Below are 55,702 nucleotides of genomic sequence, written 5' to 3' on the forward strand. Positions count from 1 at the left end.
CCTGAGATGGCCTGAAGGCAGGCGATGGCGTCGGGAAAGGTGCCGGGCCCGTGCTCATGGTCCAGCATGATCGCGTCATATCCGCTGAGCGCGACCACCTCCGATATCACCGGATTGCCCGTGGTCAGCCAGCAGCCCAGGCCGGCGCGCCCGTTCTTCAGGCGGTCTTTCAGCGCGTTGCGTCGGAACATGGCGGCGATCTTCCCTTTTCTCTCTATGGAGCCGGGAAGAAGACCTAGCCCGGATGGGCGGATCGGGAGAAGGGGAAACTGGGGCGACCGATGGGACTTGAACCCACGACAACTCGGACCACAACCGAGGGCTCTACCAACTGAGCTACGGCCGCCGCAGAGGCTCGGCTGTGCGGATCGCATGGCCGAACGGGACGGTGATATGAACCATCGCGGCGGCGACGTCAAGCAGATGGGAACGTGACGGTTGAATAGGCGGAATGCCCAAAAAACAGGCGGATATTCTGCCCAATTCCTGGGCTGCCCGACTTAGGGGTGGGCGGCGTCCCCGCCCTTCGCTAGGCTTCCGGTGAGCGATTTGCTTCTGGCATGGCGCATGCTTTGGTGACGGGCAGTGCGGAGTGCCGGAACGACATCGACGGCCAGATCCTGACGGGAAAAGCGGCGCATGCCCATGAAGAAAGTCGAAGCGATCATAAAGCCCTTCAAGCTCGACGAGGTGAAGGAGGCCCTTCACGATGTCGGCATCAAGGGCATCACGGTGACCGAGGCCAAGGGCTTCGGCCGCCAGAAGGGGCATACGGAGCTCTATCGCGGCGCGGAATACGTGGTCGACTTCCTCCCCAAGGTGAAGGTCGAGGTGATCATGGAGGACAGCCTGGTCGAACGCGCGATCGAGGCGATCCAGCAGGCCGCCCAGACCGGCCGCATCGGCGATGGCAAGATCTTCATCTCGCCGATCGAGGAGGTGGTCCGCATCCGCACCGGCGAAAAGGGCGCCGACGCGGTCTAGCCCCTTTCCTCGCCCTCAAATCTCATCCGATCCACCAGAAGCCTGACAGGAAGCAAGAATATGGCTGACGATCTCTCCAAGGTCTTGGAAATGATCAAGGAGAACGACGTTAAGTACGTCGATTTCCGGTTCACCGACCCGCGCGGCAAGTGGCAGCACACCGCCCAGCATGTCGACACGATCGACGAGGAATCCCTGACCGAGGGCATCATGTTCGACGGCTCCTCCATCGCCGGATGGAAGGAGATCAACGAATCCGACATGTCGCTGGTCCCGGACCTGGCGACCGCCGTCATGGACCCCTTCTCCGCCCAGCCGCAGCTCATCCTGTTCTGCGACGTGAACGAGCCCTCGACCGGCCAGGCCTATGAGCGCGACCCGCGTTCGATCGCCAAGAAGGCCGAGATGCACATGGCGTCGCTCGGCATCGGCGACACCGCCTTCTTCGGGCCGGAGGCGGAGTTCTTCGTGTTCGACGACGTGCGCTACGAACAGGGCATGCATCGCGGCTTCTATTATCTCGATGGCGAGGAACTGCCCGGAAACTCCGGCCGCGAATACGCCGAAGGCAATATGGGCCACCGCCCCTATATCAAGGGCGGCTACTTCCCGATCCCGCCGGTCGACAGCGGTTCCGACCTGCGGGCGGAGATGCTGACCACGATGGGCGAGATGGGCCTGCCGGTCGAAAAGCACCACCATGAGGTCGCCCCGGCCCAGCATGAGCTCGGCACCAAGTTCGACACGCTGGTGCGGACCGCAGACTACATGCAGGTCTACAAATACTGCGTCCACATGGTCGCCCACGCCTACGGCAAGACCGCGACCTTCATGCCGAAGCCGGTCAAGGGCGACAACGGCTCGGGCATGCATGTCCACCAGTCGATCTGGAAGGACGGCCAGCCGACCTTCGGCGGCTCGGGCTACGCCGACCTGTCGGAAACCGCGCTCTACTATATCGGCGGCATCATCAAGCACGCCAAGGCGCTGAACGCCTTCACCAACCCGTCGACCAACAGCTACAAGCGGCTGGTCCCGGGCTTCGAGGCGCCGGTGCTGCTGGCCTACTCGGCGCGCAACCGCTCGGCCTCCTGCCGCATCCCCTACGCCACCAGCCCGAAGGCCAAGCGGGTCGAGGTCCGGTTCCCCGATCCGACGGCGAACCCCTACCTCGCCTTCGCCGCCATGTTGATGGCCGGCCTGGACGGCATCCAGAACAAGATCCATCCGGGCGACCCGATGGACAAGAACCTCTACGACCTGCCGCCCGACGAGCTGAAGGACATCCCGACCGTCTGCGGCAGCCTCCGCCAGGCGATCGACGCCCTGGAAGCCGACCACGACTTCCTGACCAGGGGCGACGTGTTCTCCAAGGATATGCTGGAAGGCTACATGCGGCTGAAATGGGAGGAGGTCTACGCCTTCGAACAGACCCCCCACCCGATCGAGTTCCAGATGTACTACTCGTCCTGATCCCGCCCCGGCCCCGACTATGGTAGGCCGGACATGAAAAAGCCCCGCGTCGATATCCTCGGCGCGGGGCTTTTTCGTTCGGAAACGATTTCAGGCGGCGAGCGGCGCCGGACGGGTCGCGGGGCGGCGGGCGCGGACCCTGGCGATCAGGTGCCTTATATCCTCCTTGGCGACTCCGTCGCGGCGCAGCAACGGCTCCACAACCGGATCGTCCAGCAGGTCGTTCAGGAGGCTGTTCAGGGACTGGGCTGGGGCATCAACGGCGGTCATCGGGTACTCCCTCTTGATCGTTGGCGCCTTATCGCACGGCCGGCATTGCGGCCTCGTGACGGCTTCATGGTCATTTAGAGACAAACCGCCCCGCCCCGCCGGTGACGGCGATCACCATCAAACCGCTTGACGGCTTCGTTCTCTTTATGTTCTTGTTCACAGCATAGAACGAAGGAGGAACAAATGACCCAGTGGCAGGCCTTCCGCGAACTGATGACGCTTCTGCTGTTCTTCGGCGCGATCTACGTCGTCACCCTGATCGGCCACGGCTACGGGCTTTGAGTCTCGAAGGCGACAACCCCCCTCACCCTCCCGTCCGCTTCGCAACCGGGTCCCTCCCTCTCCCCAAAGGGGCGAGGGTAAGTTGGTAGCCCTCGCCCCTTCGGGGAGAGGGTTGGGTGAGGGGCTTTGGTTGTTATCCCTTCGGCACCGGCCGGGGCTTCCGGTCCTCGTCGATCGCGACATAGGTGACCATGCCCTCGGTCACCTTGATCAACTCGTGCTCCGCGCGGCGCGTCGCGTAGGTCTCGACCTTGACCCGGATGGAGGTGTTGCCGATGCGCTCGATCTCCGCGTAGCAGCTCACCAGGTCGCCGACCATGACCGGCGCCAGGAAGGACATGGCGTCGATGGCGATGGTGGCGACGCGGCCGTCGGCCTGGTCATAGGCGAGGACGCTGCCCGCGAGGTCCATCTGGGCCAGCAGCCAGCCGCCGAAGATGTCGCCGTTCGGGTTGGCGTCGGCGGGCATGGCGATCGTCCTGAGCGTCAGTTGACCGGACGGGTGTTCAGGCATATCAACCTCTGTTCCGCGAGACATAAGTTCGGAATACCACCACATTTTGTGGTCGGTGACAAATCGCTCACAGCATATCCTTGCCCCCTCCGCAACGCGATCATTATAATCCAGCCATGGACGATCTGTTCGACACCTCCGCCGCCGCCAAGGCCGAGCGCTATACCGCCCACGACATCGAGGTGCTGGAAGGGCTGGAGCCGGTGCGCCGCCGGCCCGGCATGTATATCGGCGGCACCGACGACCGCGCGCTGCACCATCTGGTCGCGGAGGTGCTGGACAATTCGATGGACGAAGCCGTCGCCGGCCATGCCAGCTGGATCGAGCTGTCCCTGACGGCGGAGGGCGCGGTGACGATCCGCGACAATGGGCGCGGCATACCGGTGGAGGAGCATCCGAAGTTCCCCGGCAAGTCGGCGCTGGAGGTCATCCTCACCACGCTCCATTCCGGCGGCAAGTTCTCCAACAAGGTCTACGCCACCTCCGGCGGCCTGCATGGCGTCGGCCTCTCGGTGGTCAATGCGCTATCCGACGATTTCGTGGTGGAGGTCGCGCGCGACCGCCGGCTGTGGTCGCAGCGCTACCGGCGCGGCGCGCCCCAGACGACGCTGCAGGATGGCGGGGCGGTGCATAACCGGCGCGGCACCTCGATCAGCTTCCACCCCGATCCGGAGATATTCGGCGTCGACGCCGTCTTCCGGCCGGAACGGCTCTACCGGATGGCCCGGTCCAAGGCCTATTTGTTCCGGGGCGTCGAAATCCGCTGGAGCTGCGCCGAGGAGCTGCTGAAGGAGGATGGCCCCACCCCCTCCTCCGCCACGCTGCATTTTCCGGGCGGCCTGCTCGACTACCTGACGGCGACGCTGGCCGACCGCCCCGGCCTCACCGCCGCTCCCTTCGCCGGCCAGGTCGACTTCCCCGACGGCGCCGGCAAGGTGGAATGGGCGATCGCCTGGCCGGAGGATGAGGAAGGCTTCTCAAGTTCCTATTGCAACACGGTTCCCACCCCGCAGGGTGGCACCCATGAGAGCGGGCTGCGCGGCGGGCTGATGCGCGGCCTCAAGGCTTATGGCGAACTTGTTGGCAACAAACGGGCTTCCGCCATCACCGCCGACGATGTCTCGGGCGGCGCGGCCATGCTCGTGTCGGTGTTCATCCGCAATCCGCAATTCCAGGGCCAGACCAAGGAAAGGCTGGCGACGCCGGAGGCTTCGCGTCTGGTCGAGAATGCGGTGAAGGATCATTTCGATCATTGGCTGGCGGGCGACCCTGCGACGGCGAGCGCGGTGCTGGACCGGATGATCGAGCGGGCGGAGGAACGTGCCCGCAAGCGGCTGGCGAAGGATCAGGCGCGCAAGACCGCGACCCGCCGCGTCCGGCTGCCCGGCAAGCTGTCCGATTGCTCCCGCACCGCCGCCGGCGGCACGGAGATCTTCCTGGTCGAGGGCGATTCCGCCGGCGGCTCCGCCAAATCCGCGCGGCAACGCGAAACTCAGGCGATCCTGCCCCTGCGCGGCAAGATCCTCAACGTCGCCAACGCCTCGGCCGACAAGCTGGCCGGCAATCAGGAGATCGCGGACCTGACGCTCGCGCTCGGCTGCGGCACGCGCGGCCAGTATGACGAAAACAAGCTGCGCTACGAGCGGGTCATCATCATGACCGACGCCGACGTTGACGGCGCGCACATCGCCTCGCTTCTGATGACCTTCTTCTATCGGGAGATGCGCGGCCTGATCGAGGACGGCCATCTCTATCTGGCCCAGCCGCCGCTCTACCGGCTCCAACATGGCGGAACCACGGTCTACGCCCGCGACGACGCCCATAAGGATGAGCTGATGCGGACGGTTTTCGTCGGCAAGACGAAGATAGAGATCAGCCGCTTCAAGGGCTTGGGCGAAATGCCTCCGGCACAACTCAAGGAAACGACCATGGACCCGGCGCGCCGGACGCTATGGCGGGTGGAGATTCCGGAGCACAGCGACCCCGAAAGCGCGGCGGAGACGGCGAACCTTGTCGAAAGGCTGATGGGCCGGAAGCCGGAACTGCGCCTCCGCTTCATCCAGGAGAACGCGCAGAAGGCCCACGATCTGGACGTCTGACCCATTTCGGGGCAGTACAAGCCAACAAAAGCCGACAAAAGCCTACATCAGAAATTTTTTCGCCGCCGCCCGCGACGGCGTTATCCTTGCCGTCGGGTTCTTCACGGCGGGAGACGAAGATGCTTCGTACCGGTCTGATATTGCTGCTGGCGCTGGGCCTCGCCGCCTGCGACAGCCGCTACCGGCGCAACTACATCTCGCCACTCTATGACGCGCCCCGCGTCGGCTACGCGATCGGCGGACGGGATCTGCGGGTGGATGTGCTGGGCAACCCGTTCGGCGAGCCGCAGGATGATTTCATCCGCAGTGTGACGGCCGCCATGCAGGGCCACGCCCCCGGCCGCTACGTCAACTTCACCGCCACGCCGGGGGAGACAGCACGCTCGCTCTACCGCGTGGTGGTCGCCTTCAACACCGCCATGCCCGTCGTGGTCAGCGATCTCTGCGGCCCGCCGCCGGAAACCGTCCCCGCCGCCCGCCCGCTGGAGGTTCGGATGGCCTTCTGCGAGGGCGGCCGCGCCCTCTCCACCGCGCGGGGAACGCTGGAGGCGGCCGAAGGCTCCGCCTCGCCGGAATTCCGTGCCCTCATCGGCGGCATGACGCGGTCGCTGCTGCCCCGCGACAATCCCGACGATTGGGATGACGAACGGTCGAACGTCTGCGATTTCGTGCCCTTGTCCTGTTAGGTGTCCTGCAACTAGGACCGTTCCAGCCAGTCCCGCAGCGCCCGGTTCGTCTCCTCCGGCCGCTCCAGCGTCGAGAGATGACCGCAATCCTCCACGATCTTCAGCCGGGCGCCGGGAATGCCGGCGGCCAGTTCCTCCGCCAGTTCGACCGGCGTCAGCGCATCCTGACGGCCGCACAGCACCAGCGTCGGGCAGGCGATGGCGGCCAGGTGCGGGCGGCTGTCGGTCCGTCCAAGGATGGCCGTCTGCTGCCTGAGGAAGGCCGCCTGCCCTACCCGCTCGGCCATGTCCATGACGATGCGGGTCAGATTCTCCTCCGACAGCCGGTCGGGGTGCAGCAGCATCGGCAGCAGCCGGGGCGTCACGCCCTTGAACTTGCCCATCTTGGCGAGCGAGATCAGCCCCCGCCGCCGGCGCGCCTGCTCGGCCGTGTCCGGCCGGGCGGAGGTATCCAGCAGCGCCAGCCGCTCCACCCTCTCGGGCGCCTGGCGCATGATCTCCAGCGCCACGTACCCGCCCATGGAGAGGCCGGCGAGCGAGAATCGCGGCGGCGCGGTCTCCAGCGTCCGCCGCGCCATCGCCGCCACGCTGTCGTCGAGCGTCAGGTCGGCGATCCTGACATCGTGCGTTCCTTCCAGCGCCCGGCGCTGGGCCTCCCACAGATCGGCGTCGCACAGCAGGCCCGGCAGCAGGATGACCGTTTCGGCGTTCGTCATTTGACCCAGTTCAGAATGTCCTTGAAGGCCGGCGTGCCGGCGCGCTCCAGCCATTCGTAGACCACCATCTCCGCCGTGACCACATGGATGCCGCAGCCAGCGGCGCGGAGGAATGCCGTCTCCGCATCGACGGCCTTGCGCGATCCGCAGGCGTCCCTGACCAGGAAGGCGTCGTAGCCGGCGGCCTTCAGGTCCAGCGCGGTCTGGAGCGCGCAGATATGCGCCTCCATCCCGCAGATGACGGCTTGTGGACGTTCCAGCCGCTCCACCCTCTTCCGGAACTCCGGGCTGCCCATGGCGGAGAAGCTGATCTTCGACACGATCGGGCCAGTGTCCAGTATGTCTGCCAGTTCCGGCACGGTCGGCCCCAGCCCCTGCGGGTACTGCTCGGCCGCTATCATCGGCACGCCCAGCCGCCGCGCCGCGCACGCCAGCAGGATGGCGCGGCCGACGGCCTCGCGGCCGCCCGCTATCGCCGGGACCAGCCGATCCTGGATATCGACCACTGCCAGGAAGGAGGATGAGACGTCTATGCGCATGGCAGCCCTGAACGATGGTAACATTTCATGAATTGACACAAGCATTTGACTTTATATGCTGCAATCCCAATTGGAGGGGCGTGGTCCGCACGCCCCTGATTTTTTGGATAACTGTTTTTGGGTAAGACTTCGAACGACATGAATTTTACCGATCTTGGGCTGAAACCGGAAATCCTGCGCGCCGTCGAAGATGTCGGCTATACGACGCCGACACCCATTCAGGAGCAGGCCATTCCGCTGGTCCTGCAGGGGCGTGACGTTCTCGGGATCGCCCAGACGGGCACAGGGAAGACCGCCGGCTTCACCCTGCCCATGATCGAGATCCTGTCGAACGGCCGCGCCCGCGCGCGGATGCCCCGGTCGCTGATCCTTGAGCCGACGCGCGAACTGGCAGCCCAGGTCGCCGAGAATTTCGAGCTTTACGGCAAGTACGAGAAGCTGAACTACGCGCTGTTGATCGGCGGGGAAAGCTTCGATGAGCAGATCAAGAAGCTCAACCGCGGGGTCGACGTCCTGATCGCCACGCCGGGCCGGATGCTCGATCTGTTCGAGCGCGGCAAGGTCCTTCTGGCCGACGTCAAGATCCTGGTCATCGACGAAGCCGACCGGATGCTCGACATGGGCTTCATCCCGGATATCGAGCGGATCGTCGGCCTGCTGCCGCCGCTGCGCCAGACCCTCTTCTTCTCCGCGACCATGCCGCCGGAGATCCGCCGGCTGGCCGACGCCTTCCTCAGCAATCCCAAGCAGGTCGCCGTGTCGCCTTCGGCCTCGACGGCCGAGAATGTCGAACAGCACCTCGTCATGACCGATCGCGACGGCAAGCGCGACGTGCTCCGGCGGCTGCTGGAGCAGGAGGCCGTGCGCAATGCGATCGTCTTCTGCAACCGCAAGCGCGACATCAGCACCGTCTGCCGTTCGCTCCAGAAACACGGCTTCAATGTCGGCCAGCTTCATGGCGACCTCGTCCAGTCGCTGCGAACGGAGACGCTGGAGAAGTTCAAGTCCGGGGACATTCGCATCCTCGTCTGCAGCGATGTCGCCGCCCGCGGGCTCGACGTCTCGGAACTGAGCCACGTCTTCAATTTCGACGTGCCGACCCACGCGGAAGATTACGTCCACCGCATCGGCCGCACGGGCCGCGCCGGCCGGTCCGGCCGCGCCTTCACCATCGCCACGCCTGAGGACCGCAAGTTCCTCGACGCGATCGGACGGCTGATCAAGAAGGACATGATCCCCGTCAGCCTGGACGGCGAACCGGAAGCCAAGGCGGAAGCCGCCGACGCCGAAGAGGCTCCGCGCAAGCCCGAGCGCGAACGTCCCCGCCGGTCGGACAGGAAATCCCGCCGCCCGACCGCGTCCGCCGCCCCGCCGGCGGAGAAGGAGCCGGCGCGGCGCGCGGACAATTCCGATCGCCGGCAGTCCCGGTCGGACTCCGACAATGTCGTCGGCCTGGGCGATCATGTGCCGGCCTTCCTGCTGCGGCCGGTACCCAAGACGCCGCCGCGCAAACTGGCGGTAAACGACTGAACTCCCTGTCGCTTTCTGTTGCTTTGCGATCGACATCCCCGCTTCCGTGAGCGGGGCGGGCCGTGTACGGTCTTCCCGAATTTGAATCGGTCGATGTGAAGAATCGCGCTCGGAACCGTGGACGCAGAACCAGCCGGCGAAGCCGCTGACGGAAGCGCCGAGGTCCGATCCCGCGACGGCCGCATCGGGATCGGAACGGCAGAACGCGCTTCATGGCTCCAGATCGTCGCCTCGTATCATCCCTGGTCATCGCTCTTCTCCTGGCAATGCCGGCGAAGGCGCAGGAATCCGAGACGGAGCCGGCGGCGGAGACGGAGGCCACCGACCAGCCGGTGGTGCTCAGCGCCGACGAGGTCGTCTATGACGAGGTGCTGAATCTCGTCGTGGCGTCCGGCGACGTTGAGATCGTCCAGGCCGAGCGCACTCTGAAGGCCGACCGCGTCACCTACAACCAACGGACCGAGGTCGTGACGGCGACCGGCAACGTCGTCCTGGTGGAGCCGGACGGGGAGGTCGTCTTCGCCGATTATGCGGAGCTTGAGGACGATCTGGCTGAAGGCTTCGTCGATAATGTCAGCCTCCTGCTGCTCGACAATTCGCGGATGATCGCGAACAGCGGCGTCCGGCGCCCCGACGGGTCCACGGAGGTCGAGAGAGCGGTCTATTCCCCCTGCGATCTCTGCGAGGAAGACCCGCGCGCCGCCCCCATCTGGCAGATCCGAGCGGTTCGCGTGATCCATGATTCGGAGAACAAGAACGTCATCTATCGCGACGCCTTCTTCGACTTCTTCGGCTTTCCGGTCTTCTACACGCCCTATTTCTCCCACGCCGACCCGACGGTGGAGCGGCGCTCTGGCTTCCTCTTTCCGAGCTTCGGGTCCAACAGCAGCGTCGGCCCCTTCCTCAATTCCTCCTACTACTGGGACATCTCGCCGGAACAGGACGCGACGGCGCGCCTGGGCATCACGCGGGATGCCGGGTTCATCCTGGGCGGGGAATATCGCCGGCGGTTCGAGAACGGCTCCCTGGTGATCGACGGCTCGGTCAACCGCAGCGACCGGACGGAGATCAACGACGCCGGCCAGTCTGTCACGCTGACCGATCGGTGGCGCGGCCACCTCTTCGCCGATGCGCGCTTCGACCTGAACGACCATTGGCGCGCCGGCGCGAATATCAGGCGGGCGTCCGACGACACCTATCTGGAAGTCTTCGACATCTCGGAGGAGGACGTGCTTGAGAGCCGGATCTACGGCGAAGGCTTCTACGGGCTCAGCTACGCGTCGCTGGAGGCGTTCGACTTCCAGGACCTGCGCATCGACGCCATCGAACAGCCGCAGATCGCGCCCTGGCTGAACTACAATTTCGTCGGTCAGCCGGGCTCCGTCATGGGCGGCCACTTCTTCAGCAACGCCAGCGTCATCAACCTGATCCGCGACGGGGAGATCACGGGCTTCCGGGAATTCCCGACCGAAGGTGTGGATACCAAGCGCCTGTCCCTGGAGGCCGGCTGGCAGACCACGAAATACAGCGACATCGGCTTCGTCACCGACTTCACGACATCGGTGCGCGGCGACCTCTACTGGTCGGATGACCTTCCCTCCGACGACGGCAGCGGCGAACTGCGCGACAACGTCTTCGAAGGCAGGCTCTATCCTATGGCGATGGTGACGACGCGCTATCCGATGGTGCGGCAGTACGGCACGTTCCAGCATCTCGTCGAACCCATCGCCGCGCTGACGGTGGCGCCGGAAATCGACGAGCCGGATGATATCCCGAACAATGATTCCGTGGATTTCGAATTCGACGAGATCAACCTGTTCAGCGCCAACCCCTTCCCCGGCATCGACCGCATCGATGACGGGACGCGGGCGACCTACGGCATCAAGACCGGTCTCTATGGTCAGGATGGCGGCTACGGGACCTTCTTCTTCGGCCAGAGCTACCGCTTCACCGAAAGCGACAATCTGCCGGAAGGATCGGGCCTGGACGATGAATGGTCGGATTTCGTCGGCCGACTGACCATCGTCCCGGATGCGCCCGTCGCGCTCGACTACCGTTTCAGGATCGACAATGAATCGTTCGAGGCGCGGCGCCACGAACTGACGGCCTCGGCCGGCCGGCCGATCTTCCGCGCGTCGACGACCTACACCTTCATCGACGGCGTGCCCGACACGGAAACGCCGGAGGACCGCGAAGAAGTGCAGGCGACCGTCTCCTCGCGATTCTCCGACTATTGGACCGCCACCACCGGCATCCGCTACGACATCGCGGAATCCCAAGCGCGGGACATCGGGTTCGGGCTCACCTATTCCGATGAATGCTTCCTCTTCGGCGTCCGCTTCGTCCGGTCCTACACCAGCGACCGCGACCGGGAGGCGGGCGATTCGATCTATTTCACGCTTTCGCTGAAGAATATCGGCGACCTGCCGCTCAGCGGCAGCTTCTTCTAGTCTATTGCCGGCTCATCGATGACGGTCACGCTCGATCCCTCCATCCATATGTGGGTGGTGCTGGCGACGCTGGTCGCTGCCATGATCTCCTATGCCTGGGAGAAGGTGTCGGTCGAGGTCACGTCCCTCTGCCTGCTCGGGTTCCTCATCGTCTGGTTCTCGGTCTTTCCCTATGAAGGGGCCGAAGGAAGGCCGCCGCTGGATGCGGCGGAGCTGCTGAAGGGATTCGCCAACCCTTCGCTGATCGCGGTGCTGGCGCTGCTGGTCATGGGCCAGGCGGTCGTCCAGACCGGCGCGCTGACCAAGCTGACGCGGGTTTTCGTTCGCCTCAGCAAGCATCATCCCACGCTCAGCATAGGCTGCGGCCTGGCCGGCGTCGGCGCCGTGAGCGCATGGCTCAACAACACGCCCGTGGTCGTGATGTTCATCCCCATCATGCAGGCGATCGCCCAGCGCCTGTCGCTGTCGCCCAGCCGGCTGATGATGCCGCTCAGCTTCGCCGCCATCCTGGGCGGCATGACCACCCTTCTCGGCTCCAGCACCAACATGCTGGTGTCTAGCGCGCTGATCGACCTCGGCGAAACGCCGCTGAACATGTTCGACATGACGGCGGTCGGCGTCATCATGGCGGTGGTCGGCATCTGCTATGTGATCTTCATCCTGCCGCACATCCTGCCGACCCGCGCCGACTTCGCCGGATCGCTGAAGGGCGACAGCAAGCAGTTCGTGGCGGAGATCGACATCGTCACCGACAGCGCGCTGGCGGGGCAGCGCCTGACGGCGGGCCACTTCCCTGCCCTGCCCGACGTGACGGTGAAGCTGATCCAGCGGGCCGACCAGATCCTGCTGCCGCCCTTCGGGGACATAGAGCTTCAGGTGGAGGACCTTCTGATCGTCGTCGCCACCCGCGAAGCGCTGGTCGAGGCGATTGCGCGAAACGGCGGTTATCTCCTGTCGGAGGCGGAGAGCCGTCCCGACCCTGACGGCGACGGCAACGGGAAGCCGCCTTCCGAGCGCGCGCTGGCGGAGGTGATGATCACGCCGGCCAGCCGGATGATCGACCAGACGCTGGACACGATCGACTTCCACCGGCGCTTCGGCGCCCAGGTGGTCGGCATCCAGCGGCGGGGGCGCATGGCCCGCCGGCGGCTCGGCTCGGTTCAGTTGGAGGCCGGCGACGTTCTTCTGGTCATCGGTGCGCGGGAGAATGTGGAGCAACTGGCCAACAACCCGGACATCCTGCTGATGACCTGGGCGATCAAGGACCTGCCGAAGCTGGAGAAGTCGGGCCAGGCCGCCTTCATCTTCGGCGCCACCCTATTGGCGGCGTCGACGGGGCTTGTCTCGATCACGGTCGCCGCCTTCGTCGGGGCGACGGCTATGGTGATGACGGGGTGTCTCAACATCCGGCAGGCGGTCCGCGCCGTGGATCGGTCGATCCTGCTGATCGTCGGGGCCACGCTCGCCCTCGGCGCGGCGCTGGAGGCGACGGGCGGCGCGACCTTCATCGCCAACAGCGTACTGGGCAGCATCGCGGGCAACGATCCGGCGCTCAACATGACGCTCCTCTTCCTGGTCGTCGCGTTGATCACCAACGTCTTGAGCAATAATGCCTGCGCGATCCTGTTCACGCCGATCGCCGTCAGCGTGGCCGCGACCACGGGCGTCGACCCGATGGTTATGGCCATCACTGTACTGCTGGGAGCCAACTGCTCCTTCGCCACCCCCATCGGCTATCAGACGAACCTTCTGGTGATGGGCCCCGGCCACTACCGGTTCGGCGATTTCATCCGGGGCGGCCTGCCCCTGACGCTGCTGATGTGGGTCGTTTTCACGATAGCCGCGCCCTGGTATTTCGGCATCGGCTGGTAGGAAGCGGGCGGCGCGGCGAATGTCGTCCGCGCCGCCCGGCCTCCTCAGCGCATCACTGGAAAGGCGAACTCCGCGCCGCCGGTCATGCCGGTCAGCCAGCGGGAGGTGATGGTCTTCAGCTTGGTGTAGAAGCGCACCGCGTCCATGCCGTACATCCCGTGGTCGCCGAAGGCCGACCGCTTCCAGCCGCCGAAGGAATGGAACGCCATCGGCACCGGAATCGGGATGTTCACGCCGACCATGCCGATATTGCAGTTCGACGCGAAGGCGCGGGCGGCGTCGCCATCCTGGGTGTAGATCGAGGTGCCGTTGCCGTACTCATGGTCGTTCACCAGCTTGAGAGCGCTCTTGAAGTCCGGCGCGCGAACGACCGATAGCACCGGCCCGAAGATCTCCTCACGGTAGATCCGCATGTCCGGCGTTACCTGGTCGAACAGGGTCCCGCCCATGAAATGGCCGTTCTCATAACCCTGGAGGTGCAGGTTGCGGCCATCTACGACCAGCTTCGCTCCCTCTTCGACGCCCAGATCGACATAGCCGGAGACCTTCTCCAGATGCTGCTTCGTGACCAGCGGTCCCATCTGGGAATCCGGATCCATGCCCGGCCCGACCTTCAGCGCCCGGACCTTCGGCTCCAGCGCGTCGATCAGCCGGTCGCCCGCGTCGCCCACCGCGACGGCGACGGAGATCGCCATGCAGCGTTCGCCCGCCGCGCCGTAGCCTGCGCCCATCAGGGCGTCGCTCGCCTTCTCGATGTTCGCGTCGGGCATGACCACCATGTGGTTCTTTGCGCCGCACAGCGCCTGCACGCGCTTCCCATGCGCCGCCGCGGTGGAATAGATGTATTCGCCGATCGCGGTCGACCCGACGAAGCTGACGGCGCCGACGCGCGGGTCGGTCAGCAGCGTGTCGACGGCTTCCTTGTCGCCGTTGACCACATTCAGCACCCCCTTGGGCCCGCCGGCTTCCATGAACAGTTCGGCCAGCCGAAGCGGCGCGCTGGGATCCTTCTCCGAAGGCTTCAGGATGAAGGTGTTGCCGCAGGCGATGGCCATCGGGAACATCCACAGCGGCACCATCGCCGGGAAGTTGAACGGCGTGATGCCGACGCAGACGCCGACCGGCTGGCGCATGGAATAGCTGTCGATGTTGGTGCCGACGCTTTCGGTGAACTCGCCCTTCAGCAGGTGCGGAATGCCGCAGGCGAACTCCACGACCTCGAGCCCGCGCTGGACCTCGCCCCTGGCGTCGTCCAGAACCTTGCCATGCTCGTTGACCAACATCTCCGCGAGTTCGTCGACATGCTGCTCCAGAAGCTGCTTGTAGCGGAACATCACCCGAGCCCGCGTCAGCGGCGGCGTCGCGGCCCAGCCCGGCAGGGCGTCCTGGGCAGCCTGGATGGCTTCCTCGACCTCGGCCTTCGACGCCAGCGCTACCTGAGCGGAAACCTCCCCCGTCGCCGGGTTGAAGACATCGCCCTGTCGGCCGCTTCGTCCCTTGACGATCTTGCCGGCAATGAAATGATCGATTGAGCCGACCATGTATTCCTCCGTTTGTCGGCGCCTTCCTGCTGGCGCTCCCTATTGATGACGCACCTTAGCAAGGCCGCGACAGCCCGTACAATGTCCCCAGCCGCGTGAAGGCGGCAGATCGTTCCGCGGCCACAAGATTGTCTTACTTGCCCCCTAGGAGCGACCGGGCACCTCGGATAAAGTGCGCCGCTCGCTCCGAAATCCCGTCTTTCGCATAAAAGCTTTCTGTCCATGACGCTCGGTCTCTACGATCCCGACCGCCGCTATCGCCGCCGCGTATGGGGCGCGATCATTCGAATCGGCTTCTATGTCGTGACGATCGGCGTCGCCTCGGTCTTCGCCTATCAGATCGGTGTGGAGCAGTCGAAGAACCGGGAAGAACAGCTTGCCGCCCGCGTCTCGGCGCTGGAGTCAGCCCGTCAGACGCTGGAGCAGAATGCGATCCGGCTGGAGGCCGCCGCCCAGACCGCTCAGATCCAGTACCGGGACCTTCTGACCCGGTTCGAGCAGGAGGTGCCCCGTGGCGATTTGAGGGTCCTGTCCCAGCTTGTGGCGACCCGGTTGCAGGAAGGCGTCGCGCCGGAGCGGCTGGCCTTCTTCATCAACGCCGCCGATCAGGTTCGCGACTGTGCGCCGGCGGACACCAAGCGCTTCATCCTGCCGACGCCGATCTATCAGGGGCCGAACACGGCAGTCGGTTTCGCCGATGGCCGTATCACGGTCAGCGGAATGGGCGCCAACGCGACCGGCGAGGACGGCGCGCCGCTCGGCTGGTTCGATCCGACCCAGGACGTGAAGATCACCTTCACGCTTGTCGGTGGAGAGCAGTCGGAAGTTTCCGGGGCGATGCCGCTCTACCATTCCGTCGTGCTGGGCGACCGGGAGTTCCGTTTCACGATCACGCAGGGGGAGCGGAGCTTCGTGGAGGTCACGGCGGACAATTGCGCCCTGCCCGGCCAGGGCTAGGTCATTTCCGGACCCATTCTCCGCTGGCGTTCATGATGTATTCGCCCGGTGCAGCGCGGCTGATGAGCTGCGCACCCGCCCGTTGCTCCACGGCCTCTACGGGCACGCCGTTGCCGGCCGCGATATCCCGGTAGCTCTGCCGGCGCTCCGCATTGATGCGGTCGACCGCATCCTCGGCATCGGCATCCAGACGGACAAGCCCCACATAGCCGTTCGGCATCTCGCCCACCAGGCCCTGCCGTTTCAACTCGTCCAGGCTCTGCGCCCGCGCCGGCCATGGGACCATCGACACCACGGCGCCCGCGACGACCAGGCCCAGAAATCCACGTCTGCTGATGCTTGTCATGGCGTCCTCAGAAGATGTCGCTGTTTTCCGCGAAGGCGTCTTCCAGATCGCGATCAATCTTTACCCGGACTTCCTGTTCGATCCGGACGTTCAGGTTGATCTCGATCGGTTCATCTGGCGGTTCGACGCGCACGGTCGGCGTGCAGGCGGCCGCGATTCCGCCGAGCACAAGAAGCGCCGCGACGCCGGCTCGGCCGTTCCCGCCCCCTTCAGTCAGCTTGGCTATCATCCGTCCTCACGCCGTCGAAACGGTTGCGATACAGCTCCTCAAGCTGTTCCCCGAAATTGGCGGTTTCGAGGCTTTGTTGAAGTATTTCGTTGAGTGCGCCGGAAAGGTTGAGATTGAGCGCGATCGGATAGCCGTCATAGAGGGCCGGGTTCGCGCCGTCGATCGACAGTTCCAGCGTCATATCGCCGTCGATCGGTCCGCTGATCCGTGCGGTCAGCGATTCATAGTGGAAATCGGCGAGCGCCAGCAGCAGCAGTTGGACGCCATCCGGCGAAGCGAGCGCGGGAGGCGTCTCCGGGGCGGCGGCGGGATTGTACCGGATGGTCCCCGGCTCGTCGGTTTCCAGGAACGCTCCATCGACCCGCACCGTCTCCCCGATCTCCAGCGGCACGGTTCCCGAGACGGAGCCGGTGACGGAGAAATTCTCCAGCGGAACCCCATCCAGAAGCTGCGGCAGGCTGGCGGAATCGAGAGTGAGCAATAGCCGCCAGGGTTCATCGTTCAGCGGTATGCGCGTCGGCGCAGCGCTCAATGTGCCTGCGGCCAGGTCGAAGCGCGCCGACTCCAGCTCGATTGCGCCGCTCTCCAGTATCGCGGCCTCTACGACCCCGTTCCCCAGTGGTAGGCCGACATCGATCCGGTCGATCGTGATCCGCTGCAGTCCTTCCGTCGTCAGCGGTGCCAGGGAGTCGAATGTCAGGATGGCGTCCAATCCGGAAATCGTGCCCTGATCCGTGGCGAAAGCCATCTCCGCGATTTCGATCTCGGTCGATGTCTCCACGCCGCCGCCCCATCGGAGACGAACCACGCCGTCGGCCGTTCCCGACACTTCTCGAACGCCCTCCGGCGCCATGGCCGACAAGTCGGAGGGCTGCATCCCCTCCGGCGAAAAGGTGATCTCACCGACATCCGCCGCCACATTCCCGTCGCCGGACGAGAGATCGTGCTGCAGCCGATAGGTAGCCGAGAGCACCCCCGCATCCAGTCTCCCCTCTCCGACGATCGCCCCTTCCTCGACGCTGAACGCTCCTTGAGCCGTCGCCGGTTCGATCCAGGGCGATAGGATACGTCCGGTCACTTCCGCGATGGCCGATTCCGGTTCGAACGGCGTGACGAAGGATGCGTCGACGCTGATCTCCTCCATCTCTATTCCAGCGTCAGCCAACGCGACCCGGCCACCCGCGGTCTCGATTGTCCACCGAAGCCGGTCTTTTTCCACGGCCGCCAGCCGGATCTCAGGGATTTCCGCGTCCAGGAGGCCGGGCCGGCTGATCCGGAGCCCTTCGTCCGTCCGCACCGAAAGGGCAGCCTCCACGATCCGCGCGTCCTTACCGATGCGGATGCCAAGGACTCGGCCGCCTCCCTCGCCCGATGCAAGGCATGCCTCGCCTGACAGCGTCGTCCCGGCAAGGGCGACGTCGTCCGTGATGATCGAGAGGCAGTCCGGGATGAACAGGGAGACTTCGCCCCCTTCCACCCTCGCCTCCAGATCGCCGGAGACTTCCGCCCGGCCTATGGAGATCGCGGCGACCTCGCCCTCGATCCAGCTATCGAGCGACAACTCCGCGCGCCAACCATTCTCGTCGCCCCGCGCATCGACCTGTGCCTCGGCCAGATCGATGTCGAGATCGCCCATGGCGATTCTCATCCCGGACAGCCGGCCGCCGAACCCATCGGTCCGCCTGTCCAGCGCGACGGTGCCGTGAATGTCGATCAGCGGCGGGGAATCGGGAGTTTCGGTCGGTCTCGCGGTGAAATCGACCCGGCCTTCGCCGCTCAAATCCAGAGCCCCGACCGTGGTCGAGAGGAGGCCATGGAAGTCCGTCCCTGCTCCTGTTGCAAAGGACGAAGCGACCGCCCAGCCCTCCGCCGCTATTTCCAGCGCATCGTCCGCGCCCAACCGGATATCCAGCGCCACATCACCTTGCCCGCCATAGGCGCGAACGGAGCCCCAGCCGGAGCCATCCTGCCGGCCGAACAGCAAGTCAGCCCGGTCGAAGGCGATGGCCGGCGTCACGATGCGCCCGGCCTCGATCGCGCCGGTGACCTCGATAGAGCCGCCCGCCGCGCCGCGCGCCGCGCCGCGCGCCGTCGCCCAGCCCGATGCGATCTCCGCCGAATAGCCGTCATGGTCCAGCCGTCCGTCCTCGACGGCGATGTCCGCCGTGAAGTTCCATTCCGGATCGACTGTCGCCGCGACGGAGAGGGTGAGTGCGCCATAGGCCGAGTCCGGACGGATGGCTCCCGCGATCCGATATCCTCCTTCCACCAGCCGTTCGACCGTCAGGTCCGCCGGTGCTTCGACCTCGCCATAGGGTGTTGAAATCTCAAGGATCGCCGAGGTGAAGGCCAACCTGTCGACCGGAAGGTCCGGCAGGCCCTGCGGTCCGTCATCTCCCGACGCTTCGGGAAGGCCGGCGATACGGACCCCTTCCCCGTCGACACGTACCGATAGCCGCAGCCCTTCGATCTCGACCTCGTCCAACCGGCGTTCACGCCACAAATCGGAGAGGCTGAACCGCCCTGTGATGCTATCGGCGCTCAGCCCCGTTTCGCCGCCCAGGCGGATGTCGGCAAGGCGAAAGCTATCGAGCCCCCAATCTTCGATCTCCAGCGACACGGGTTCGATTCCCGCCGCCCGAAGGCGCGCCGATATCCAAGCTTCCGCGATCATCGGCGCCACCAGCACGAGCCCAAACAGGATCGTTGTCACGGTGAGCGCCGCGCCGCCGATCCACTTGGCTGCGGACATGCGACGACTCACCGCCTGATCGCTTGATTATGTCCGTTTACGAACATCATTCGCCTGGGTTACTTTCGATTTCGAACACTGGGTACAGGACCAATGAGCAGCGATACATACGATCTTCTCATCGTCGGCGGCGGCATCAACGGCGCGGGTATCGCCCGTGACGCCTCCGGCCGGGGGTTGAAGGTCCTGCTATGCGAGCAGAGCGATCTCGCCAGCGCAACGTCTTCGGCATCCTCCAAGCTTATCCATGGCGGCCTCCGCTACCTGGAGCTCTACGAGTTCCGGCTGGTCCGCGAGGCGCTGGCGGAGCGGGAGGTGCTGTTGCGCGCCGCACCCCACATCATCCGTCCGCTGCGATTCGTGCTACCGCACAATAAGATTCTGCGTCCCGCCTGGATGATCCGGCTGGGGCTCTTCCTCTACGATCATCTGGGCGGCAAGCGCAGCCTGCCCGGGACCGTCGGTTTCGATTTGCGCCGGGAGCCGGAAGGCGCTCCGCTCAAGGACCGCATGACGAAAGGCTTCGCCTATTCCGACTGCTGGGTGGAGGACAGCCGGCTCGTGGTGCTGAACGCTATCGACGCCCAGGCCCGCGGCGCCGATATCCTGGTGCGGACGCGCTGCGTCTCCGCCCGCCGGGAAGAGGACCAATGGCGCGCTACCCTGCGCGATGAAACGACCGGCGCGGAGCGGGAGGTGACCGCGAAAATCCTCGTCAACGCCGCCGGCCCCTGGGTCGACAGCTTCCTGAAGAATGTCGCGGGGCGCGATTGCAAGGCCAGCCTGAAGCTGGTCAAGGGCAGCCACATCATCGTCCCTCGCCTTTATGAGGGAGAACACGCCTATATCCTGCAGAACGCCGACCGCCGGGTAATCTTCGCCATCCCCTATGAAGACTTCACCCTGATCGGCACCACCGATATCGTCTATGAGGGCGATCCGGGAAAGGTCGCGATTTCCGAAGAGGAGATCCGCTATCTCTGCGACGCGGTCGGCCGCTACTTCGACAAGCCGGTGTCGCCGGACGAGATCGTCTCAAGCTATTCCGGCGTCCGGCCACTCTATGACGACCGGCAGGACAATCCATCGGCCGTCACCCGAGACTATGTGTTCGACGTGGAAGCTCCCGGCGGGGACGCTCCGCTGCTCTCGATCTATGGCGGCAAGATCACGACCTACCGGAAGCTCGCCGAACATGCGCTGGAGAAACTCTCCCCGCACCTGCCAGCGTTGAAGCCGGCCTGGACAGCGGCTGAGCCTCTTCCCGGAGGCGATGTCCCCGACCGCGACATCGACCGCTTCCTGGCCGGGCTGCGAAGCGCCTTCCCCTGCCTGCCGGAAGATCTGGCGAAGCGTTACTGCCGCCTCTACGGCACGCTCTGCCATCGCTTCCTGGATGGCGTGGTGAGCATGGATGATCTCGGCATCCATTTCGGCGCCTCGCTTTATGAAAGGGAGGTGCGGTATCTGGTCGACCATGAATGGGCCCGCACCGCCGAGGACGTTCTCTGGCGTCGGACCAGGCTGGGCCTGACCATGCCGGAGGAAGGCCGCGTCCGGCTCGAAGCATGGCTTGCGGGCCGCTTCTCCGACAGCGCGGCGGGCTACGGAATGTCGAAAGCCTCGGCCTGACCGGATCGCGCGGTTTCATCCGTGGGAAGGGATAGGATCTGCGCGGCGACGGAGATGGCGATTTCCGCCGGATGCTTGCCGCCGACGCCGGGCAAACCAATCGGGCAGGTCAGCCGGCCGGAATCCAGCCCCCGCGCCGTCAGCCGCTTCTCGAACCGCGCCCGTTTTGTGGCGGACCCGATCAGCCCCAGAAAGCCGAATGTTCCCCGCTCCAGCGCCGCCTCCACCAGCCGGTAATCGAGATCATGGCTGTGGGTCATGACGAGGATCAACGCCCCGGCAGGCGCGGCCGCGACCTCCGCTTCAGGGATCGAGGTCACGGTGACGGCAACAGTCCCCGGCGCGGCGGCCGGGAATTCATCCTCCCTGGAATCGATCCAACGCACCCGGAGCGGCGTCCCGTCCAGCACCCGCACCAACGCCCGGCCGACATGGCCCGCGCCAAACAGCACCAGCGTCCGGGAGGGTGGCGTGACCGGCTCGAACATCAGGGAACAATGACCGCCGCAACATTGCCCCAGCGCCGGCCCCAGCGGGAATTCCCGTAAGGACGGCAGGTCGCGCCCTTCGGCGAGGAAGCGCCGCGCCGTCTCCAGCGCCTTCTGTTCCAGCGCACCACCGCCGATCGATCCGGCGAAGCGGTCGGGGAAGACGGCCATCTTCGTTCCCGCCGGCCTAGGGGTCGACCCGCGCGCCTCCACAATCGTGACCAGCACGCAAGCCTCGCCAGTCTCCCGCGCCGCAGCCAGTGTATCCAGCCAATCCTCCGTCATGGCCGCCTGCCTCTCACCTCCTCCACCGCCGCCAGCACCCGCTCCGGCGTCGCCGGCGTATCGAGGTGGGGAACCATCTTATGGTCAGCGGCTGCGGCGACGGCATCCTTGATCGCCAGATATGCCGATATCGCGAGCATCAGCGGCGGTTCGCCCACGGCCTTGGATTTGTGGACCGTGTCCTCCCGGTTGGGCGCGTCGGTCAGCAGTTCGACCCGAAAATCCTTCGGCACGTCGCGCGCCGTCGGAATCTTGTAGGTCGAAGGGGCGTGCGTCCGCAGCCTGCCCTCCTCGTCCCACCAGAGCTCCTCCGTCGTCAGCCAGCCGACGCCCTGGACGTAGCCGCCCTCCACCTGTCCTCGGTCGATGGCCGGGTTCACCGACCGGCCGCAATCATGGAGGATATCGGTGCGTAGCAGCCGGTATTCGCCTGTCAGCGTGTCGATCGCGACCTCCGTCACCGCCGCGCCATAGGCGTAGTAGAGGAAGGGCCGGCCGCGCGCCTTGGCGCGGTCCCACCAGATCTTCGGCGTCTTGTAGAAGCCGGTCGCCGAAAGCTGCACGCGGTGCATGTAGGCCAGCTTCGCCAGCGCGGCGAACGGCATTTCCCGATCGTCGAACGTTACCTTGCCGCCCGCGAAGATGACGCTGGCGGGATCGCAGCCGAATTGGCCTGCCAGGAAGTCGATCAACCGGTTCCGGATGGTCCGGGCGGCGTCCAGCGCGGCGAAGCCGTTGAGATCCGTGCCGGACGATGCGGCCGTCGGGGACGTGTTCGGCACCTTGCCTGTCGTCGTGGCTGTGATTCTCACGCTCTCCAGCGGAACGCTGAAGGCGTCGGCGACGATCTGGGCGACCTTGATGTAGACGCCCTGCCCCATCTCCGTCCCGCCATGGTTAAGCTGGATCGACCCGTCCTGATAGAGATGGATCAGCGCGCCCGCCTGGTTCAGGTGCGTTACGGTAAAGGAGATGCCGAACTTCACCGGCGTCAGCGCCATGCCGCGCTTGAAGACCGGGCTGCCGGCGTTGAACGCGTCGATCGCGCGGCGCCGGGCCTGGTAATCGCTGCTCTTCTCCAGCCGGTCGATCAGGTCCGGCGCGATATTGTCCTCCACCCGCTGATGGTAATGGGTGAGGTTGCGGTCGGCAGTGCCGTAGAGGTTCCGGCGGCGGACGTCCAGCGGGTCCAGCCCCAGGATTCGCGCCACCTCGTCCAGCACATGCTCGATAGCCACCATGCCCTGCGGGCCGCCAAACCCTCGGAAGGCGGTATTGCTGACCGTGTTGGTCCTGCAGCGATGCCCGGTGATCCGGGCGTCGCCCAGGAAATAGCAATTGTCGGCGTGGAACATCGCCCGATCGACGACGGCGTTGGACAGGTCCGGCGACATGCCGCAGCGCGCCGCCAGATCCATTTCGATACCGCACAGCCGGCCCTCATCATCGAAACCGACATCGTAGCGGATAAAGAAATCGTGCCGCTTGCCCGTGATGACCATGTCGTCGTCGCGGTCTAGCCGCAGCTTGACCGGCCGTCCGGTGCAGGCTGCCAGCAACGACGCCAGGCAGGCGATCAGTGCGGGCTGCGTCTCCTTGCCGCCAAAGCCGCCGCCCATCCGCCGCACCTCGACCGTCACCGCATGGTCCGGGCGGCCCAGCACCCTGGCGATCAGATGCTGGACCTCCGACGGGTGCTGGGTGGAGGAATGGCAGAGAATGTCGCCATCCTCGCCCGGCAGGGCGTAGGCGATCTGTCCTTCCAGATAGAAATGATCCTGGCCGCCGATGGTCAGCGTTCCCTGTCGCCGCCGGGGCGCCCGGGCCAGCGCGGCGGCGCTGTCGCCGATCCTCATCGTCAGGCTAGGCGACACGAAGGAGCCCGCCTCCAGCGCCTCCTCCGCCGTCAGGATCGCAGGCAGTTCCTCATAAAGAATCCGGACCTTTCCGGCCGCCGCCCGCGCCTCCTCCAGCGTCTCCGCCGCCACGACTGCCACCGCCTGGCCGACATATTCGACCTTGTCGACCGCCAGCACGGGATCGCCCGGAAAGACAGGGCCGATATCGACCTCTCCCGGCACGTCTTCATAGGTCAGGACCGCGTGGACCCCCGGCATTCTCCGCGCCTCTTCGACCTCGATGCCGACGATCCGCGCACGGGCCTTTTCCGACGTGACGATGAACGCCATCAGCGTTCCCGCGCTCTCGGTGATGTCGTCCGTATAGATCGCTTCCCCGGTAACGTGCTTGATCGCGCTGTCATGGGGCAGCGGCCGGGTCACCAGCCCGGTCAGGGGTCTTACGGGCGGTTCTTCCAGGAGGGCTGCAGGAAGCCGGTCGTCAGCCATGAGTCACCTCATTCAGCCGCGCCGGTCCCTCGGCTGTCTCCAGATAGAAACGCATCAGCAGGTTCCGTGCGACCATTGATCGGTAGCGGTCGGACGCCCGCATGTCGCTCAGGGGCTGGAAATCGCGATCCAGCGCTGCCATGGACTCGGTGACGGTTTCCAGCGTCCAAGGCCGACCGATCAGCGTTTCTTCCACCGCGGTCGCTCGGCGCGGCGTTGCAGCCATCCCGCCATAGGCAGCGCGGAAGGCGGCGACCCTGCCTTCGTCGTCCAATTCCAGAAGGAACCCAACCGCGACGGCGGAAATATCCTGATCGATCCGCTTGGAGACTTTCCAGGTGGCGAAGCGCCGCCCGTCCGGCAGGAGCGGCACGATCAGCTTCTCGACGAACTCTCCTGCTTCCAGCGCCGTCTTGCGATAGTCGAGATAAAAATCCTCCAGCGCCGGTTCTCGCCGCTCTCCGCGACGATTGAGGACGATCCGCGCGCCGAGCGCGATTAGCGCCGGCATGCTGTCGCCGATCGGCGACCCGTTGGCGACATTGCCGCCCATGGTGCCGGAGTTGCGGATCTGCGCCGATCCCAGCCGGACGAGAAGGTCGCCGAAGGTCGGGAAGCGTGCCTCCACACAGGGCAATATATCGGCATAGGTCGCCCCCGCGCCGATATGAAGCGCCCCGCCGACTTCCTCCACGCGGGCCAGTTCCTTCACCCCGCCCAGATAGATGATTCGATCCAATTCCCGGTGCTGCTTGGTCACCCACAGCCCCACATCGGTGCCGCCGGCCAGCAGGCAGGCATCCGGATGGTCCGCCAGCAGGCCGCCCAGTTCCTCCATCGTGGCTGGAGCGTGGTATCCGTTCAGGAACAGGCTTCGCTCTCGCCGCAGGTCGCGCAGCCGAACTGCGGTCTCAGGCTCGGCCAGGGAGAATTGATCTATCCTGCCTCCTTCTGTCATCCTGCCGGCGGCTTCCAGGATCGGACGATATCCCGTGCAGCGGCAGAGATTTCCGGCCAGAGCCCGGCAGGCCATCTCGCGATGGATCTCCGCCTTTTCCTCATGGAACAGCGCGAAGAGGGACATCACGAATCCCGGCGTACAGAAGCCGCACTGGGAGCCATGGGCATCGACCATCGCCTTCTGAACCGGATGAAGAGAACCGTCGGAGGCTTTCAGATCCTCTACCGTGATGAGTTGCTTTCCGTCCAGCGTCGGCAGGAACAGAATGCAGGCGTTCACCGCCCGATAGCGGATGCTATCCCCTTCCGGCTCGCCCAGCACCACGGTGCAGGCGCCGCAATCTCCTTCGGCGCAGCCCTCCTTCGTCCCTGTCAGGCCCCTCCCCCGAAGGAAACCGAGGACCGTCATCGTCGGGTCGAAATCCGTCACCGTCTCGACCCGGCCGGCCTTCAGGAAACGAATGGTTCCGTCAGCGCTCATCCCGCCTCGCATGCTCGCGGCCCTGAAAGGGTCGCGCAACCCTGACCGATCGGTCAAGTTCGTTGCCGATTGAACGCCGGGGAGCGGCGGGATACCGTCTTCCTATGGTCAGCCTGGTCGAACTTAACCGCCTCTCCGCCGACAGATTCGCCCGCGCGCTTGCGGATATCTTCGAACATTCCCCCTGGGTGGCGGAGCGTGCGGCGAAGGCCCGTCCCTTCTCCAGCATCGGCGTGCTTCACGACATCATGGTCGCGATCGTTCGATCGGCCGGCGAGGATGAGCAGATGGAGCTGATCCGGGCTCACCCCGACCTTGCGGGCAAGGCTTCGCGAGCCGGTTCCCTCACCGCCTCCTCGGCCGGGGAGCAGACGGGCGCGGGCCTCGACCGGCTGAACGACGAAGAGTACGACCGCTTCGACCGGCTGAACCGCGCCTATCGCGACAGGTTCGGCTTCCCCTTCATCATCGCCGTCAAGGGGCTGACCGCCGGCGACATCCTGAACGCGTTCGAAAGGCGGCTGTCGCAGGATCCGTCATCGGAGAAGGAAACAGCGCTGGACCAGATCGCGCGCATCGCCCGCTTTCGGCTGGATGCGCTGATCGAACCTGAACCGTCATGGGGAGAGGCGGAAGCGCCCGTTAAGGGCCGCCTGACCACCCATGTTCTGGACACGGCCCATGGCCGGCCAGCCGCGCAGATGCGCATTACTCTCCGCCGCATCGACGATGACGGGGAGTCGAAGAGCCTGAAGGTGGTGCGGACGAACGGCGATGGACGGACTGACAGCCCTTTGCTGGAAGGCGATTCCCTCCAGCCCGGCTCCTATGAGCTGATCTTCGACGCCGGCGATTATTTCCGCGCAATCGGCCTCCACCTGCCCGACCCGCCCTTCCTGGACAGGGTGCCCATACGGTTCGGCGTCGCCGATCCGAAGGGGCATTACCATGTGCCGCTGCTGGTCAGCCCGTGGAGCTATTCAACCTACCGCGGAAGCTGAAGCGTCCTGCCGCTCCACCGCCCGCGCCCGGAAGCGTGAGGGCGGATGGGCGATCTCCTCCTGCGCGGGGATAAGCTGGATCTCCCGCGCTCCTTCCGCCGCCGTTCTCTCCAGCACGGCGAAGATGGAATTGGCGGTCTTCTCAAGCGCGCTCGCCGGCGACCTGTCGCGGAGATAGTGCGCAAGAAACAGCGCGGACGTGGCGTCGCCGGCTCCGCTGACGGATAGCGGCAGCAGCGGCGTTTCCAGCAGCCACGCTCCATCCTCCTGGACTGCCAGCATCTCGATCGTGTCGGCGGGCGCGTCCTCGCGCATCAGGCTGGTGACTACCACCAGCCGCGGCCCCAGCGCCAGCGCGGCCTTCGCCGCCGACAGCGCGTCGGCCAGCGTCGCGATCGTCCGTCCGGTCAGGAACTCCAGCTCGAACTGGTTGGGCGTGATGATGTCCGCCAGCGGCACGGCCCGGTCACGGATGAATTCCGGCAGGCCGGGCCGGACGAAGAACCCGCGCCCGACATCGCCCATCACCGGGTCGCAGCAATAGACGGCCTGCGGGTTGACCGCCTTCACCTTCGACACGGCATCGGTAATCACCTCGCCCAGCGACACGTCGCCCATATAGCCGCTCAACACCGCGTCGCAGGACGGCAGAACGCCCCGTTCCTCAATGCCGGCGATCACGTCGGCTATGTCCGCCGCCGGCAGCACCGGGCCGCGCCACTGGCCATAGCCGGTGTGGTTGCTGAAATGCACCGTGATGACCGGCCACACGCCGAAGCCCAGCCGCTGCAACGGGAAGACCGCCGCGCTGTTGCCGACATGGCCATAGGCGACGGAGGACTGGATGGACAGAATGTTCATGGGTGCGAAGGCTCCGATCAGGCGACGGCGAGACAGGGTTCGGGAGATTCCGCGAGCGTCCGGGTCAGGGTCGACAGGCCGCGCGCCAGTTCCTCCCGGTCCCTGGTCGCGCAGACCGTGACCCTGACGGCGTGCGGCGTCTCCATCCGGCCGGGAACGAACAGTTCCGTCGACGTCATCGACAGGCCCCTTCTTCTGCCGGCGGCAACCAGATCCTGCGCCCGCCACGGCTCCGGCAGCGACAGCCAGACATGGAAGCTGCCGGGGGACATCTGGTAGTCCAACCCATCCAGCATTTCGATCGCCACCTCGTGCCGCGCCTGCACCTCCTTCAGGATGCGCGCGGACAGGATGTTGGCAGTGCCGTCGCGGATCCAGCGGGACACGATCTCCGCCTCCACCGGCGGGGCCATCCAGTTGAGCGCCCGGCTGGCGGCGCTGAGCCGGCCGATCCGGTCCAGCGGCACCGCCGCGAAGCCCACGCGCAAACAAGGGGCGAGGCTCTTCGACGAGGTGGTGACATAGATCGACCTCTCAGGCGCGTAGACCGATATCGGCGCCGGCGCATCGGGCGCCACGAAGCCGTAGACATCATCCTCCACAATCGTGACCCCGTAGGTCCGCGCGATCGCCGCGATAGCCCGCCGCCGCTCGTCCGGCATCACCGCCGTGGTCGGGTTGTGGATGGTCGGCATGGTGTAGAGGATGCGCGCGCCGGAGGTCTTGCATGCGGCCTCGAACGCTTCGGGGATCATGCCGTGCCTGTCCATCGCCACCGGCTTGAGGCTGAGGCGCTGCAGGCTGGCCAGCGCGCGCACGCCCGACCAGGTCAGTTCCTCCACCAGAATGGAATCGCCCGGGTCGGTCAGCCCCATCAGTGCGGCGGCGATCGCGTGCTCCGCGCCGCTGGTCAGCAGGACCTGGTCCGCATCCACCCGCAGGCCGCGCTGGGCGATCCATTCCGCCCCGGCGACGCGATGTTCCCAGCGCCCAGTATGCGCCTGGTAGTTCATCAGCTGCGCCACATCATTGCTGCGCGACAATTCGGCCAGCGCCTGGGCAAATTCCGGCGCATTGAGATGGGAGGGCGGGCGATTGATCCCCAGTTCCAACGCGTGCGGGGTTCCTTCGCTCGGCATGTCCAGGGTGGCCGCCGATCGCGCGCCGGGCCTGACGAACGACCCGCGGCCGACTTCCCCGACCACCAGTCCCCGCCGCTCCGCCTCTGCATAGGCGCGGCTGACGGTGCCGACCGTGACGCTCAGCCGCCAGGCCAGGTCCCGGTGGGTCGGCAGCCGGTCACCCGCCAGCAGCCGGCCGGCATAGACATCCTCCGCCAGAGCGTCGGCGATGCGAAGATATTTCGGACCCGGCCGATCGTTCAGGGATGGAATCCACATTGTCTCTATTCCTTCGCCAATCGGGCGCGTCAATTTCTTCAAATGAATTGGTTCAAAACTCTAAACCTATGGCGTCAATCCGCAATGGAATGATTGCATCGATCCAATCCCGGCCGCACCGCCGCTTGAAAAGCGCCTTTCACCGGGGCAGGGTCAGGTCTCCTAAAAGAGGAAGGACAAGGTGACCGGCTTCGCCGACTATCCGAGCCTGCGGGGCAGGTCCGTGCTGATCACCGGCGGCGCGTCGGGGATCGGCGCGTCGATGGTCGCGGCCTTCGCCGCCCAAGGCGCGCGGGTCGGGTTCATCGATATCGATGACGGTGCGGCCGAGACCGTCCAGCAGGCCGCCAAAGGCTCCCGCCCGGCCTATCGCCGCGCCGACGTCACGGACATTCCCGCTCTCAAGGAAGCGATCGCAGAACTGGCGGCAGAGATCGGCGCCATCGACATCCTGATCAACAACGCCGCCGACGACAGCAGTCAGGCAACACCGTCGGTCACGCCCGATGACTGGAACGCCCGGCTGGCGGTCAATTTGAACCACCATTTCTTCGCCGCGCAGGCCATATCGCCGGGCATGAAGGCGGCCGGCGGCGGCGTCATCCTCAATGTCGGTTCCATCATCTGGCGGATAGGCCAAGCGGGGCGGCCGGCATACGCCACGGCGAAGGCCGCCATCGTCGGCCTCACGCGATCTCTCGCCCGCGAACTGGGCGGCGACAATATCAGGGTCAATTGCCTGATGCCGGGCGCCGTCCTGACCGAAAAGCAGAAGGCGATGTGGATGACGCCGGAATATGAGGCGACGGTTCTTGGCGCGCAATGCCTGAAAAGGCATATCATGCCGGACGAGGTGGCGCGGCTGGCGCTGTTCCTTGCCAGCGACGATTCGGCCGGCATCACCAGCCAGAATTTCATCATCGACGGCGGCTGGGTCTGACCCCGCCGCCGGCGCCCTCACCTTTTAGGGAGAAACCAGACCCATGCGTTTGCTGCGTTACGGAGAAGCCGGCCAGGAGCGTCCCGGACTGATCGATGCCGATGGAAAGCTGCGGGATCTGAGCGGCCATCTCGACGATATCGGGCCCGACGCCCTGTCGCCCGACAGCCTGTCGCGACTGGCGGCGCTGGATGTGGAGCAGTTGACGGTTGTGCCGGGAAATCCGCGCCTCGGCCCGCCGCTCACCGGCATCGGCAAGTTCCTCTGCATCGGGCTTAACTATTCCGACCATGCGGCGGAGACCGGGGCCACGGTGCCGCCGGAGCCGATCATCTTCATGAAGGCGACCAGCGCCATTCAGGGGCCGGACGATCCCGTCACCATCCCCAAGGGATCGGAGAAGACCGATTGGGAGGTCGAACTGGGGATCGTCATCGGCCGGCGCGCCCTCCATGTCTCGGAGGCGGACTCCCTCTCCCACGTTGCGGGCTACGTCGTCGTCAACGATTTGTCGGAACGGGACTTCCAGATGAACCGCTCCGGCCAATGGGTGAAGGGCAAGAGCTGCGACACGTTCGGCCCGATCGGGCCGTGGCTGGTGACGCGGGACGAGGTGGTGGACCCGCAGGATCTGAAGCTGTGGCTGGAGGTCGATGGAAGGCGCTATCAGGACGGCTCCACACGTACGATGGTCTTCGGCGTTGCCCACCTTGTCAGCTATCTCAGCCAGTTCATGAGCCTGATGCCGGGCGACATCATCTCCACCGGCACGCCTCCGGGCGTCGGCATGGGGCAGAAGCCGCCGGTCTACCTCAAGCCCGGCCAGGAGATGCGCCTTGGCATCGAGGGGCTTGGCGAACAGCGCCAGAAGACCGTCGCCTTCCCCGGATGAAGCCTCCGGATGAGGCGCGGTTACATCGACCAGCCGCCGTCGATCACGACGGCGGACGCGGTCGTGTAGGCGGATTCATCGGAGGCCAGGTAGACGGCCAGATGCGCGATCTCCTCCGCCGTGCCCAGCCTGCCCATCGGCTGGCGGGCTATGAAGGCGGCCCGCGCCTTCTCCACGTCGCCCTGGGCCGCGATCCGGCCTTGCAGCGACGGCGTCTCCACGGTGCCGGGGCAGATGGCGTTGCAGCGGATGCCCTTGCCGACGAAATCCGCCGCCACGGCCTTGGTCAGCGCGATCACAGCGCCCTTGGTCGTGCCGTAGACGAAGCGGTTGGGCGCGCCCTTGATGCTGGAGGCGACGGAGGACATGTTGACGATGCTGCCCCCGCCGCGCGCGATCATGCCCGGCAGGAACGCCCGGATCATCCGGTACATCGACTTGACATTGAGGTCGTTGGAGAAATCCCATGCCGCCTCGTCGCAATCCAGGATCGTGCCGTGATGGACGAAACCGGCGCAGTTGAACAGGATGTCGATATCGCCATGGCGCTCGGCCATGGCCGCGATGGAGGCGGCATCTGTCACGTCCAGCACCCCAGTCACGACACCCGGCACGGCGTTGAGATCGGCCAGCTTCGCCTCGTTGATGTCCGTCGCGACCACGCGGGCGCCCTCGTCAGCAAAGGCCCGCGCCGTCGCGGCGCCGATGCCCTGCCCCGCGGCCGTGACCAGCGCCTTCTTCCCCTTCAACCTGTCGCCCATGGTGCCTCGGTTTATAAGATGATTGATCCTCGATACTATAAACGCGGCTTCCGTCCGGCCGGTACCTTCCGATGACGACTCCGGTTGAACCGTCCTACCATCCCTGGTTCCGGCCGCTCTATCGGCGGGTGCTCGTCCTTCTCGTCTGCCTGGGCTGGCTCGTCTTCGAGATCACGCAGCAGGACCCGTTCTGGCTCCTGATGGCCGGCGCGGCCTCAGGTTATGCCGTATGGGATCTCTTCCTCAGAGACTTCATCCGGATGCATCGAAGTCCATCCTAACCCGCTGTTCGAACTTGCATCGTCGCGGCCCGCCGTCTTGCCTCAGCCGCCACTTCCCGATCGACCACCGCCTTGCCGATCGGCCAGAGCGACAGGCCGGCGAACTTCAGGTGCTGGATGGCGAAGGGGATGCCGATGATGGTGATCGCGCTGGCGATCGCCGCCAGCACATGGCCCAGCGCCAGCCAGATTCCCGCCAGGACCAGCCAGATGACATTGCCGATGGCGCCCGCCATCCCCGTTCCCAGATCCGGCCGGCCCGTCAGGACTTCCCGGTCGATGGCCTCTCGTCCGAACGGCCATAGCGTGAACACGAACATGGTGAAGCAGGCCCGCGCCCAGGGAATGCCGATGATGGTGATCGCCATGATGACGGCAGCCAGCAGCCAGCCCGCCGCCATCACAATGCCGCCGAACAGCAGCCAGAGGATGTTCAGGATCAGGGAGAGCATGTTCCGGGAATCCTCTATCATCGTTCGGAAATCCACGCGCTTCCGCCCGGATAGTCATGGGCGTCCAGGCTTGCCGGCTTCATGGTGATGGAATAGCCGGGCGCGGTCGGCGGCATGTAGCGCCCGCCCTTCATCACGACCGGGTCGACGAAATGCTCATGCAGATGATCGACATATTCCAGTACCCTTTTCTCCAGACCGCCGGACACGCAGATATAGTCGATCAGCGACAGGTGCTGGACATATTCGCAGAGGCCGACGCCGCCGGCATGGGGGCATACCGGTACGCCGAACTTGGCCGCCAGCAGCAGCACCGCCAGCACCTCGTTCATCCCGCCCAGCCGGCAACTGTCGATCTGGCAGAAATCGATCGCCTGGGCCCGGAGGAGTTGCTTGAACATCACCCGGTTCTGGCAGTGTTCGCCCGTCGCCACGCCTATCGGCCTGACCGCCTGGCGTATCGCGGCATGGCCCAGCACGTCGTCCGGGCTTGTGGGTTCCTCGATCCACCAGGGATCGTAGGGGGCGAGCTGGTGCATCCAGGCGATCGCCGTCGGCACGTCCCATTTCTGGTTGGCGTCGACCATAAGCTTGCGGTCCGGCCCGATCTCCTCCCGCACGATGGCGCAGCGCCTGACATCATCGTCCAGATCGCCGCCGACCTTGATCTTGATGTGGGTCCACCCTTCCGCCAGCGCCTCCCGGCACAGCCGCCGCACCTTGTCGTCCGGATAGCCCAGCCAGCCCGCCGATGTGGTGTAGGCGGGATATCCCGCCCTCTCCATCTCCGCGATCCGGTCGGCCTTCGTCGGCGCCCAAAGGGCCATGATGTCCAGCGCCTCCTCGCGGGTCAGCGCGTCGGTGATGTAACGGAAGTCGATCAGTCGGACGAACTCCTCCGGCGACATGTCGGCCACCAGCCGCCAGACCGGCTTGCCCTGTTCCTTCGCCCAGAGGTCCCAGACGGCATTGACGACCGCCGCCGTCGCCAGATGGATCGCCCCTTTCTCCGGCCCGATCCAGCGAAGCTGGCTGTCGCCGGTGATGTGACGCCAGAAACCGCCCATGTCGGTAGTGAATTCGTCCAGATCTCGTCCGACCACCAGCGGCGCCAGCGCCTTCACCGCGGCGACCACCACCTCATTGCCGCGTCCGATGGTGAAGGTCAGCCCGTGCCCTTCCAGCCCCTCCCGGTCGGTCGTCAGCACGACATAGGCGGCCGAATAATCGGGATCGGGATTCATCGCATCCGATCCGTCCAGGTGGCGGGAGGTCGGGAACCGGATATCCCGGATGCGAAGATCGGTGATCCTGACGCTCATGACGCGGCCAGCTCCTGCAATCTGGGTGGATCATTGCCTTGGCGGGAACATGTCACCGCCGCCGCCCGGTTGGCGAAGGTGAGCACATCGCGAAGGTCGCCCTCGCCGATCGCGCCCAGCCGATCGGCCTCGAGGTCGCCCAGTTCATGCAGCCGGGCCAGCAGCGCCCCGTGAAAGGTGTCGCCTGCGCCGACGGTGTCGACCAACCGGATGCTCGCGCCCGACACGGTCACGATCAGTCTCTCCGTCGCGCCCAGGGCGCCGTCCGTGCCCATCGTGACCACGATCAGGCGCGGGCCGGCAGCCAGCCAACGCTCCAGGATTCCCTCCACCGCCTCGCCGGGATAGAGCCAGTCCAGATCCACACGGCTGACCTTGACCAGATCGGCCAACGCCACCCAACCCTCCAGCCGGCGGGCGTAGCCTTCCCTGTCGGCGATCAGGCGCGGCCTTATGTTGGGGTCCAAAGCGATCGTCCGCCGGCCATGCTCACGCCGCATCAGGCTCTCCAGCGTCGTCGCCGCCGGCTCCTGCATCAGGGAGATCGAACCGAACTGCAGGCATTCGACATCCGCCGGGAAAGCGGCCGGAATATCCTCCGCCTCCAGCATCCGGTCGGCCGCGCCGTTGGAATAGAAGGCGTATTGCGGCTCCTCATCCTCCAGGCTCACGAAACCCAGCGTCGACGGCTGGTCGCGCCGGACGACGAAGCGCCGGTCCACGCCGTTGGCTTCCAGCGCGCTCACCAGCATGTCGCCGAAGAAATCCGTAGATATCCGCCCGAGAAAACCCGCCGGTCCGCCCAGCCGCGCCGTTGCGATGGCGACGTTGTAGGGCGATCCGCCGACGCACGGCCTGAATCCCGATTCGCCGTTGCGGCCGCTCATCGGCACGCAGTCGATCAGCGATTCGCCGCAGGATACGATCATGGAGGGGTTGTTGCTCCCATGGCGCGGGCATGGGCTTCGAAATCCGCCACCGCCTTGTCCGTCAACGGCTCCACCAGCAGCGCGTCTGCGACGGCGGCGGAGATGGTGAAGGTGTCGATCCCGCGCACGGCCAGCCGCACCAGATCGTCGACCGATCGCAGGCTGGCCACCAGCAGCCTCGTTTCGCTGCCCGTGCGCGCCAGCATCTCTTCCATCCGGGCGATATCCTCCTCGCCCTGCCGGCCGGCATCGTTCATCCGGCCGAGATAGGGGGCGGCGTAGCGTGCGCCCGCGGCGGCGGCCAGCAGCGCCTGATGGGGGGCGTAGAGGGCGGTCAGCGTGACGCCCGTGCCCTCGTTCGCCAGTTCGCGGGCGCAGATCAGCCCTTCCCGGGTGACCGGCACCTTGACGACGACCCTCTCATCGAAGGCAGCCAACAGCGTTCCGGCCGCGACCATCGACGCCGCGTCCTCGCCCCAGACCTGCATCTGGACTTCCGGCGCATCCAGCGCGAAGGCCTGGTCCGCCAGCCGCCTCAGCGCGTCCGGCGTGCAAGGCACCTCCGCCCTTTGCAGCAGCGTCGGATTGGTCGTGACGCCGCAGAAGATGCCAAGCGGCAGCCAGCGCCGCCATGCCTCGACATCGGCGCTGTCGAGGAACAGCCGCAGGCCCGTCGGCATCGCGGCAGGAGTCATTTTGGCGCGTCCCGCCGTGGTGGCGGCTCCACCGCCAGAGCCTCCCCCGGCTTCAACTCGTGCGCCTGCTTTCCGTAGGTCTTGAAGCGGGCCAGGATATCGGTCATCTCGGCATCGTCCAGGATGACCGGGTCGCCCATCTGAGAGGCATACCAATATTGCCTGGCCAGCGTTTCGACCTCGACGGCCAGCCACATCGCCTTCTTCAAATCCCGCCCCAGGCACATCATGCCGTGGTTCGCCAGCAGGCAGGCCGTTCGGCCCTCCAGCGCCTTCAGCATTCTGTCCGACAGCGCCTGTGTGCCGAAGGTCGCGTAATCCGCGCATTTGATGTCGGTCCCGCCAGCGACGCCGATCATGTAGTGAAAGGCCGGAATACCCTGGCGCAGGCAGGAGATCGCGGTGGCGAAGACCGCATGGGTATGGACGACGGCCCCCGCATCGGGACGGTTGCGGAAGATGTCGTAATGCATCCGCCATTCGCTGGAAGGTAGATAATCCCCGTGATAGCCGCCCTCCATGTCCATGGGGACGATCTGGTCCGGCTCCATCTCCTCATAGGGAATGCCCGACGGCGTTATCAGGAAGCCGTCATCGGCCCGCGCGCTGATATTGCCGCTGGTGCCCTGGTTGATGCCCAGCGCGTTCATTTCCCGGCACGCATCCACGATGGCGCGGCGAAGTTTCTGATGTTTGGATTTGGGCATGACCGTCGATCGAATGGGGGCGGTGGCCAAGGACTGTAGCCGCCGCACGGAAGACGTTCAACAAGGGCCGCCGCGTGATCTATGATCGCGGGCATGATCGAAGGTCGCCCCAAGACGATCGCCGTCCTGGATATCGGAAAGACCAACCTCAAGATCGTCCTCGTCTCGGAGGACGGCCGGGTGGTCGAGCATCTGTCGCGGCGCAATCGCGTCGTCGACGGTCCGCCCTATCCGCACATCCCGGTGGATGAGGTCTGGGACTGGTTCCTGGAATCGCTGGCGATTCTAGCCAGACGACACGCCATCGCGGCCATCGTGCCCACGACCTACGGATCGGCCGCCGCGCTGATCGACGAGGACGGGCTGGCGCTGCCGGTTCTGGATTACGAGGCCGATCCGCCACCGAAGGTGAAAGCGTCCTATGCGGAGATCGCCCCGCCCTTCGAGGAGGTCTTCGCGCCGACGAATCCCGCCGGCCTGACGCTCGCCCGCCAGCTTCACTGGCAGCAGCAGGTATGGCCGGGCCGCTTCGCCCGGGCCCGGCACCTGCTGACCTATCCGCAATACTGGACGTGGCGGCTCACAGGCGTGGCGGCGGGGGAGATCACCTCGCTGGGCGCGCAGACCCATCTCTGGGCGCCGGAACGGTCTGATTTCTCCTCCCTCGCCAAGCGGCATGGCTGGGATCGGCTTGTGCCCCCGCTCAGGCCGGCCGGAGATATCGCGGGCACATTGCTGTCGGCCATCGCGGATATCACGGGCCTGCCAGCGGTCACGCCCGTCCTCTGCGGCATTCATGACAGCAACGCGAACTATGCCCGCTATCTCGCGGCCGGCTTTGACGATTTCACGCTGATGTCGACCGGCACCTGGCTCATCAGCTTCAACGCCGCCCAACCGCTGCGGCAGTTGGATCCGGCGCGGGACACCAACGTCAATATCGACTTCGCGGGCCGCCCCGTCGCCTGCGCCCGCTTCATGATCGGGCGGGAATATGAATTGCTGGCCGGACCGGCATCGGCCTCGCGCCCGGAGATACTGGCCGCGCTTTCCCGGATCATGGAGAACGGTGCGATGGCCTTGCCGGCCTTCACCGAGAGCGGTGGTCCCGTTCCCGGCGCGGGCGGTCGCGGCCGTGTCGTGGGTCCGCCGCCCGCCAACGACGTTGAGCGGATCGCACTGGCCATGCTCTACGTGGCGCTGATGGCTGACCAATCGCTGGACGCCATAGGATCGCGCAACATGATCGTCATCGATGGCGGGTTCGCCGACCGCCCCTGGTTCGCGGAGCTGATGGCCGCCCTCCGGCCGGGCCAGCCGGTGCGGGTTTCCTCGGAAACCGAGGGAACGTCGATCGGCGCCGCATCGCTGCTGTTCCGGGACCACGGACCGCAATGGTCAGCGCCACTCCGGCCCGTCGATCCGCCGCCTCTTCCGGCATTGGCTGCCTATGCGGAGGGATGGCGGCTCGCCGCCCTTTCGTGATCGGCCAGCACCTCCTCGATCACTTTCCGGGCCTTCGCCGCGCCGGCTGGATTGGCGTCGATATGTCCGGCAAGTGTAATCAGCGCTTTCCACAATGCCCAGCCACGGCCGCGCGCCCAGGTCGCGTCGTCATGCGGCAGGGCGGTCCGGAACACGTCTCGGCTTTTCCCTTCCAGCAATGTCCAGGCGACCGTCAGGTCGCAGGCGGGATCGCCGACGCCGGACGTGCCGAAATCGATGATCGCTGTCAGCCGCCCATCCTTGACCAGCAGGTTTCCGCCGGCGACATCGCCATGGAACCAGACGGGTTCGCCGTGCCACGAGGCGTCCAGGGCGGACTCCCATACAGCTCTAGCTGCGTCGGTATCAATCCGCCCATTAAGCGCCGCCAGCGCCCGCCGCGTTTCGCCGTCATAGACCGTCAGCGGTCCGCCTCGATGGAAATTGTGTGCGCCGGCCGGCGGCCCGCCAGTGGCGTCCACCTTCATCAGCGCGATCAGGAATTCCGCCAGCGCCAGCGCGAATTGCTTCGGATCGTCGATCCGTCCCTGCTCCGCCGTCTCGCCTTCCAGCCATCGATAGACGGACCATCTCCAGCGATAGCCTTCCGCCGGCTCGCCCATAGCCAGCGGCGTTGGGATGGGAAGAGGCAGCAGCGGCGCCAGCTTCGGCAGCCAGCGATGTTCCTTCTCTACCTGCGCCGAATAGGCTGCGTGGCTCGGCAGCCGAACCGTCATCCGGTCGCCCAGATGGAAGGTCCTGTTGTCATGCCCGCCGAACCTCACCGGCCGGACCGGCAGGCCTGCCCATTGAGGGAACTGCTTGGCGATCAGCCGGCGCACAAGCGATGCGTCGATCTCAAAAACGGCCGTGGAATCCATGGGCATGCGGCGAACCCTCCGCTCAACGCGTCGCACGGGAGGGCCCAGCGGCCAAGGGAAATTGCTGTGGCGGCTGGGAAAACCGGCGTGCGGCCGCTATCCTCGCCGCCTCAATAAACAGGGAAGAACAGATGGACGATCCGGATATTCGTCAGGCGCGCACCGATCTCACCGCCGCCCTCCGCTGGGCTGTGCGGATGGGATTGCATGAAGGTATCTGCAATCATTTCAGCGTCGCCGTGTCGCCTTCGGGCGATCGTTTCCTGGTCAATCCTTACGGGCTGCACTGGTCGGAGATCAGGGCGTCCGACCTGCTGCTGGTCAACGCCGACGGCAGCGTGGAGGATGGGCGCGACCCGCCGGAGGCGACGGCCTTCTTCATCCATTCCAGGCTGCACCTGGCGCTGCCGCACGCCCGCTGCGTCCTGCACACCCACATGCCCTACGCGACGGCGCTGACCTCACTCGCCGACCCGCGGCTGGAGCCGATCAACCAGAACGGCCTGCGCTTCCATGACCGCATCGCCTATGACGACGACTATAACGGGCTGGCGCTGGACGAGGGCGAAGGCGACCGGATCGCCCGCGCGCTGGGCAACAAGTCGGTGATGTTCATGGCCAATCACGGTGTGATGGTGCTGGGCGCCAGCATCTGGGAGGCCTTCGACGACCTTTATTATCTGGAGCGTGCGGCCGAGAACCAGGTGCTGGCGCTTTCGACCGGCAGGCCGCTGAAGCGCGTTCCGGAAAAGCTCGCCGCCCTCACCGCCTCCCAGATCGCCGCAACCGGGGCGGAACAGGCCAGACACCATTTCCAGGCGCTGAAGCGCATCCTGGATGGGGAAGAGCCGGACTACGCGCTGTAAATCAATTCAGGTGATCGTGAACCGCTGGAGCACGTGAGCCAGATCGTCGCCGAAGCTGGGGCCGCGCCGGATCAGACCGGCATTCATCGGCAGGGCGGCGAGATCAGGATGGTCGGCGCTCAGGCTGGTCAGCACCGCGACCGGGATCTTCTTCGTCGCCGGCATGGCGGATAGAGCGCAGGCGAGGTCGACGCCGCTCATCCTCGGCATCACCATGGCGGTGATGACCAGATCGGGCTTCGTCTCCACGATCAGCGCCAGCGCCTCGAACGGATCGAGGACGGTGGAGACGCGATAGCCGCAGGCCGCCAGTTCCCGCTCCACGACGCGGGCCGCGGAACGCTGGCCCATCACCAGCGTGACCTCGACCTCGGAGATCGTGACATCCTCGATCTCGAAAGTCCGCTTCGCCGGCAGATGGCGGACGACGTCGGCGACCTCGCTTTCGGCGACCGCCTCCCCGTCCAGCACCGCGGCGATCCTGTCGGAGAAGGTCTGGAGATCGTCGATATGCTCCGCGCCCAGCGCCGGAAGTCCCGCCAGGTAATCCTCCAGCCGGTGCGTCAGCGGACCGAGCCCCGCCATGCTGACCGCGCGAGCCTTCAGGCGCAGGTTCGAAGCATCCAGAAGAAGCAGCCGGGCGGCTTCCCGACCGTCCAGGTCGCCGGTCCGCATCTGCTGGAGACGGATATCCAGCGCGGCGACGACATCGCGGGCCTCGGCCAGAACCTCATCCTCGGCCTGACGATCGACATCCTCCTCGGACATCAAGCCGAAAGCCTTCCCCGCCATCTTGTCTTCCCCGTCTCGCGTCCATCCTGGAGCGGACAGGCTAGCGGTCAGGGGTTAACGGGTTCTGAAGGTGCTGGCTCCATCCGCGCAGCGCAGTATTTGAACTCCGGAATCTTGCCGAACGGATCGAGCTGCGGGTTGGTCAGGATATTGGCCGCCGCCTCCGCATAGCAGAACGGTATGAAGATCATTCCCGGCGCCATCGCCGAATCCGCCCGCGCCCTCAACTCGATCGATCCGCGCCGCGTGGAGATCTGGACCTTCTCCCCCGCGTCAGCCCTGATCCGGCGCAGATCGGCGGGCGATACGTAGACCACGGCCTCCGGCTCCAGATGATCCAGCACGCTGGCCCGGCGGGTCATGGCGCCGGTGTGCCAGTGCTCCAACTGCCGTCCGGTGCTAAGCACCATCGGATAGTCGGCATCGGGTTCCTCGGCCGGCGGTATGATGGCCGCCGGCACCAGCCGCGCGCGGCCGCTGGCGGTGGGAAATCCGTCGCCGAACACGATGTCCTTGCCGGGAGCGTCTTCCGCTTCGCACGGATAGGTGACTGACCCTTCGCGGGCTACACGATCCCACGTGATGTTGTTCAGCGACGGCATCGCCTCACGCATTTCCGCGAACACGTCCCTCGGATGCTTATAGTCCCAATTGAGCCCCATCCGCTGCGCCAGATCGTTGATGATGAACCAGTCTTCCCGCGCCTGCCCCGGCGCAGGAAGGGCGCGCCGGCCCATCTGGACCTGCCGGTTCGTGTTGGTGACCGTGCCGTTCTTCTCCGGCCATGCGGAGGCCGGCAACACCACATCGGCGAAGGTCGCGGTCTCCGTCAGGAAGATGTCCTGGACCACCAGGTGCTCCAGCTTCGCCAGAGCCGCACGCGCATGGCTGACGTCGGGATCGGACATCGCGGGGTTCTCGCCCATGATGTACATGCCCCTGATCTGGTCGTCATGGACGGCGTCCATGATCTCCACCACCGTCAGGCCGCGCTTGGGGTCCAGCTCCGCCTGCCAGAGCTTCTCATAGAACCCGCGCACCTCCGGATCCTCGACGGACTTGTAGTCCGGGAAGAACATCGGGATCAGGCCGGCATCGCTGGCGCCCTGGACGTTGTTCTGGCCGCGCAGGGGATGCAGGCCCGTTCCCGGCCGTCCCACCTGCCCCGTCACCAGCGCCAGCGCGATCAGGCAGCGGGCGTTGTCGGTGCCGTGGATGTGCTGGCTGACGCCCATGCCCCAGAAGATGATCGAGGCTTCCGACCGGGCGTAAAGGCGGGCGACCTCCCGCAGCGTCTCCGCCGGAATGCCGCAGATCTTCTCCATCTCCTCAGGCGGGAACGCCTTCACGTGCTCGCGCAGCTTCTCGAAATCCTCGGTTTGCGCCTGCACGTATTGAAGGTCGTAAAGCTCCTCCGTCACGATGACGTTCAACATCGCGTTCAGCATCGACACGTCGCGGCCCGGCTTGAACTGCAGCATGTGAGTCGCGTGACGCTTCAGCGCCTGCCCGCGCGGGTCCATGACGATCAGCTTCGCCCCACGCTCCACGGCGTTCTTGAAGAAGGTCGCGGCGACGGGATGGTTCTCCGTCGGATTGGCGCCGATAACGATGATGACGTCGCTGTCCTCCACCGCCATGAAGGGCGCCGTCACCGCGCCTGAGCCGATGCCCTCCATCAGCGCCGCGACGGAGGAGGCATGGCAGAGCCTGGTGCAGTGATCGACATTGTTGGTGCCGAACCCCGTGCGCACCAGCTTCTGGAAAAGGTAGGCTTCCTCGTTCGATCCCTTGGCCGATCCGAAGCCGGCCAGCGCGCCGCCGCCATGCCCGTCGCGAATGCGCTTCAGCCCGCCGGCGGCGGCGGCCATCGCCTCTTCCCAGCTTGCCTTGCGGAAATGCGTGTAGGGGTTGTCCGGATCAATCTCGATCTCCGCCGTCTTCGGCACGCCCTCCTTACGGATCAGAGGTTCGGTCAGGCGGTGGGGGTGGTGGATATAGTCGAAGCCGAAGCGGCCCTTCACGCACAGCCGGTTCCGGTTCGACGGCCCGTCGCGGCCGTCGACGGAGATCAGCTTGTCATCCTTGATGTTGAAGGTGAGCTGGCATCCCACGCCGCAATAAGGACAGACGCTTTCGACCTGCCGGTCCGGCTCCAGCGCCATCACGCCTTCCTCGTCCAGCACAGAGGCCGGCATCAGCGCGCCGGTCGGACAGGCCTGGACACATTCGCCGCAGGCGACGCAGGTGCTGCTGCCCATCGGATCGTCGAAGTCGAAGACAATCTTCTCCTCATGGCCGCGCAGGGCCATGCCGATCACGTCATTGACCTGCACTTCCCGGCAAGCCCGGACGCAGAGATTGCACTGGATACAGGCGTCGAGTTGCACCGCCATCGCCCGGTGGCTCCGGTCCGGCTGCGGCTGTGCGCGCCTGGGGAAGCGGCTTTCGGCCACCTCGACATGATCGGCCCAATGCCAGAAGCTGGAATCCGGATCATGCGCGCGGCTCCGCTCCGGCTGGTCGCCGACCAGAAGCTCGAAAACCCTCTCCCGGGAGAAGCGGGCCCGCTCGCTCGCGGTCTGCACCTTCATCCCCGGCGTCGGCTTGCGCACGCAGGACGCAGCCAGCACGCGCTCACCCTCAATCTCCACCATGCAGGCGCGGCAATTGCCATCGGCCCGGTAGTCGGGTTTCGGGCTGTAGCAGAGGTGCGGGATCTCGATCCCGCGTCGCGTCGCGACCTGCCAGATCGTCTCGCCGGGCGCGCTCTCGACCTCCACGCCGTCCAGTTCGAAGCGGATAGTCTCGGTCATGCCAGATCCTCAGGAAAGTGCTTGAACACCATCTTCACGGGGTTCATCGCCGCCTGCCCCAGCCCGCAGATGGAGGCATCGCCCATCACCCGCGCCAGTTCGCCCAGGAGCGGCTGGTCGACGGTCTCCCGCTCCAGCAGCTTGACGGCCTTCTCCGTTCCCACGCGGCAAGGCGTGCACTGGCCGCAGCTTTCATCCTCGAAGAATTTCAGAAGGTTCAGCGCCACTTTCTTCATGTTGTCCTGATCGGACAGGACGACAATCGCCGCCGATCCAATGAAGCAGCCATGAGGCTCCAGCGTTCCGAAATCCAGCGGGATGTCGTCCATCGACGCCGGCAGGATGCCGCCGGACGCGCCACCGGGCAAATAGCCCTTGAAGCAATGTCCTTCTGCCATGCCGCCGCAATATTCGTCGATCAGTTCCCTGACCGTGATGCCGGCGGGCGCCAGCTTCACGCCCGGATCGCGAACCCGGCCGGAGACGGAGAAGGTGCGAAGTCCCTTCCGGTCGTTCCGCCCGTGAGAGGAGAACCAGTCCGCCCCCTTCTCCACGATGTCGCGCACCCAGAACAGCGTCTCGATATTGTGGATCAGCGTCGGCCGGCCGAACAGCCCGACCTGGCTGGGGAAAGGCGGCTTGTGCCGGGGCAGGCCTCGCCGGCCCTCGATGCTCTCCAGCATCGCGGATTCCTCGCCGCAGATATAGGCCCCGGCCCCGCGCCTCAGATGGATCGTCGTATGGCGCGACAGCCCGGCCGCCTCCAGCGCCGCGATCTCCCGCTTGAGGATCTCCCGGCATTGCGGATATTCGTCGCGCAGGTAGATATAGATCTCCGCCGCCTCCACCGCCCAGGCGCCGATAAGCATTCCTTCCAGGAAGCGGTGCGGATCGGTTTCCAGATAGTGCCGGTCCTTGAAGGTTCCGGGTTCGCCTTCATCGCCGTTGATCGCCATCAGGCGCGGCGCCGGCTCCTGCCGGACGAAGCGCCATTTGCGTCCCGTCGGGAAACCCGCCCCACCCAGCCCGCGCAGGTTCGATCCCTCCAGCGCGGCGATGATGTCGTCGACCCCGCGGCGGCTGGAAAGACAATCCTCCAGAAGCGCATAGCCGCCGCCGGAGCGATAGGCGGTGAGATCGACATAGGGAGGGAGGTCGGGATGGAAGCCATCGCTCACCGCTTCGGCCACGCTGCTCACCGTCGCGCGCTCATGCAGTGCATGGCCTACCGCCGTGACCGGCGCATTATGGCAACCGCCCATGCAGGGCGCGCGGACGACACGGACGTTCGGCCCCAGCGTCCCTTCCAGGCTTTCCAGCAGTTCCCGCCCGCCCATCAATTCGCAGGTCAGGCTGTCGCAGACTCTTACGGTCAGCGGCGGAGGCGGTTCCTCCCCCTCTTTCACAATATCGAAATGGGCGTAGAAGGAGGCGACCTCGTAGACCTCGACCAGCGCCAGCTTCATCTCCATCGCCAGCGCGGCCAGATGCCTGGCGTGCAGGCAGCGATACTTGTCCTGGATCAGGTGCAGATGTTCGATCAGCAGGTCCGGCCGGCGCGGTCGATCGCCCAGCAGCGCCTGCACTTCCTCCAGCGCGCCGGGATCGACCTGCCTCCCCTTCGGGTGAATGCCGGTCTTCCGGCGTCCCGCCCCTGGATGGATGCTTCTTTTCGGCTTCTCTGGCGCCGTCATCACCGACATGTCTCTCCCGGCCCCTTCTTCCGCGGGTTCTCTGATTCAGATACTGGGCGACGCACGCCCCCCAGGTCCATCCCTGTTGCGCCGCCTAATGTTTCCCCACGGACGGCTACAGCAACCCGGCTCCCCGCGCCCACCTGTATTTCGCCCCCAGCACCGCCACGGGGATTTCGGTGGAATAGGCATAGGCCGGTATGCCGTGATCGTAGAGATACTCCGACGCTTCCTCCACCTGCACGTCCCCGGCCAGCGACGCAACGACCGGCTTGTGGATGCCCTGGGCCTTCATCTCGTCGACTACCTCCACCATCAGCTTGGCGAACACCATGGGCGGGGTGATGATCGTGTGCCAGTAGCCCAGGATCAGCGAATGGATGCGCTCGTCCTGTAAGCCCAGACGCACCGTGTTCTGGTACGTCGACGGCGGTTCGCCGCCGGTGATGTCGACAGGGTTCCCCGCCGCGCCGAAGGGCGGGATGAACTTCCGGAAGGCCGCGTCGAGATCGTCCGGCATCGCCATCAGTTTCAGATTGTTGTCGACGCAGGCGTCCGACAGCAGCACGCCCGACCCGCCGGCCCCGGTGATGATGATGACGTTCTCGCCCTTGGGCGTCGGCAGCTTCGGCACGCCGCGCGCGAACTCAAGCATATCGCGCAGCGACCGGGCGCGGATGACGCCGCACTGGTTGAACACGTCCTCGTAGATCTTGTCGTTGCCGGCCAGCGCCCCGGTATGGGAACTGGCGGCCTTCGCGCCGGCGGATGTCCGTCCCGCCTTCAGGACGACGACCGGCTTCTTCTTTGTCACCCTTTTGGCGACCTCCGCGAAGGACCGGCCGTCCTTCAGGTCCTCGCAATGCTGGGCGATGATCTCCGTGTTGTCATCCTGTTCGAAGAAGGTCAGCAGATCGTCCTCGTCCAGGTCCGACTTGTTGCCCAGACCGACGATCGCCGACACGCCCATCTTGGCCGACCGGCTGAAGCCGATGATCGCCATGCCGATGCCGCCCGACTGCGACGACAACGCCGCCTTGCCCTTCACGTCATAGGCGGTGCAGAAGGTCGCGCACAGATTCTTGGGGGTGTAGTAGAAGCCATAGATATTCGGCCCCATCAGGCGGATGCCGTATTTCAGGCCAATCTCCTGGATTTCCCGCTGACCTTCCTCGTTCCCGGTCTCCGCGAAGCCGGACGGGATCAGCACCGCGCCGGGAATTTTCTTCTCCCCGCATTCGATCAGCGCCTGGGCGACGAATTTGGCGGGGATCGCGAACACCGCCACGTCGACTTCGCCGGGAATGTCCTTCACCGACTTATAGGCCTTGCGGCCCATGATCTCCTCGGCTTTGGGATGGACCGGATAGATATTTCCCTCATAGCCCCCGTTGATGAGGTTCTTCATCACGGAGTTGCCGATCTTCCCGTCTTCCGCCGACGCGCCGATCACCGCCACTGAGTCCGGCTTCATGATCCGGTTCATCTGGCGGACGATGTCCTCTTGCGACGGCCGATGACGGGGAGTCTTGACAGCAAAGTCGACGACGATCCGCACGTCGGCCGCGACCGCGCCGCTGGCCGTCGCGAATACCGGGTTCAGATCCATCTCGTCGATTTCGGGAAAATCGCTGACCAGCTGCGACACCCGCGCGATCATGCCCGCCAGCGCCTCGCGGTCGACAGCCTCTCCGCCACGGACGCCCTTCAGCATCTCCGCCGCCTGGATGCCATCCAGCATCGACAGCGCGTCGTCCCTGCTCGCCGGCGCCAGCCGGAAGGTGATGTCCTTCAGCACCTCGACCAGCACGCCGCCCAGGCCGAACGCCACCAGCTTGCCGAAGCTGTCGTCGGTAACGGCGCCAATGATGACCTCCTGCCCGTCCTTCAGCATCTGCTGGACCTGGATGCCGTCGATCCGTGCGTCTGCCTTGTACTTCTTCGCGTTGGCGACGATCGTCTCGTATCCCTGGCGCGCCTCTTCGGCCGATTTGACGCCAACCAGGACGCCGCCAGCCTCGGTCTTGTGCAGGATGTCGGGGGAGACGATCTTGAGCACCACCGGATAGCCCATCCCGTCAGTCAGCTTCGCCGTCTCGTCGGCCGATCCGGCCACGCCTTCCTTCGGCACGGCGATGCCGTAGGCGTCGCAGACCAGCTTTCCTTCCGGCGCGGTCAGAGAGGTGCGGCCGTCGGCCTTGACCTTGTCGAGGACCTTGCGGACCGCGTTCTTATCCTGGGACATTTCCTGTTCCTCCCTTGGCCGGCGCGTTCATCCGGGCCGGTCCTATGGATATGAGTCTCCCGTGCCCGAGCCTGCTTTCCGGCCCCGGCGTCCTTCCCCGTCACTTCCTGAGGACAGCCGGAGCCTATTCGGCGGCGATGCGCGGAACGCCGCCTAGCGCTCCGGATTCCTTGACCTCCGATACCCGGCTATCGTCGAAGCCCAGCACCTCGCGCAGGATCTCCTCGGTATGCTCGCCCAGAAGCGGCGACCGGGTGACCTCCGTCGGACTGTCGGACAGCTTGATCGGATTGCCGACCGTCAGGTACTTGCCCCGCTTGGGATGATCGACCTCCACGATCGTGCCGGTCTTCCTCAGGGACGGCTCCTCCGCCAGTTCCTTCATCGACAGGATCGGCCCGCAGGGGACGTCATACTTATTGAGAATGTCCATCGCCTCGAACTTCGTCTTCGTCATGGTCCATTCCTCGATGGTGGCGAAGATGTCCTTGAGGTGCGGCAGCCTTGCCTCCGGCGTGGCGTAGTCGGGATCGGCGATCCAGTCCTCCTTGCCGATGACCGTGCAGATCTTCTCCCAGACCGGCGCCTGGGTGATGAAGTAGATGTAGGCGTTGGGATCGGTCTCCCAGCCCTTGCACTTCAGGATCCAGCCCGGCTGTCCGCCGCCCGACGCGTTGCCCGCGCGAGGCACCGCCTCCCCGAATTCGCCATGAGGATATTGCGGATATTCCTTCAGGACGCCGTGGGAAAGGCGCTGCTGGTCGCGCAGCTTGACCCGGCAGAGGTTCAGGACGCCATCCTGCATCGCCGCCAGAACCTTCTGGCCTCGTCCGGTCCCGTTGCGTTGATAGAGCGCCGCCACGATGCCCAGCGCCAGATGCAGCCCGGTGCCGCTGTCGCCGATCTGCGCGCCTGTCACCAGCGGCGGCCCGTCATCGAAACCGGTCGTCGAAGCCGCCCCGCCGGCGCATTGAGCGACGTTCTCATAGACCTTGCAATCTTCGTAGGGGCCTGGCCCGAACCCCTTCACCGAAGCGACGATCATCTTCGGGTTCAGTTGCTGGATCCGGTCCCAGCCGAAGCCCATCCGGTCCAGAACCCCGGGCGCGAAATTCTCCACCAGCACGTCGCAGCTCTTCACCAGCGCCTCAAGGACTTCCTTGCCCTTGGGGTTCTTGGTGTCCAGCGTGATCGACCGCTTGTTGTGGTTCAGCATCGTGAAATAGAGGCTGTCCACCTCCGGGATATCGCGAAGCTGCCCGCGCGTGATGTCGCCGGGGCCCGGCCGTTCGACCTTGATCACGTCCGCCCCGAACCAGGCCAGAAGCTGCGTGCAGGTCGGTCCTGACTGGACATGGGTGAAATCGAGGATGCGGACGCCGTCTAAAGCCTTGCCCATATTTCCCTCCCTGGGGCCTTTCTCATTGTCGTTTTGTCGCGCCGTTCGGGGCGCTACTTATACATCGTCTGCGCCTTTGTGCCCGGCGCGTACTCCCGTGGGTCGACCCAGATATTGACGACGGCCGAGCGGCCGGATTTGGCGATCGCCTCCCGCGCCCGCTGGAGAGCCGGCGCGATCTCGGCCGCGTCCCTCACCTCCTCGCCATGGCCGCCCAGCATCTCGGCGAACTTGCCGAACGGCACGTCGCCGAGAAGGTTGCCGACATTGCCCCGCTGTTCGCCGTACTTGGAGATCTGGCCGTAGCGGATCTGGTTCATAGCGGAATTGTTGCCAATCACGGCGAGATAGGGCGCGCCGAAGCGGTTGGCGGTCTCCATGTCGAAGCCGGTCATGCCGAACGACCCGTCGCCGTAGTAGCAGAGCACCTCCTTGTCCGGCCGGGCCAGCTTGGCCGCCATGGCGAAGCCGGTGCCGACGCCGAGGCTGCCCAGCGCGCCGGGATCCATCCAGTTGCCCGGCCCGCGCGGCCGCACCGCCTGGGCGGAAATGGTGACCACGTCGCCGCCGTCGCCGATATAGATCGTGTCGTCGGTCAGGAACTCGTTGATCTCCCACGCCACCCGGTAGGGGTGGATAGGCGACTGGTCGGACAGGAACAGCGGCATCAGCTTTTCGGTCGCCGCCTTCTCCGCCTCCTGAAGCTGCGCCATCCATTGCTGGCGGGCCTGACGCTTGCCCTTGTCGATCCTGGCGCTCGCCGCCTCCAGCACCGCGCCCAGGATCGCGCCGGGATCGCCGACCAGCCCCAGAGAGATGTCGCGGTTCTTGCCGACGGTCTTGTAGTCCATGTCGATCTGGACGAGCGTCAGGTCATTGCTGATCCGCTTGCCGTAGCCCATGCGGAAATCGAAAGGCGTGCCGACGATGAGGATGACGTCGGCGCCACCGAACGCCTTCGACCGGGTGCGGTCGAAATGATGCGGGTCGCCCGGCGACAGCAGGCCGCGGCTCGCCCCGTTGAAATATCCCGGGATGTCCAGTCCGCGCAGCAGAGCGATCGCCTCCTCATGACCCCGCGCCGCCCAGACCTGTTGCCCGAACAGAATCGCCGGCCGTTCCGCGTTGACCAGAAGGTCGGCCAGCTTCTCGATATCGCGCGGATCGCCGATCGAGCGGGTGGAGGCGCGGTAGGCGCCCGGCTTCGGGATCACGGCCTTGTCCAGGTCGATCTCCCGGTCCAGAACGTCGCGCGGGATTTCCAGATAGGCCGGGCCATAGGCGCCGGCGAAGCATTCTCGCGCGGCCATGGAGATCATGTCGGCGACGCGTTCGGTCGACCGCACGCTTTCGGCGAATTTGGTGATCGGCCGCATCATGTCGACATGCGGCAGATCCTGGAGAGATCCCATCTTGTGCTGGGTCAGCGCGCCCTGGCCGCCGATATGCAGGATCGGGCTTTCCGACCGGAAGGCGGTCGCGACGCCGGTCACGGCGTTGGTGCAGCCGGGGCCGGCGGTCGTCACCACGCAGCCCAGCTTGCCGGTCTGGCGGGCATAGCCGTCGGCGGCATGGGCCGCCACCTGCTCATGCCGCACGTCGACGATGCGGATGCCTTCATCCACGCAGCCATCATAGATGTCGATGATATGGCCGCCGCAGAGGGTGAAGATCGTATCCACCCCCTCGCTCTTCAGCGCCTTGGCGACGAGATGGCCGCCGGAGACGACGTTGCCTTCCCGGCTCTTGCGCTTCAGCGTGTCGTCCGCCGTCGTAGTTTCCGCGACGGCGGCGGTGGCGATTGCAGTCATCAAGCGTCTCCTGATCTACCCGTCTCAAGGACATTGTCGGTGCGGCGCGGTGCCTTCGAGGGCATGGAAGAATCGAATGTCCGCGCCGATTTCGACACCGCTTCTATTCCGCAGATATAATACTGTATACAAGATATGGTTAGCAACCGCGAATGCGGAGAATCCCGAACGCCTGAGGCCTGAAAAGGAGTGGCCGACGGGCAACGCCATGTCGCCGGCGACGAGTGGCCGGGCCGACGCTGGCATTACCTGTACGATATGCCGTAGTCTGTTCGCGGTATGCGGAATCCAATGGAAGCCCCACGAAAGCTGTGTTCCACCGCCATGTTCAGGACCGGACAACACGATGGATGATCTCAAGCTCAAGGTTCGCCCGTTAGACACCGGTGCAACCTTCAAGGCCCAGGCCTACGCCGCCCTCAGGAAAGCGGTGACCGAAATGGACATCTATGACCATCCGGGCGACATCCGGCTGGACGAGCGGGAGTTGTGCGCCGCGCTGGGGGTCAGCCGGACACCCATCCGGGAAGCACTCAATCTCCTGGAGCAGGAGGGACTCGTCCGCTCCCAGCCGCGCCAGGGAGTGTTCGTCGTCAAGAAGACGAAGAAGGAGATCCTCGAATCGATCACCGTCTGGGGCGCGCTGGAGGGCATGGCGGCGCTGCTGGCCACGCAACGCGCGACGGACAAGGAAATCGCTTCGCTGCGCCGCCTCTTCCGGGAATTCGACGATGGCCGGCCGGCCGAGCATCTGAATGAATATTCCGACGCCAACATCGCCTTCCATCAAACGATCATACGCCTGGGACGGTGTCAGCTCATCACCGACATTACGGAGAACCTGTTCATTCATGTCCGGGCGATCCGCAAGATAACGATCGGCCAGGAAGACCGCGCCGATCGATCGATCACCGACCATTTCCGCATCATCGAAGCCCTTGAGAAACGCGACGGCGACCTGGCCGAGCGGCTGGTCCGGGAACATACGCTGGGCCTCGCGGCGCATGTCGAAAGGCACGGGGACTTCCTGGAGTAGCTGAAACTCCCACCGACGGAGGCGAAAGGAGGCGGCTCACCGCCGCCCCCTCCCTCTCGTGGATCCATCTCAACCCTGCGATTCATCAGGGATCGGCTGACCAGCCATCATGCGCCGGCGCTTGCGCCGCCAGCCGGCGGCCAGCGGGTAGACGAACAGCACCACCGCCAGCGCCAGGAAGCAGGCGGAGATCGGCCGTTCGACGAAGACCATCGCATCCCCGCGCGAACCCAGCAGCGACTGGCGCAGCGACTGTTCCGCCAGCGGCCCCAGAACGATGGCGAGCACCGCCGGCGCCACAGGGTAGTCCAGCTTACGCAGAAGGTAGCCGACGACGCCGAACAGGAGCATCAGCCAGACATCGTGCAGCGTCTGGGTGGGCGCGTACCCGCCGACGATGCACAGCGTGAAGATCACCGGCGCCAGGATGGTGAAGGGCAGCGTCAGCACCTTCGCGAAAAGCGGGATTAGGGTCAGGTTGAAGATCAGCGTGAACAGGTTCGCCAGATAGAGGCTGGCGACCAGGCCCCAGACGAAATCCGGATGTTCGGTGAAAAGCAGCGGTCCCGGCCGCAGCCCCCATATGATCATGCCGCCCAGCAGGATCGCCGTCGTCGGCGAGCCGGGAATGCCCAGCGTGATCATGGGAAGCATGGAGCCGGTGGAGGCCGCGTTGTTGGCCGATTCCGGCGCCGCGATGCCCTTGATATTGCCCTTGCCGAACGTCTCCGGCTCGCTGGAGAAGGACTTGGCCATGCCGTAGGCCATCAGCGAGCCCGGCGTCGCTCCGGCCGCGGGCAGGATGCCGACGAAGAAACCGAGGAAAGAGCCGAAGATGGACGTGCCGAAATAGCTCCGCACCCGCTTAAGGTTGCTGACGATGATCCTCCAGGTCACGTTCACGCGTTCGACCTGCACCTTCCCCTTGGTCTCTTCCAGCGTCCACAACATCTCGCCGATGCCGTAGATGCCGATGGCCAGCACCAGGAAGTTGACCCCGTGATAGAAGCCCGAAATATCGAAGAAGATCAGCCGGGGGTTCCCCGAAACGATGTCCAGCCCGATCGTGGCCAGCACCAGGCCGATGACGATCGAGAAGATGGTCTTCGGGATATCGTCGCCGCCAAGCCCGATGAAGGTGGCGAAGGCGAGTATCATCAGCGCGAAATTCTCCGGCGGCCCGAAGCTGAGCGCGACCCGGGCGAGCGGCGGCGCGAACAGGGTGAACAGCACGACCGAGATCGTGCCGCCGATGAAGGAGGCTATGGCCGCAGTCATCAGCGCCTGATCCGCCTTGCCCTGCATCGCCATCGGTCTTCCGTCGAAGACCGTCGCGACGGCGGTGGATGCGCCGGGAATACCCAGGGTGATGGAACTGATGGCGCCGCCATACATCGCGCCGTAATAAATCGCCGCCAGGAAGATGATGGCGGCATTGGGCGGCACAAGGAAGGTGACCGGCAGGAGAATAGCCACCCCGTTCACCGAACCAAGGCCCGGCATGGCGCCGATGAACAGGCCGGCAAGGCAGCCGATCACCAGCATCATGAAGTTGACCGGCACCAGGGCTTCAGAAAATCCGGCCATAAGCGGAAGAAATATCGTTTCCATCCCGGTTACCAACTCCCTGTTCGCATCGTTTCAGCCAGCGGCCCATACGGGCCGAGCCTTCCGGTCTCGCCTTGGAAAATGTGGATGTCGCGCCCGACCGCGGATTCTGGCGAGGGCGGCGCGTGGTGATTGTGATGACTCATCCGGCGCGTCCCGTTCAATAAATGATCGCGTAGATCGGATAGAAGAGCGGCGCCGATATCCCCTTGGGCAGCGGAATGACCAGCAAGTACTCGAAGAACAGGAAGATGAAGATCGGAATGCCGAACATCAGCGATATGCTCGTCGTCCAGCTATGCCCGCCCAGCGCCTTCAGATAGAAGAGAAGGAACAGCATGAGGGAGAAGTAGAGGCCGATCGTCGCCGTCCCGAACAGCAGGAGGACAAGGGCGAGCACGGTGATGCCGATGAGACGGACCGCATGGCTGTCCATGAACGTCTCTTCCGACCGCGATTGCGGCGTCGCCCGCATGAACCAGCGGACGATCGTCGCGATGCAGGACAGCAGCATGACGAGAGAAAGCCAGAACGGCCACGCGCCGGAACCGGGGCCCGTGCCCCTCACCCAGCCGATCGCGAGGCCGTCGGTTGATTTGTACATAAGGGCGACTGACGCTAGAGCGAGAAACACCGCCATAAGCAGTTCGGCAGTACGAACGGTCATGGACGACCCTCCTTTGTGATTCCGCTCCGCCACGCGCAAATCCCCGATCCGCTCGCGGGAGGTCGGAACGACTTCTTCTTCTGGTGCGGTTCTTCTGAAAGCAGAGAGGCCGCCCCGTGAGGCGGCCTCTTTCTCAGTTCTATTGGCCGGTGATGGCTGCGGCGCCGACCTGTTCGATCAGCGCCTCATGACGGGCGTACTGATCCTCATGGAACTGGCCGAGATCCGCTCCGGAGACATAGTCGTCGCAGAACAGACCCTCACTGGCGCAGTACTCCTGCCATTCCTCCGAATTAAACAGGGTTTCGAAGAGGGCGATGTACCATTGCTGCGCCTCTTCCGGCATCTCCGGCGGCCCGTTGATCGAACGCTGCATGAAGTAGCTGATGTCATGCCCGGTTTCGGCGGCCGTCGGCACGTCGGCGAACGCCTCCATGCGCTCCTCGGTGAACTGTACGATCGGCCGCGACTCCCCCGCCCGCCAGAACTCGTTCTGTTCCGCGGGATTGTTGACCGACGAGTCGATATGGCCGCCGATCAGGTTGCTGGCCACCACGCCACCGCCCTCGAACGGAATGTAGGTGATGTCGGTGCCGAACTCGGCCTCGATCATCGCGGTCAGGATCGAATCTTCCTGACCCATCCCGGTGCCACCCATATTCCAGTCCAGACCGGACTCGGTGATGGCGGCGGCATAGTCTTCAATGGTCTGGATTTCGGAATCGGCGTTGACCCAGAGCACGAACGTATCGAGCGCCATGCGGCCGATCGGCGTGAAGCTGAGAACGTCGACGCCGAGATCTTCCTGGATGATAGGTGTCGTATAGAAGCTGTTCAGCGTCACCAGCACCTTGTGCGGGTCGCCGGCATTATCCTGCATGTAGCGTAACGCCTCGGCGCCCGACCCTCCCGGCTTATTGATCGGGATGAAAGGTGTCGGCGAGAGATCCTTCTGCTCAATAAGGCCTTGCAGAAGGCGCGCGATCTGGTCGGCGCCGCCGCCAGTACCCGCCATAATGATGAGTTCGACCGGTGCTCGAGGTTGCCAATCCTGTGCTTCGACCGGTTTCGCGAAACCGCCAGCCGCCACGGCGACGCCGAGTGCGGACAGGCCAAGTAAGCTCTTCCTGGTTAGCGACATTGTTTTCCTCCCGGTTTCGAGCGTTGATCGCTCAGTAGATTCTTTCTTCTTCGTACCTCTTGGTCATCGGTTCATGTCCCGGAAGTGCCCGGGAAATAGTGTATACTGTCTTTCGTATGCGAGATAATGTCACAGGGGACGGCATATGGAGTCAAGAGGCCTTGCGTTGCCCAATGAGATCGGATCACCTGGCCGGTTTTTTGAACCCAATCGAAAATTGGTTCAGGCCGAGCATCGCTGTCGACAGGCGTCTCATCACATAAGGGCAAGGGCATGACGACGCTGATCTTCACCCATCCCGACTGCCTGGATCATGACACCGGCCCCGGCCATCCCGAACGCCCCGACCGGTTGAGGGCGGTCCAGGCGGCGCTTCAGCAGGACGGGCTGGCGGACCTTGAGCGGCGTTCAGCGCCGGAAGCCACAGTCGATCAACTGGAGCGGGTCCACGAGCCGGATTACGTCGCGCATGTCCTGGCCTCGATTCCCGCGCAGGGGCTGGTGCGACTCGATCCCGACACGGTGCTGTCGCCGACATCCAGGAGCGCGATCCTGCGCGCCGCGGGCTCCGTCTGCGCGGCGGTCGACGCGGTGATGACAGGCGAGACCGACAACGCCTTCTGCGCCGTCCGGCCTTGCGGCCATCATGCCGAGCCCGACCGGGCGATGGGCTTCTGCCTCTTCAACAACATCGCGGTCGGCGCGGCGCATGCACGCGCCGTTCACGGGGTGGAACGAGTTGCCGTAGTCGATTTCGACGTCCATCACGGCAACGGCACGCAGGCCATGTTCTGGGACCGGCCGGGGATGCTGTTCGCCTCCACCCATCAATGGCCGTTCTATCCGGGCACCGGGGCTGCCGATGAACGGGGCGAGCATGACAACATCGTCAACATCCCCCTTCCCGCCTTCTCAGGCACGAAGGAATTCCGCCTCGCCATGGAGTCCTTCATCTTCCCGGCGATCGAGGCGTTCGGTCCCGACCTGCTGATGATCTCCGCCGGCTTCGACGCCCATGCGGAGGATCCGCTGGCGCAGATCGAACTGGTCGATGAGGATTTCGCGTGGGTCACACGCGAGCTGGTCGCGCTGGCGCGCAAGCACTGCTCCTCCAGGATAGTGTCTGTCCTGGAAGGCGGCTATGACCTCGACGCGCTGGGCCGCGCCTGCGCCCTTCACGTGCGGGAACTGGCGGCTGGCTGAGGCAAACTATCAGGCTGTTTGTCGGTTCCGGACGCCGTCCTCTCCAGTCCGCCCGATCTCGTCCAGGCGGGAAGTCACCAAATCCCGGACGCTGATCACGCCTATAAGCGTATCGTTCTCCAGGACCGGGAGATGCCGGATATGATGGGTCTCCACCAGTTCCAGCACATGTTCGACCGGATCGCCGGGCGCGCAGGTGATGACGTTCCTGCTCATCAGGGCGGAAACCGGTGTCCGGAGCGCCGCCGGTCCAAGATCGACCAGCGCGCGCACGATGTCCCGTTCGGAGAACATCCCCAGCACGACGTTGCCCTCGGTGCGGCACACGTCCTTCACCACCAGCGCGCCGACATTCTCCCTGCGGAGAAGCTGCGCCGCGACCT

At 65.2% G+C, this 55,702-nt stretch carries 48 protein-coding genes, 1 tRNA gene and 1 pseudogene (2 of these 50 cut by a window edge); 18 read left to right on the plus strand and 32 right to left on the minus strand.

Annotated elements, in window-relative coordinates; all coding sequences use genetic code 11:
• Together AAFN89_RS01370 and AAFN89_RS01375 are read right to left on the minus strand one after the other, a co-directional pair.
• Positions 1-191, minus strand: the start of a protein-coding gene (locus AAFN89_RS01370; RefSeq protein WP_347535114.1) for an aldolase/citrate lyase family protein. The gene continues 577 nt to the left of window position 1, outside the view; only the first 191 of its 768 coding nucleotides appear in the window; it begins with the start codon at positions 189-191; its stop codon lies off the left edge, out of view.
• Between the two features lie 79 nt (positions 192-270).
• A tRNA-His gene (locus AAFN89_RS01375) sits at positions 271-346 on the minus strand.
• A gap of 299 nt (positions 347-645) precedes the next feature.
• Between AAFN89_RS01375 and AAFN89_RS01380 the strand changes: the two genes are divergently transcribed.
• The gene (locus AAFN89_RS01380) at positions 646-984 is read left to right on the plus strand and encodes a P-II family nitrogen regulator (protein WP_347535513.1); all 339 of its coding nucleotides are present in this window, start codon (positions 646-648) and stop codon (positions 982-984) included.
• Between the two features lie 60 nt (positions 985-1,044).
• Positions 1,045-2,457 carry a type I glutamate--ammonia ligase gene (gene glnA, locus AAFN89_RS01385; RefSeq protein WP_347535116.1) on the plus strand — a complete coding sequence of 471 codons (1,413 nt, stop codon included), beginning with the start codon at positions 1,045-1,047 and terminating at the stop codon, positions 2,455-2,457.
• A 90-nt stretch (positions 2,458-2,547) separates the two neighbouring features.
• Here the strand turns inward: glnA and AAFN89_RS01390 are convergent, their stop codons facing one another.
• The gene (locus AAFN89_RS01390) at positions 2,548-2,727 is read right to left on the minus strand and encodes a hypothetical protein (RefSeq protein ID WP_347535118.1); all 180 of its coding nucleotides are present in this window, start codon (positions 2,725-2,727) and stop codon (positions 2,548-2,550) included.
• Between the two features lie 415 nt (positions 2,728-3,142).
• Positions 3,143-3,523 carry an acyl-CoA thioesterase gene (locus tag AAFN89_RS01395; protein WP_347535120.1) on the minus strand — a complete coding sequence of 127 codons (381 nt, stop codon included), beginning with the start codon at positions 3,521-3,523 and terminating at the stop codon, positions 3,143-3,145.
• 116 nt (positions 3,524-3,639) lie between these two features.
• Between AAFN89_RS01395 and parE the strand changes: the two genes are divergently transcribed.
• Positions 3,640-5,622, plus strand: a complete 1,983-nt coding sequence (parE, locus tag AAFN89_RS01400) for a DNA topoisomerase IV subunit B (protein WP_347535122.1) — start codon at positions 3,640-3,642, stop codon at positions 5,620-5,622.
• Positions 5,623-5,741: 119 nt separating this feature from the next.
• Positions 5,742-6,308: a hypothetical protein gene (locus AAFN89_RS01405; protein ID WP_347535124.1), complete on the plus strand. Its 567-nt coding sequence runs from the start codon at positions 5,742-5,744 to the stop codon at positions 6,306-6,308.
• An 11-nt stretch (positions 6,309-6,319) separates the two neighbouring features.
• On the opposite strand, the gene AAFN89_RS01410 is transcribed toward AAFN89_RS01405, so the two are convergent.
• Together AAFN89_RS01410 and AAFN89_RS01415 are read right to left on the minus strand one after the other, a co-directional pair.
• A complete protein-coding gene (locus AAFN89_RS01410; protein WP_347535126.1) occupies positions 6,320-7,024 on the minus strand; it encodes an alpha/beta fold hydrolase in 705 nt (234 codons plus the stop codon).
• Positions 7,021-7,563 carry an isochorismatase family protein gene (locus AAFN89_RS01415; RefSeq protein WP_347535128.1) on the minus strand — a complete coding sequence of 181 codons (543 nt, stop codon included), beginning with the start codon at positions 7,561-7,563 and terminating at the stop codon, positions 7,021-7,023. The genes AAFN89_RS01410 and AAFN89_RS01415 overlap by 4 nt, the downstream gene beginning before the upstream one ends.
• Before the next feature lie 138 nt (positions 7,564-7,701).
• Between AAFN89_RS01415 and AAFN89_RS01420 the strand changes: the two genes are divergently transcribed.
• From AAFN89_RS01420 to AAFN89_RS01430, 3 genes are all read left to right on the plus strand, one after another.
• Positions 7,702-9,093: a DEAD/DEAH box helicase gene (locus AAFN89_RS01420; RefSeq protein WP_347535130.1), complete on the plus strand. Its 1,392-nt coding sequence runs from the start codon at positions 7,702-7,704 to the stop codon at positions 9,091-9,093.
• Between the two features lie 212 nt (positions 9,094-9,305).
• Entirely contained in the window at positions 9,306-11,543 is a 2,238-nt protein-coding gene (gene lptD / locus AAFN89_RS01425) for an LPS assembly protein LptD (RefSeq protein ID WP_347535132.1), read from the plus strand.
• An 18-nt stretch (positions 11,544-11,561) separates the two neighbouring features.
• Complete coding sequence (locus AAFN89_RS01430; RefSeq protein ID WP_347535134.1) at positions 11,562-13,415, plus strand: SLC13 family permease; 1,854 nt, start codon at positions 11,562-11,564, stop codon at positions 13,413-13,415.
• 44 nt (positions 13,416-13,459) lie between these two features.
• On the opposite strand, the gene AAFN89_RS01435 is transcribed toward AAFN89_RS01430, so the two are convergent.
• A complete protein-coding gene (locus AAFN89_RS01435) occupies positions 13,460-14,956 on the minus strand; it encodes a CoA-acylating methylmalonate-semialdehyde dehydrogenase (protein WP_347535135.1) in 1,497 nt (498 codons plus the stop codon).
• A gap of 222 nt (positions 14,957-15,178) precedes the next feature.
• Here AAFN89_RS01435 and AAFN89_RS01440 point away from each other — a divergent pair, with 222 nt between their 5' ends.
• On the plus strand, positions 15,179-15,913 hold the full coding sequence (locus tag AAFN89_RS01440; protein ID WP_347535137.1) for a hypothetical protein: 735 nt from the start codon (positions 15,179-15,181) through the stop codon (positions 15,911-15,913).
• A 1-nt stretch (position 15,914) separates the two neighbouring features.
• Here the strand turns inward: AAFN89_RS01440 and AAFN89_RS01445 are convergent, their stop codons facing one another.
• Genes AAFN89_RS01445 through AAFN89_RS01455 form a run of 3 tightly spaced genes read right to left on the minus strand, consistent with a single transcriptional unit; the run spans position 15,915 to position 19,240 of the window.
• Positions 15,915-16,259 carry a YdbL family protein gene (locus tag AAFN89_RS01445; RefSeq protein WP_347535139.1) on the minus strand — a complete coding sequence of 115 codons (345 nt, stop codon included), beginning with the start codon at positions 16,257-16,259 and terminating at the stop codon, positions 15,915-15,917.
• A gap of 7 nt (positions 16,260-16,266) precedes the next feature.
• Positions 16,267-16,488 carry a YnbE family lipoprotein gene (locus AAFN89_RS01450; protein WP_347535141.1) on the minus strand — a complete coding sequence of 74 codons (222 nt, stop codon included), beginning with the start codon at positions 16,486-16,488 and terminating at the stop codon, positions 16,267-16,269.
• Complete coding sequence (locus AAFN89_RS01455; protein WP_347535143.1) at positions 16,469-19,240, minus strand: YdbH domain-containing protein; 2,772 nt, start codon at positions 19,238-19,240, stop codon at positions 16,469-16,471. Before AAFN89_RS01455 ends, AAFN89_RS01450 begins: the two co-directional genes overlap by 20 nt.
• Before the next feature lie 93 nt (positions 19,241-19,333).
• Between AAFN89_RS01455 and glpD the strand changes: the two genes are divergently transcribed.
• Positions 19,334-20,872: a glycerol-3-phosphate dehydrogenase gene (gene glpD / locus AAFN89_RS01460; RefSeq protein WP_347535145.1), complete on the plus strand. Its 1,539-nt coding sequence runs from the start codon at positions 19,334-19,336 to the stop codon at positions 20,870-20,872.
• Here glpD and xdhC read toward each other — a convergent pair.
• From xdhC to xdhA, 3 genes are read right to left on the minus strand one after another with little or no spacing between them, the layout of a single operon-like run.
• Positions 20,845-21,645: a xanthine dehydrogenase accessory protein XdhC gene (gene xdhC, locus AAFN89_RS01465; RefSeq protein WP_347535147.1), complete on the minus strand. Its 801-nt coding sequence runs from the start codon at positions 21,643-21,645 to the stop codon at positions 20,845-20,847. The two genes, glpD and xdhC, sit on opposite strands and share 28 nt — an antisense overlap.
• On the minus strand, positions 21,642-23,993 hold the full coding sequence (xdhB, locus tag AAFN89_RS01470; RefSeq protein ID WP_347535149.1) for a xanthine dehydrogenase molybdopterin binding subunit: 2,352 nt from the start codon (positions 23,991-23,993) through the stop codon (positions 21,642-21,644). Before xdhB ends, xdhC begins: the two co-directional genes overlap by 4 nt.
• Entirely contained in the window at positions 23,986-25,434 is a 1,449-nt protein-coding gene (gene xdhA, locus AAFN89_RS01475; RefSeq protein WP_347535151.1) for a xanthine dehydrogenase small subunit, read from the minus strand. Before xdhA ends, xdhB begins: the two co-directional genes overlap by 8 nt.
• A gap of 104 nt (positions 25,435-25,538) precedes the next feature.
• On the opposite strand from xdhA, the pseudogene uraD reads away from it, so the two are divergent.
• Positions 25,539-26,024, plus strand: a pseudogene (uraD, locus tag AAFN89_RS01480) (2-oxo-4-hydroxy-4-carboxy-5-ureidoimidazoline decarboxylase); the annotation flags it as partial.
• A 111-nt stretch (positions 26,025-26,135) separates the two neighbouring features.
• Positions 26,136-26,435, plus strand: a complete 300-nt coding sequence (gene uraH / locus AAFN89_RS01485; RefSeq protein ID WP_347535515.1) for a hydroxyisourate hydrolase — start codon at positions 26,136-26,138, stop codon at positions 26,433-26,435.
• Here uraH and pdxY read toward each other — a convergent pair.
• Both pdxY and AAFN89_RS01495 read right to left on the minus strand, forming a co-directional pair.
• Complete coding sequence (gene pdxY, locus AAFN89_RS01490; protein ID WP_347535153.1) at positions 26,415-27,296, minus strand: pyridoxal kinase PdxY; 882 nt, start codon at positions 27,294-27,296, stop codon at positions 26,415-26,417. The two genes, uraH and pdxY, sit on opposite strands and share 21 nt — an antisense overlap.
• A gap of 17 nt (positions 27,297-27,313) precedes the next feature.
• Complete coding sequence (locus AAFN89_RS01495) at positions 27,314-28,696, minus strand: PLP-dependent aminotransferase family protein (protein ID WP_347535154.1); 1,383 nt, start codon at positions 28,694-28,696, stop codon at positions 27,314-27,316.
• Positions 28,697-28,877: 181 nt separating this feature from the next.
• Here AAFN89_RS01495 and AAFN89_RS01500 point away from each other — a divergent pair, with 181 nt between their 5' ends.
• Both AAFN89_RS01500 and AAFN89_RS01505 read left to right on the plus strand, forming a co-directional pair.
• Positions 28,878-29,636 (plus strand): SDR family NAD(P)-dependent oxidoreductase, encoded by a 759-nt coding sequence (locus AAFN89_RS01500; protein WP_347535156.1) that lies wholly within the window; start codon positions 28,878-28,880, stop codon positions 29,634-29,636.
• A 43-nt stretch (positions 29,637-29,679) separates the two neighbouring features.
• Positions 29,680-30,528 (plus strand): fumarylacetoacetate hydrolase family protein, encoded by an 849-nt coding sequence (locus tag AAFN89_RS01505; RefSeq protein WP_347535158.1) that lies wholly within the window; start codon positions 29,680-29,682, stop codon positions 30,526-30,528.
• A gap of 20 nt (positions 30,529-30,548) precedes the next feature.
• Here AAFN89_RS01505 and AAFN89_RS01510 read toward each other — a convergent pair whose 3' ends face one another.
• Complete coding sequence (locus AAFN89_RS01510; RefSeq protein WP_347535160.1) at positions 30,549-31,289, minus strand: SDR family oxidoreductase; 741 nt, start codon at positions 31,287-31,289, stop codon at positions 30,549-30,551.
• A gap of 71 nt (positions 31,290-31,360) precedes the next feature.
• On the opposite strand from AAFN89_RS01510, the gene AAFN89_RS01515 reads away from it, so the two are divergent.
• The gene (locus AAFN89_RS01515) at positions 31,361-31,570 is read left to right on the plus strand and encodes a hypothetical protein (protein WP_347535162.1); all 210 of its coding nucleotides are present in this window, start codon (positions 31,361-31,363) and stop codon (positions 31,568-31,570) included.
• Here the strand turns inward: AAFN89_RS01515 and AAFN89_RS01520 are convergent.
• The 5 genes from AAFN89_RS01520 to AAFN89_RS01540 are packed head-to-tail and all read right to left on the minus strand — an operon-like array spanning position 31,567 to position 35,675.
• Positions 31,567-32,022 (minus strand): YccF domain-containing protein, encoded by a 456-nt coding sequence (locus tag AAFN89_RS01520; protein ID WP_347535164.1) that lies wholly within the window; start codon positions 32,020-32,022, stop codon positions 31,567-31,569. The two genes, AAFN89_RS01515 and AAFN89_RS01520, sit on opposite strands and share 4 nt — an antisense overlap.
• A 17-nt stretch (positions 32,023-32,039) precedes the next feature.
• Positions 32,040-33,344, minus strand: coding sequence for an L-fuconate dehydratase (locus AAFN89_RS01525; RefSeq protein ID WP_347535166.1), 1,305 nt, complete (start codon positions 33,342-33,344; stop codon positions 32,040-32,042).
• Positions 33,341-34,273, minus strand: coding sequence for a carbohydrate kinase (locus AAFN89_RS01530; protein ID WP_347535168.1), 933 nt, complete (start codon positions 34,271-34,273; stop codon positions 33,341-33,343). The genes AAFN89_RS01525 and AAFN89_RS01530 overlap by 4 nt, the downstream gene beginning before the upstream one ends.
• The gene (locus AAFN89_RS01535; protein WP_347535170.1) at positions 34,270-34,968 is read right to left on the minus strand and encodes a transaldolase family protein; all 699 of its coding nucleotides are present in this window, start codon (positions 34,966-34,968) and stop codon (positions 34,270-34,272) included. Before AAFN89_RS01535 ends, AAFN89_RS01530 begins: the two co-directional genes overlap by 4 nt.
• Positions 34,965-35,675, minus strand: a complete 711-nt coding sequence (locus tag AAFN89_RS01540; protein WP_347535172.1) for a class II aldolase/adducin family protein — start codon at positions 35,673-35,675, stop codon at positions 34,965-34,967. The genes AAFN89_RS01535 and AAFN89_RS01540 overlap by 4 nt, the downstream gene beginning before the upstream one ends.
• Before the next feature lie 93 nt (positions 35,676-35,768).
• On the opposite strand from AAFN89_RS01540, the gene AAFN89_RS01545 reads away from it, so the two are divergent.
• A complete protein-coding gene (locus tag AAFN89_RS01545) occupies positions 35,769-37,160 on the plus strand; it encodes an FGGY family carbohydrate kinase (protein ID WP_347535174.1) in 1,392 nt (463 codons plus the stop codon).
• On the opposite strand, the gene AAFN89_RS01550 is transcribed toward AAFN89_RS01545, so the two are convergent.
• The gene (locus AAFN89_RS01550; protein WP_347535176.1) at positions 37,124-38,047 is read right to left on the minus strand and encodes an aminoglycoside phosphotransferase family protein; all 924 of its coding nucleotides are present in this window, start codon (positions 38,045-38,047) and stop codon (positions 37,124-37,126) included. The two genes, AAFN89_RS01545 and AAFN89_RS01550, sit on opposite strands and share 37 nt — an antisense overlap.
• Here AAFN89_RS01550 and AAFN89_RS01555 point away from each other — a divergent pair.
• Positions 38,008-38,907 (plus strand): aldolase, encoded by a 900-nt coding sequence (locus AAFN89_RS01555; protein ID WP_347535178.1) that lies wholly within the window; start codon positions 38,008-38,010, stop codon positions 38,905-38,907. The genes AAFN89_RS01550 and AAFN89_RS01555 overlap by 40 nt on opposite strands.
• A 6-nt stretch (positions 38,908-38,913) precedes the next feature.
• On the opposite strand, the gene AAFN89_RS01560 is transcribed toward AAFN89_RS01555, so the two are convergent.
• The 6 genes from AAFN89_RS01560 to AAFN89_RS01585 form a co-directional block, all read right to left on the minus strand.
• Positions 38,914-39,699 (minus strand): response regulator, encoded by a 786-nt coding sequence (locus tag AAFN89_RS01560; RefSeq protein ID WP_347535180.1) that lies wholly within the window; start codon positions 39,697-39,699, stop codon positions 38,914-38,916.
• A 47-nt stretch (positions 39,700-39,746) separates the two neighbouring features.
• Complete coding sequence (gene fdhF / locus AAFN89_RS01565) at positions 39,747-42,515, minus strand: formate dehydrogenase subunit alpha (RefSeq protein ID WP_347535182.1); 2,769 nt, start codon at positions 42,513-42,515, stop codon at positions 39,747-39,749.
• A complete protein-coding gene (locus tag AAFN89_RS01570; RefSeq protein WP_347535184.1) occupies positions 42,512-44,218 on the minus strand; it encodes an NAD(P)H-dependent oxidoreductase subunit E in 1,707 nt (568 codons plus the stop codon). The genes fdhF and AAFN89_RS01570 overlap by 4 nt, the downstream gene beginning before the upstream one ends.
• A 106-nt stretch (positions 44,219-44,324) precedes the next feature.
• The gene (locus AAFN89_RS01575) at positions 44,325-46,454 is read right to left on the minus strand and encodes an acetate--CoA ligase family protein (protein WP_347535186.1); all 2,130 of its coding nucleotides are present in this window, start codon (positions 46,452-46,454) and stop codon (positions 44,325-44,327) included.
• Positions 46,455-46,578: 124 nt separating this feature from the next.
• Complete coding sequence (frc, locus tag AAFN89_RS01580) at positions 46,579-47,853, minus strand: formyl-CoA transferase (protein ID WP_347535188.1); 1,275 nt, start codon at positions 47,851-47,853, stop codon at positions 46,579-46,581.
• A 53-nt stretch (positions 47,854-47,906) separates the two neighbouring features.
• Positions 47,907-49,664 (minus strand): thiamine pyrophosphate-binding protein, encoded by a 1,758-nt coding sequence (locus tag AAFN89_RS01585; RefSeq protein ID WP_347535190.1) that lies wholly within the window; start codon positions 49,662-49,664, stop codon positions 47,907-47,909.
• A gap of 346 nt (positions 49,665-50,010) precedes the next feature.
• On the opposite strand from AAFN89_RS01585, the gene AAFN89_RS01590 reads away from it, so the two are divergent.
• Positions 50,011-50,700 (plus strand): GntR family transcriptional regulator, encoded by a 690-nt coding sequence (locus AAFN89_RS01590; RefSeq protein WP_347535192.1) that lies wholly within the window; start codon positions 50,011-50,013, stop codon positions 50,698-50,700.
• A 69-nt stretch (positions 50,701-50,769) separates the two neighbouring features.
• Here AAFN89_RS01590 and AAFN89_RS01595 read toward each other — a convergent pair whose 3' ends face one another.
• The 3 genes from AAFN89_RS01595 to AAFN89_RS01605 all read right to left on the minus strand — a co-directional run bounded on the left by AAFN89_RS01595 (position 50,770) and on the right by AAFN89_RS01605 (position 54,116).
• Positions 50,770-52,287 carry a tripartite tricarboxylate transporter permease gene (locus tag AAFN89_RS01595; protein ID WP_347535194.1) on the minus strand — a complete coding sequence of 506 codons (1,518 nt, stop codon included), beginning with the start codon at positions 52,285-52,287 and terminating at the stop codon, positions 50,770-50,772.
• Positions 52,288-52,468: 181 nt separating this feature from the next.
• Positions 52,469-52,975, minus strand: coding sequence for a tripartite tricarboxylate transporter TctB family protein (locus tag AAFN89_RS01600; RefSeq protein WP_347535196.1), 507 nt, complete (start codon positions 52,973-52,975; stop codon positions 52,469-52,471).
• A gap of 139 nt (positions 52,976-53,114) precedes the next feature.
• Positions 53,115-54,116, minus strand: coding sequence for a tripartite tricarboxylate transporter substrate-binding protein (locus tag AAFN89_RS01605; protein ID WP_347535198.1), 1,002 nt, complete (start codon positions 54,114-54,116; stop codon positions 53,115-53,117).
• 273 nt (positions 54,117-54,389) lie between these two features.
• Here AAFN89_RS01605 and AAFN89_RS01610 point away from each other — a divergent pair, with 273 nt between their 5' ends.
• Positions 54,390-55,319, plus strand: a complete 930-nt coding sequence (locus tag AAFN89_RS01610; RefSeq protein WP_347535200.1) for a histone deacetylase family protein — start codon at positions 54,390-54,392, stop codon at positions 55,317-55,319.
• Positions 55,320-55,328: 9 nt separating this feature from the next.
• On the opposite strand, the gene AAFN89_RS01615 is transcribed toward AAFN89_RS01610, so the two are convergent.
• Positions 55,329-55,702: the 3' portion of a CBS domain-containing protein gene (locus AAFN89_RS01615; RefSeq protein WP_347535202.1), read on the minus strand. The gene runs 70 nt beyond the window's last position; the window shows 374 of its 444 coding nt (coding positions 71-444); its start codon lies beyond the right edge, outside the window; its stop codon occupies positions 55,329-55,331.

The sequence above is a fragment of the Inquilinus sp. CAU 1745 genome, from assembly GCF_039839375.1.
In the GTDB taxonomy this organism is placed as follows: Bacteria; Pseudomonadota; Alphaproteobacteria; order DSM-16000; family Inquilinaceae; genus JBDOQU01.

Excerpts from the sequence above, each read along its gene's own strand:
- AAFN89_RS01380 (WP_347535513.1), top strand. The coding sequence starts at position 646 with ATGAAGAAAGTCGAAGCGATCATAAAGCCCTTCAAGCTCGACGAGGTG.
- glnA (WP_347535116.1), top strand. The coding sequence starts at position 1,045 with ATGGCTGACGATCTCTCCAAGGTCTTGGAAATGATCAAGGAGAACGAC.
- AAFN89_RS01390 (WP_347535118.1), bottom strand. The coding sequence starts at position 2,727 with ATGACCGCCGTTGATGCCCCAGCCCAGTCCCTGAACAGCCTCCTGAAC.
- AAFN89_RS01395 (WP_347535120.1), bottom strand. The coding sequence starts at position 3,523 with ATGCCTGAACACCCGTCCGGTCAACTGACGCTCAGGACGATCGCCATG.
- parE (WP_347535122.1), top strand. The coding sequence starts at position 3,640 with ATGGACGATCTGTTCGACACCTCCGCCGCCGCCAAGGCCGAGCGCTAT.
- AAFN89_RS01405 (WP_347535124.1), top strand. The coding sequence starts at position 5,742 with ATGCTTCGTACCGGTCTGATATTGCTGCTGGCGCTGGGCCTCGCCGCC.
- AAFN89_RS01410 (WP_347535126.1), bottom strand. The coding sequence starts at position 7,024 with ATGACGAACGCCGAAACGGTCATCCTGCTGCCGGGCCTGCTGTGCGAC.
- AAFN89_RS01415 (WP_347535128.1), bottom strand. The coding sequence starts at position 7,563 with ATGCGCATAGACGTCTCATCCTCCTTCCTGGCAGTGGTCGATATCCAG.
- AAFN89_RS01420 (WP_347535130.1), top strand. The coding sequence starts at position 7,702 with ATGAATTTTACCGATCTTGGGCTGAAACCGGAAATCCTGCGCGCCGTC.
- lptD (WP_347535132.1), top strand. The coding sequence starts at position 9,306 with ATGGCTCCAGATCGTCGCCTCGTATCATCCCTGGTCATCGCTCTTCTC.
- AAFN89_RS01430 (WP_347535134.1), top strand. The coding sequence starts at position 11,562 with ATGACGGTCACGCTCGATCCCTCCATCCATATGTGGGTGGTGCTGGCG.
- AAFN89_RS01435 (WP_347535135.1), bottom strand. The coding sequence starts at position 14,956 with ATGGTCGGCTCAATCGATCATTTCATTGCCGGCAAGATCGTCAAGGGA.
- AAFN89_RS01440 (WP_347535137.1), top strand. The coding sequence starts at position 15,179 with ATGACGCTCGGTCTCTACGATCCCGACCGCCGCTATCGCCGCCGCGTA.
- AAFN89_RS01445 (WP_347535139.1), bottom strand. The coding sequence starts at position 16,259 with ATGACAAGCATCAGCAGACGTGGATTTCTGGGCCTGGTCGTCGCGGGC.
- AAFN89_RS01450 (WP_347535141.1), bottom strand. The coding sequence starts at position 16,488 with ATGATAGCCAAGCTGACTGAAGGGGGCGGGAACGGCCGAGCCGGCGTC.
- AAFN89_RS01455 (WP_347535143.1), bottom strand. The coding sequence starts at position 19,240 with ATGTCCGCAGCCAAGTGGATCGGCGGCGCGGCGCTCACCGTGACAACG.
- glpD (WP_347535145.1), top strand. The coding sequence starts at position 19,334 with ATGAGCAGCGATACATACGATCTTCTCATCGTCGGCGGCGGCATCAAC.
- xdhC (WP_347535147.1), bottom strand. The coding sequence starts at position 21,645 with ATGACGGAGGATTGGCTGGATACACTGGCTGCGGCGCGGGAGACTGGC.
- xdhB (WP_347535149.1), bottom strand. The coding sequence starts at position 23,993 with ATGGCTGACGACCGGCTTCCTGCAGCCCTCCTGGAAGAACCGCCCGTA.
- xdhA (WP_347535151.1), bottom strand. The coding sequence starts at position 25,434 with ATGAGCGCTGACGGAACCATTCGTTTCCTGAAGGCCGGCCGGGTCGAG.
- uraH (WP_347535515.1), top strand. The coding sequence starts at position 26,136 with ATGCGCATTACTCTCCGCCGCATCGACGATGACGGGGAGTCGAAGAGC.
- pdxY (WP_347535153.1), bottom strand. The coding sequence starts at position 27,296 with ATGAACATTCTGTCCATCCAGTCCTCCGTCGCCTATGGCCATGTCGGC.
- AAFN89_RS01495 (WP_347535154.1), bottom strand. The coding sequence starts at position 28,696 with ATGTGGATTCCATCCCTGAACGATCGGCCGGGTCCGAAATATCTTCGC.
- AAFN89_RS01505 (WP_347535158.1), top strand. The coding sequence starts at position 29,680 with ATGCGTTTGCTGCGTTACGGAGAAGCCGGCCAGGAGCGTCCCGGACTG.
- AAFN89_RS01510 (WP_347535160.1), bottom strand. The coding sequence starts at position 31,289 with ATGGGCGACAGGTTGAAGGGGAAGAAGGCGCTGGTCACGGCCGCGGGG.
- AAFN89_RS01515 (WP_347535162.1), top strand. The coding sequence starts at position 31,361 with ATGACGACTCCGGTTGAACCGTCCTACCATCCCTGGTTCCGGCCGCTC.
- AAFN89_RS01520 (WP_347535164.1), bottom strand. The coding sequence starts at position 32,022 with ATGCTCTCCCTGATCCTGAACATCCTCTGGCTGCTGTTCGGCGGCATT.
- AAFN89_RS01525 (WP_347535166.1), bottom strand. The coding sequence starts at position 33,344 with ATGAGCGTCAGGATCACCGATCTTCGCATCCGGGATATCCGGTTCCCG.
- AAFN89_RS01530 (WP_347535168.1), bottom strand. The coding sequence starts at position 34,273 with ATGATCGTATCCTGCGGCGAATCGCTGATCGACTGCGTGCCGATGAGC.
- AAFN89_RS01535 (WP_347535170.1), bottom strand. The coding sequence starts at position 34,968 with ATGACTCCTGCCGCGATGCCGACGGGCCTGCGGCTGTTCCTCGACAGC.
- AAFN89_RS01540 (WP_347535172.1), bottom strand. The coding sequence starts at position 35,675 with ATGCCCAAATCCAAACATCAGAAACTTCGCCGCGCCATCGTGGATGCG.
- AAFN89_RS01545 (WP_347535174.1), top strand. The coding sequence starts at position 35,769 with ATGATCGAAGGTCGCCCCAAGACGATCGCCGTCCTGGATATCGGAAAG.
- AAFN89_RS01555 (WP_347535178.1), top strand. The coding sequence starts at position 38,008 with ATGCGTCGATCTCAAAAACGGCCGTGGAATCCATGGGCATGCGGCGAA.
- AAFN89_RS01550 (WP_347535176.1), bottom strand. The coding sequence starts at position 38,047 with ATGCCCATGGATTCCACGGCCGTTTTTGAGATCGACGCATCGCTTGTG.
- AAFN89_RS01560 (WP_347535180.1), bottom strand. The coding sequence starts at position 39,699 with ATGGCGGGGAAGGCTTTCGGCTTGATGTCCGAGGAGGATGTCGATCGT.
- fdhF (WP_347535182.1), bottom strand. The coding sequence starts at position 42,515 with ATGACCGAGACTATCCGCTTCGAACTGGACGGCGTGGAGGTCGAGAGC.
- AAFN89_RS01570 (WP_347535184.1), bottom strand. The coding sequence starts at position 44,218 with ATGTCGGTGATGACGGCGCCAGAGAAGCCGAAAAGAAGCATCCATCCA.
- AAFN89_RS01575 (WP_347535186.1), bottom strand. The coding sequence starts at position 46,454 with ATGTCCCAGGATAAGAACGCGGTCCGCAAGGTCCTCGACAAGGTCAAG.
- frc (WP_347535188.1), bottom strand. The coding sequence starts at position 47,853 with ATGGGCAAGGCTTTAGACGGCGTCCGCATCCTCGATTTCACCCATGTC.
- AAFN89_RS01585 (WP_347535190.1), bottom strand. The coding sequence starts at position 49,664 with ATGACTGCAATCGCCACCGCCGCCGTCGCGGAAACTACGACGGCGGAC.
- AAFN89_RS01590 (WP_347535192.1), top strand. The coding sequence starts at position 50,011 with ATGGATGATCTCAAGCTCAAGGTTCGCCCGTTAGACACCGGTGCAACC.
- AAFN89_RS01595 (WP_347535194.1), bottom strand. The coding sequence starts at position 52,287 with ATGGCCGGATTTTCTGAAGCCCTGGTGCCGGTCAACTTCATGATGCTG.
- AAFN89_RS01600 (WP_347535196.1), bottom strand. The coding sequence starts at position 52,975 with ATGACCGTTCGTACTGCCGAACTGCTTATGGCGGTGTTTCTCGCTCTA.
- AAFN89_RS01605 (WP_347535198.1), bottom strand. The coding sequence starts at position 54,116 with ATGTCGCTAACCAGGAAGAGCTTACTTGGCCTGTCCGCACTCGGCGTC.
- AAFN89_RS01610 (WP_347535200.1), top strand. The coding sequence starts at position 54,390 with ATGACGACGCTGATCTTCACCCATCCCGACTGCCTGGATCATGACACC.